The following is a 57671-nucleotide window of genomic DNA, read 5'->3' as shown; positions in this document are numbered from 1 at the left end:
TCGCTGAGCTCCACCGCGAAGTAGCCGATGAAGAAGATCACGGTGCCGATGATCGAGATGAGAAACAGCGTGGCCACCTGGCGCTCGGAGCGCTTCTCGGCCTTCGGGTCCTCATCTGCCACCCGCGGGCGGTGCGGCGGCAGACCGGGGTTGTCGATGGCGTACCTGCCCGACTCCCCGTCACCGGCTGTGATGACGGCCCCCGACTCATTCGGGTCGCCGTGACCGTGCTCGCCCATATGGTTCTCGTCCTTTGCTTGAGTGATTGCGTAGTAGGTGCGTGTGCGGCGTCTTCGGCTCACCGCGGCCGGCGGCTCACGAGGAGCGGGACGTCAGCCAGACCATCGAGGCGATCAGGATCGCCAGTCCCCCAGTCCAGATGAACAGGCCTTCGGAGACCGGGCCGAGGAAACCGAGCGAGAAGCCGCCGGGAGTCCCCTGGGAGTCGTAGGTCTTCAGGAAGGCGATGATGTCGCGCTTGTCCTCCGGCGGGATGTTGGCGTCGTTGAACACGGGCATGTTCTGCGGACCGGTCTGCATCGCCTCATAGATGTGACGCTCCTCCACTCCGTGCAGCGACGGAGCGTACTTCCCCTCCGTCAGTGCGCCGCCGGCCGCCGCGGCGTTATGGCACATGGCGCAGTTGATGCGGAAGAGCTCTCCGCCTCGGGCAGGATCTCCCTGGTCCACATCGGTGTACTCCTCGGCGGGCACAGCCGGCCCTGCCCCGAGGGAGGCGACATAGGCAGCCAGCTGCATGGTCTGCTCGTCATTGAACTGCCGCGGCTTCTCCTGCGCCTGCGGACCGTGCATCTGCATCGGCATGCGCCCGGTCCCGACCTGGAAGTCGACCGAGGCCGCGCCGACGCCGATCAGCGACGGTCCGGCGTCCGTCCCCTCGGCGTTGATGCCGTGGCAGGTGGCGCAGTTGGCCACGAAGAGGCGCTCGCCCTCATCGACGTCCGCGGCGGAGTATCCGTCCGCCTCCTGAGAGGCCTGGGCCTGATTGATGGTCGTGGCCGCGGCATACAGACCCCCTGTGATCAGGAGGCCCAGGAGGAGCAGTGCCACGCCTGCGAAGGGGTGGCGGCGCTTCTGTGAGAGTGCCTTCACGTGCCGGTTCCTAACTTCTCGGTGCGGGCCCGCCTGCGGTGCCTGCGGGCGATAGTGATGGGTGATGGATGGTCGTCGTCCGTCGGGAATGGACGGTCACGCCCGTCAGACGAACATCGGAAGGATGTAGACGACGCCGAACAGGGCGATCCACACGACGTCGACGAAGTGCCAGTAGTACGAGATCACGACGGCGGCGCTCGCCTCCTTGTGGGTGAACTTCACGCTGAAGTACGCCCGCGCGATCACGTACAGGAAGGCGATGAGCCCGCCGATCACGTGGAGGCCGTGGAAGCCGGTGGTGATGTAGAAGGCGGAGCCGAAGGAGTTGGTCTGGACCGCCACACCGTGGCTGACCAACTCGGCGAACTCGAAGGTCTGGCCCGCGATGAAGATTGCGCCCATGAGGAACGAGAGGATGTACCACTCGACCATGCCCCAGTTCTTGATGTTCATCAGGGAACCGGTGCGGCGGGGCTGGTGACGCTCGGCGGCGAACACTCCGAACTGCGCCGTCACGGAGCTCGCCACCAGGATCACTGTGATGATCGTGGCCAGGGTGATGTCGAGTCGCGCACTGTACTCCGCCCACATCTCAGGCTGCGTCGAGCGCAGGGTGAAGAACATCGCGAACAGGCCGGCGAAGAACATGAGCTCGCTGGTCAGCCAGACCATGGTGCCCACGGACACCATGTTCGGGCGGTTCGGCAGCGTGCGCGCCGGAGCATTGGGGGCTTGGGTTGCAGACGTCACGAGGACATTATTGCCTGAATCGACGCCCGTTCGCCATCGACGAAGGGGGTGTGGCGCCTCCCCCAGTTCCTTGTCAGACCGGCGATCCCCGTCATTCCCAGGAAGTACCAAGGTCGGGGCCCGCGAGAATGTGTCGGAAATTTCTACGAAATGTAGAGAAACGGCGTGTCGTGGGCCGGGATATCCTGGTCCGGTGACTGAGACCTCCCCCGCCTCACAGACCACCTGGCCGCATCTGCTGGACGCCCTGCTGGGCGGCGAGGACCTCACCGCGGAGGCCTCCGCCTGGGCCATGGAGCGCCTCATGGGAGGCGAGCTGACCGACGCCGAGATCGCCGGCTTCCTGATCGCGCTGCGGGCGAAGGGCGAGACGGCGGAAGAGCTCGTCGGGCTCTCCTCGACCATGATGGCCAAAGCCGTGGACATCTCCATCCCCGGCCCCACCCTCGACATCGTAGGAACCGGCGGCGACCGTCTGGGCACGGTGAACATCTCGACCATGTCCTCGCTGGTGGCTGTCGGGGCCGGTGCCCGGGTGGTCAAGCACGGCAACCGCGGAGCCTCGACGACGGCCGGCGCGGCCGATGTCATCGAGGCGCTCGGCGTGGACCTCTCCATGGACCCAGAGCGTGTCGCTCGGGCGGCCACCGAGGTCGGCATCACCTTCCTCTTCGCCCAGAGCTTCCACCCCTCCATGCGCTTCGTGGCCCCGGCGCGACGTCAGCTGGGTGTCCGCACGATCTTCAACTTCCTGGGCCCTCTGTCGAATCCCGCGCGGGTGGATGCCCAGGCGCTCGGCTGCGCGCACCGCGGCCTCGCTCCGAAGATGGCCCAGGTGCTGGCGTCCCGGGGGACCCGGGGGCTGGTGTTCCGGGGACAGGACGGCCGGGACAAGATCACCACCTCGGCACCGACGGACGTCTGGGAGGTGCGGGAGGGGATCGTGGAGCACCACGAGATCCACCCCGCCGACCTCGGAGTGGCCCAGGTGGAGGTGGACGCGCTGCGCGGCGGCGCAGGAGATGACAACGCCGAGATCGTCCGGCGCGTGCTCCGGGGTGACCGGGGGCCTGTGCGGGACGCTGTGCTGATCAACGCCGCCGCCGGGCTGACCGCTGCCGATGAGAGCTCGGAGGGAAACCTGCTGGACCGTCTGCGCGCGAACAGGGACCGCGCGGCCGAAGCCCTGGACTCGGGAGCGGCCCACAGCGTGCTAGTGAACTGGGTGGAGTTCAGCCGCGGCTGAACTGGTCTGCCGACCCCCCGGGCCCGGTCCCGACGTCTGGTCGCGGCAGCTGATCCCACCGACTGGCCGTCAGTCAGTCCTCGTCCTCAGGCTCACCGTGGCCGAACGGGTCCGGATCGATACCGGGCATCCAGGTGTTCCCCTCCTGGGTCCACCCCTCCTTCTTCATCGCCTTCTTCCAGCGACGTGCCCACTTCTGATCGAGACGATTCACGTAGAGATACCCGTCCAGGTGGTCGTACTCATGCTGCATGATGCGGGCGAACCAGCCGGTGGCCTCGAGCCGTCTGAGCTGACCGTACTCGTCGAGCCCGGTGATCTCCACGTGGTCGCTGCGTTTGAGGGGGAAGCCGTATCCGGGCACCGAGAGGCAGCCCTCGGTCTCCTCATCGGGGTCGGGCGCGGTCTTCGAGACCCTGCCGATGAGCCGCAGCGTGGGGTTGACGAACGCTCCCCGTGAGGGGGCGTCGCCGGAGTCGGCGTAGGTATAGGTGAAGATCCGCAGCCCGACGCCGATCTGCGGGGCGGCCAGGCCCACACCGTGGGCGGCGTCCATGGTCTCGTACATGTCCTGGACCAGTTGACGCACCGTGTCGTCGACGGCCTCGACCTCTGCGGCTCGGCGATGCAGCACCGGCTCGCCATGGATGGTGATGGGGCGGATGGTCATGGAGAGATCCTAACGGTGGAGGCACGCACGCCGACGCCCGCCGGGCCCTGAAGGCGCCGACGGGCGTCGCTGCGGCATGCGGGGCGACATCGCCCTGGAGGGGCGGTCAGCCCCGCCTGATCGGGTCAGTGCGCGTAGCGCTTCCGGTTGTACTCCAGCACCCAGCCGGTGACGAAGAAGATGGCCGGAATGGCGCCGATGAACACGACCCACCAGTCGAAGGCCATGCCGAAGAACACGAAGGCGCAGGAGAAGCCGAGACCCAGCGGCCACCAGCTCCACGGGGCGAACTCGCCGTAGTTGCCAGCCTGCTGGTGGATCTCACCCTCCGGGTTGTCCCCGTCCATCACTTCAGAGTGCTTGTCCGTCTGGCGCAGGTAGAACCAGAGCATGAACCCGAGGCCCGCGGTGAGCAGCAGCAGCGGGAAGCCCGCCAGCTCCTCGAAGCCGGTGAGGAAGCCGTAGATGAAGGCCACGACCAGGACGAAGACGCCCAGGAGGCCGAAGAGTCCGGTGTTCGTCTTCATCAGATACCTGCCTTGTCCTTCTGATCAGCGGGACCGAACACCTTACCAGCTGGCGTGTGCAGGCTGTGGCGGTCGGAGAGCTCCGGGTGGTGCAGGTCCAGCGCGGGGCGCTCGGACCGGATCCGCGGCAACGAATAGAAGTTGTGCCGCGGAGGCGGGCAGGACGTCGCCCACTCCAGGGATCCGCCGAAGCCCCACGGGTCGTCCACGTGGACCTTGCGGCCCTTGCGGTGCGTGATCCAGACGTTCCAGAAGAACGGAATCAGGGACGCCCCGAGGATCATCGAGAAGACCGTGGAGAACTGGTTCATGGCGGTGAAGCCGTCCTCGACCAGGTAGTCGGCGTACCGACGAGGCATGCCCATCACGCCGAGCCAGTGCTGGATCATGAACGTCCCGTGGAAGCCGATGAACAGCATCCAGAAGTTGATCTTGCCCAGACGCTCGTTGAGCATCTTTCCGGTCCACTTGGGCCACCAGAAGTAGAATCCGGCGAACATCGCGAACACCACCGTGCCGAAGACCACGTAGTGGAAGTGCGCCACCACGAAGTAGGTGTCGGAGAGGTGGAAGTCCAGAGGCGGTGAGGCCAGGATGATGCCGGTCAGACCGCCGAAGAGGAAGGTCACCAGGAACCCGAGGCTCCAGAGCATCGGGGTCTCGAACGTGATGGACCCTCGCCACATGGTGCCGATCCAGTTGAAGAACTTCACTCCGGTGGGCACGGCGATGAGCATGGTCATCAGCGCGAAGAACGGCAGCATGACCGCACCGGTCACATACATGTGGTGCGCCCAGACGGTCACCGACAGCGCCGCGATGGCGATCGTGGCGTAGACCAGACCCTTGTATCCGAAGATCGGCTTGCGGCTGAAGACCGGCAGGATCTCCGAGATGATCCCGAAGAACGGCAGCGCGATGATGTAGACCTCAGGGTGCCCGAAGAACCAGAACAGGTGCTGCCACAGGATGGCGCCGCCCGACTCCGGATCGAAGATGTGCCCGCCGAAGCGACGGTCCAGCCCCAGGCCGAAGAGTGCAGCGGCCAGCGGGGGGAACGCCATGAGGATCAGGATCGCGGTGATCAGGGTGTTCCAGGTGAAGATCGGCATGCGCCACATGGTCATGCCGGGAGCACGCATGCAGATGATCGTGGTGATGAAGTTGACACCACCCATGATGGTCCCGAAGCCGGACAGCGCCAGGCCGAAGACCCAGAGATCCCCACCCACACCGGGCGAGTAGGTGGTGTCCGACAGCGGCGCGTAGGCGAACCAGCCGAAGGACGCGGCCCCCTGCGGGGTCAGGAAGCCGGAGACGGCGATCAGCGACCCGAAGAGGAAGAACCAGAACGCCAGGGCGTTGAGCCGGGGGAACGCGACGTCGGGTGCGCCGATCTGCAGCGGCATGATGACGTTGGCGAAACCGGCGAACAGCGGCGTGGCGAACATCAGCAGCATCACCGTGCCATGCATGGTGAACAGCTGGTTGTACTGCTCCTTGGTCTGCAGCAGCTGCATGCCGGGCTCGAAGAGCTCCGCGCGGATGATCAGCGCCATCACGCCGCCGATGCAGAAGAACAGGAAGGAGGCGATCAGATACATGTACCCGATCGTCTTGTGGTCGGTCGTCGTCAGCCAGTTGACGACGATGCGCCCCTTCGACCGGGGTACGACGCGCGACTCGACCGCGCGTTCGTCAGCGGTGTATTCATAGGTCGCCACGATCAGTCCCCTTCGGTCGCGGTCACGTCGTCGTGAAGGTTGATGTTGCGGTCGTACTCGTCGCCCAGGTGGCCCTCGGGCAGAGTCTGCAGGTAGTCGCGGAACTCCTGCTCGGAGACGACCTCCACGTTGAACAGCATCTCGGAGTGGTACTCGCCGCAGAGCTCGGCGCACTTGCCGTCGAAGCTGCCCTCCTCCTGAGGAGTCAGGTGGATCTCGGTGGTGCGTCCGGGGATCATGTCGCGCTTCTGCAGGAAGGCGGGGATCCAGAACGAGTGAATGACATCGCGGGAGTTCAGCTCGAACGTCACGGACTGGTCGACCGGGAGGTACAGGGTCGGCAGCGTGTCACGCACGCCGTCCTCACCGGTGAGGTGGGCCTGGGTGCCGGCGAAGTAGCGCTCGTCGCCGTCATAGCTGTAGTTGAAGTCCCAGGCCCACTGCTTGCCCCGGACGTCGACGACGAGGTCCGGGTCCTCGTTCGGCTCGTCCACGGAGCGCTGCACCTGGTCGGTGTAGAAGAACAGGACGCCCACCATGACCAGCGGCACGATGGTGTACATGATCTCGAGCGGGATGTTGTACGCCAGCTGGCGCGGGTAGCCCGTCTCACCCTTGCGACGCCGGTAGGCCACCATGCACCACAGCATGAGGCCCCACGTCAGCAGACCGACAGCCAGAGCTGCGATCCAGGAGTTGACCCACAGGTCGGTCAATTCAGCAGTGTTGCTGGTGGTCTCACGGCTGCCGGGGAGCCAGCCACGCTGGACCTGCTCCGAACAGCCGGTCAGCACCAGTGCCGCCGCGGTGGCCAGCACCATCCCTTTGACGGCGCGCTGGCCTCGGCTGCCGGTTCGTTTCTGCGAACTCACAGACGGCCCTTCCTCTTCCTCGGTGTGCGAATGCGATCGGCACGTTATGGGGCCGCCCTGGGGACTGCTGGTCGCACGGGGACGAGCTGCGCTGGACGGCCTTGGACGCTTCGACGACAAGATTACTACCAACTGTAGTAGTTCGCCCCCCGCCCGCCGCGGCTATGACACGGCGGGAACCGCTGTGACCGCCGTCAGCATCCTCCGGAGGCCTCCGTGGTGACCAGGGCAGATGCACGAGAACTCCGCTTCTACGCCGCGTAGAAACGCGGGAGAGGCGGAGTTCTCGTGAGCTCGGAGACGACGATCGGCACAGCCATCTGTGACGTCCCGCCGTGTCGTGAATATGACGCCGATGTCGGCATCGCCCGCCAGCCTGCTGATCGGTCAGTCGATCCGACGTGGCTCAGGCGCGTCGCGCAGTGGAAGGAGTCGCCGCAGGCGCAGGAGCCCGTTCGGCCGACGCCCGCACCGCGCTGGCGCGCGGCCCGGGTCCCTGCGGCCTCTCTTACACGGAGTCTCCTGCGCAGTCTCAGTGGAAGGAGTCGCCGCAGGCGCAGGAGCCCGTTCGGCCGACGCCCGCACCGCGCTGGCGCGCGGCCCGGGTCCCTGCGGCCTCTCTTACACGGAGTCTCCTGCGCAGTCTCAGTGGAAGGAGTCGCCGCAGGCGCAGGAGCCTCCGGCGTTCGGGTTGTCGATCGTGAAGCCCTGCTTGGAGATGGAGTCCTCGAAGTCGATCGTGGCGCCCTCCAGGTACGGCACGCTCATCTTGTCGACCACGACCTGTACGCCGCCGAACTCACGCAGCGCGTCACCGTCGAGGAGGCGCTCGTCGAAGTACAGCTGGTAGATCAGGCCCGAGCAGCCGCCGGGCTGCACGGCCACACGCAGGCGCAGGTCCTGACGGCCCTCCTGCTCGAGCAGCGAAGCGACCTTCTGGGCGGCCGTCTCGGTCAGCTCGACCTGGTGAGGCTTGTGCCCCTCCACGGTTCCTGCGATCTCCTGGGCCTCCGGAGCGGCCTCCGCGGTGGTGTCCTGGGTGGGAGTGGTCATCCGTGCACCTCTTCCGATCTCGACGGGTGTCGGTCTGGGTCGGTCTCTGGGTCTCACCGTATCAACGCCGGAGGAGTCCGCGATCATTCCCGGTAGACTGGCACGGTGCTAGGACGAAAGAAGAAGCAGCAGGAAGAGGCCGAGGCCGCCCACCGCGACGCCGAACAGGCCGAGCAGGAGGCGCACAAGCGCCTCCCCCAGCCCAAGGGGCAGCCCACGCCCCGGCGGAAGGACCAGGTGGCCGCAAGGAAGCGCCCACTGGTGCCGGACGACCGACGCGCCGCCAAGCAGGCCCAGCGCGAGCACATGCGGCAGCTGCGGGAGAAGCAGCGCGTGGCTATGGAGACCGGCGACGAGCGCTACCTGCCTGTGCGGGACCGGGGCCCCCAGCGCCGATTCGTGCGGGACTGGATCGACGCCCGCACCGGGGTCGGCGAGTGGATGCTGATCGTGGTGCTGCTGTTCCTCTTCGTCTCCCTCGCCGTGCCTGAGCAGATGCGCATCATCATGAGCCAGTTCCTGTGGCTGCTGGTGCTCGTAGTGCTCATCGAGTGCTGGTGGGTGGCCCGCAGCGTGCGCCGGAAGATCGAAGAGCGCTTCGGGGAGAAGGAGAAGGGGATCCGCTTCTACGCCATCATGCGCGCACTGCAGATCCGCCGTCTGCGCCTCCCCAAGCCGCTGGTCAGCCGCGGCGAGTTTCCCGCCTGAGGCATTCCGGCGCCATCGCGGCCAGTCCACGGTTGATGCGCCGGACCCACAGCGGTCCCTGATAGATGAAGGCGCTGTAGCCCTGCACCAGGTCCGCGCCGTGCCGGAGCCGCTGGGCGACGTCCTCGGCGCTGACCACTCCCCCGACGGAGATCACCGTGGTCTCCTCCGGCAGACGCTCACGCAGCCGACGCAGCACCTCGACGGAGCGTGCGGCGAGCACCGGCCCGCTCAGTCCGCCCGCCCCGGCCTTCTCGACCGCCTGGCGCGACGAGCGGAGCCCTTCCCGGGAGATCGTCGTGTTGGTGGCGATGACGCCGTCGAGCCCCAGATCCGCCACGAGGTCGGCGACGGCGTCGACGTCCTCGTCAGCCAGGTCCGGCGCGATCTTCACCAGCAGCGGCACGTGACGCCGGGCTACGGAGTCAGCTTCCCGTCCGACGGCCTCAAGGAGCGGGCGCAGCGCTTCGATGTCCTGCAGCTGGCGCAGACCCGGGGTGTTCGGCGAGGACACATTGACCACCAGATAGTCGGCCACCGGCGCCAGCCGGCGAGCAGACAGCAGGTAGTCCTCCACTGCATCCTCGAGTGGGACGACTTTCGTCTTGCCGATGTTCACCCCCACCAGGGGAGCGTGCCTCCCAGCGGACTTCAGGTTCTCGATCCGATGACGCACCTCGTCGAGTCTCCCCCGGACCACCTCGGCGCCGTCGTTGTTGAAGCCCATGCGATTGATCAGGGCACGGTCCTGCAGGAGCCGGAGCAGCCGGGGCCGAGCGTTCCCTGACTGCGCCTGGGCCGTCACGGTGCCGATCTCCACATGTCCGAAGCCCAGGGCCGCCAGCGGCAGCACCGCCACGGCTCCCTTGTCGAAGCCTGCGGCCAGGCCGAAGGGCGACGGCCAGCGGCGTCCCAGGACGTGGCGCTCCAGCTCGGGCGCTGGCCGAGTGGCCTTCTCCAGCAGGCGGGTGGCCCCCAGCGACTCCGCGAGGCGCAGCCCACGGACCACCAGGTGATGCGCATGTTCGGGGTCCATGCGGGAGAACACCCGGCGGAACAGGAACGAGTACAGCGGATCCGGGGCCTCGGCCGCGGTGGCCGCGCGCCGCGCGGCCCGAGTGGGTTCCGAGGGCGTGGCGGCGGAGGGGGCGGATGCTGCGGGATTCTCAGCGGCGATGTTCTCTCCAGGCATGTTCCTATCCTATGTCGGCCACCGCGCAGGACGGGCCTCCTCAAGCTCGGCGGCGCATGTCAGCGGCGGCTCCCTAAGATGGTGGAATGGCGCACACGCACGACACAGCACCACACGACACAGCACCACACGACACAGCACCACACGACTCAGCACCGCACGACTCTTCGCCCGGCCCCTCCCTCGGCTCCGAGGGCCTGATGGAGGACGCTCCGGCCGGAGACTGGGTTCCCGACATCCTGCCCGGATGTGTCAGGCGCACCCTGCCGCTGGGCGAGGACGAGGAGGGACCGCTCAGCGCCACGCTGGTCCGTTACGACGGAACCCCCAAGCACGACACCGCCCATGACACCGCCCACGACGGCGGTCCGCTCGCGCCGGTGCTGCACCTGCACGGCTGGTCCGACTACTTCTACAACACTCCGCTGGCCCGCAGCTTCGCCGCCGCGGGTCGGCCCTTCTACGCGCTGGACCTCCGCCGCTACGGACGCAGCCTGCGCAGCTGGCAGACTCCGGGGTACATCGATGACCTCACCGAATACGACGCCGACCTCGAATCCGCCCTGGAGGTCATCCGGTCCGAGCATCCTCAGGCCCCGGCACCGCTGATCCACGGCCACTCGACCGGCGGACTCGTCGCCGCGCTGTGGGCGCACCGGCACCCCGGCCGCGCCTCGGGCCTGATCCTCAACAGTCCGTGGCTGGAGCTGCCCGGCGATGCGGCCGCACGGGCCGCCGTCGAAGGTCTGCTCGCGCCGCTGAGCCATCTGAACCCCCGGCGCCCGCTGCGGCTGCCGCGGGTGGACAACTACTGGCAGTCCCTCTCGGACCAGGCCCACGGAGAGTGGAGCCTGCACCCGCTCTGGCGGCCCCGTCGGTCCTTTCCCATGCCGGCCGGATGGCTGCGTGCAGTCCTGGCGGGGCACCGTCAGGTCTACGACGGACTCGACGTCCAGGAGCCGGTGCTGGTGCTGCTGTCGACTCAGACGGTGTACAGCCGCCAATGGAAGGATCAGCTGCGCGAGTCCGACATCGTCCTGGATGTGGAGCTGCTGGCGCGCCGCGCCGTCCGGTTGGGCGGCCGCGTCACCGTGGTGCGACTCGCCCGGGCGATGCACGATGTCTTCGCCTCTCCCGAACCGGTCCGGCTGCAGGCCTTCGACGAGGTGCGCCGGTGGCTGCGGGCCTACGCCCCGGAAGCCGAGTCGGCCGACCCCGCCGATCCTGCCGAGGCGGCCGAGGGGGCCACCCGGTCCACGGCCGCACCGTAGCGGCGATCCCGTTGAGCATAGAGCTCGATGGCATGCCACAGCGTGGTGCGGTCCACATCGGGCCACAGCACATCGAGAAAGACCATCTCGGCATAGGCGGACTGCCACAGCAGGAAGTTCGAGATGCGCTGCTCCCCCGAGCTCCGCAGGAAGAGGTCCACGTCCGGCAGGTCGGGCTCGTCCAGGTGCGCCGCGATGGTGGATTCGCGGATGCGGGCCGGATTCAGCTCCCCTGCGGCGACCTTCTCGGCGATGCGCCGTACACCGTCGGTGATCTCGGCCCGGCCTCCGTAGTTCACGCACATCGTCAGAGTGCACCGGTCATTGCCCCGGGTCTGCTCCTCGGCGGCCTCCAGCTCCTTGATCACCGAGCGCCACAGCCGCGGGCGCCTCCCGTTCCACCGGATTCGCACGCCCCAATCGTGCAGGACGTCCCTCTGGCGACGCAGCGCGTCCCGCGAGTAGGTCATGAGGAAGCGCACCTCCTCTGGCGAGCGGCGCCAGTTCTCCGTGGAGAAGCCATAGACGGAGACATGCTCGACGCCGACCTCCACCGCTCCCGCCATGACCTCCATCAGCGAGGCCTCGCCGGCCCGGTGGCCGTCGGTGCGCGGCAGTCCGCGCTGGTTCGCCCACCGTCCGTTGCCGTCCATGACGACGGCCACGTGACGGGGGATCAGTTCTGTCGGCAGCGTCGGAGGTCGTGCGCCGTCGCGATGGGGCCAGGGGTCCGAGTACGGGCGCCGGGCGGCGCTGCGCTGTGAAGCCATGGACTCCATTATCACCCGAGCGAGCTGAGTCTCCGCTCCAGATGATGCTGGACGTAGCTGGTCACCACGGAGGAGGCCTCATGACGTGCCTCCGGAGCGGCCGCCGATGCGCTCTGCCACGATCCGTGCTGCAGCGCGTGGAGCAGATCCGTGGTCGCCGGAGCCAGAGTCCGCGTCCCGGGCGGACGGCAGTCCGGGCAGACCGGCCCCCCGAGGCCCGCATGGAACCCCGGCTGGGGGCCGGGCCGGCCGCAGGCCACACAGGCGGTCCAGGTCACAGCCCATCCGGCGGTGCTCAGAGCCCTCAGAAGATAGGAGTTCAGCACCAGGTCGGGAGCGTGCACCCCACGGGCCAGGGCAGAGAGCGCCCCGTGCAGCAGCCGGAACTGCGGCCGACTGTCCTCGGGATCAGACTCGGTCAGCCGTTCGGCCGCCTCCGCCATGACGTGCGCGCGGGTGTACTTCTCATAGTCGGCGACGATCATCGCCCCATACGCGCCCTTCGACACGGCCTGCGTGACGATGTCCAGGCTGCGCCCATGGACGAGCTGCACATCGGCCACCATGAACGGCTCCAGGGTGGCGCCGAACTTCGACGACGTCCGGCGCACACCCTTGGCCACGCCGCGCACCAGACCGTGCTCGGCGGTGAGCATCGTGATGATGCGGTCCGCCTCCCCCAGGTTGCGGGTGCGCAGGATCAGGGCGTTGTCGCGATAGCTGCGCGAGGCGAAGGTCGATCCGGCCACGGATCGAGTCTACGACTCCGTGTCGCGGATCGCTCGGTTCACCGCCGAGACCACCGCCTGCAGGGAGGCCGCCGTGGTGTTGTGGTCGATGCCCACGCCCCACAGGACGCGATCCCCGATGGCGCATTCCACGAAAGCCGCCGCCTGGGCGTCGCCTCCCTGACTCATCGCGTGCTCGGTGTAGTCGAGCACCCGGACGTCGACGCCGTCGCGGCCCAGGATCTCCACCAGCGCCGCGACAGGGCCGTTGGCTTCGGCGTGATGCTCGACCACCGACCCGTTGGTCTGGAGCTGCAGGTCCATGGAGAAGGCGCCCTCCGCCGTCGAGGAGGTGCGGACCTCCCCGATGCGGTAGTGGCCCCAACGGCGGGCCGCGCTGTCCACCGGCAGATACTCGTCCCGGAAGACCTGCCAGATCTCCTCCCCGGAGACCTCGCCGCCGTCGGCATCTGCACGGTGCTGGATGACCTGGGAGAACTCGACCTGGGCACGGCGCGGCAGATCGATCCCGTGCTCCGACTTCAGCAGGTAGGCCACCCCACCCTTGCCGGACTGCGAGTTCACCCGGATGACCGCCTCATAGCTGCGGCCGATGTCCTTCGGGTCGATGGGCAGGTACGGCACAGCCCAGGTGACGTCGGCGACGTCCTGTCCCTGCTCCTCGGCCCTCCGTTCGATGTGTTCGAAGCCCTTCTTGATGGCGTCCTGGTGAGAGCCGGAGAAGGCGGTGAACACCAGATCGCCGCCGTACGGGGAGCGTTCCGGCACCGGCATCTGGTTGCAGTGCTCGACGGTGCGGCGGATGTGGTCCATGTCCCGGAAGTCGATCTGAGGGTCCACACCCTGGCTGAAGAGATTCATGCCCAGCGTGATCAGGTCCACGTTGCCGGTGCGCTCGCCGTTGCCGAACAGGCATCCCTCGATGCGGTCCGCCCCGGCCATGTAGCCCAGCTCGGCGGCGGCCACGCCGGTGCCCCGGTCGTTGTGCGGGTGCAGGGAGAGGATGATCGAGTCGCGGTTGCGCAGATTGCGGTGCATCCACTCGATGGAGTCCGCGTACACATTGGGTGTGGCCATCTCCACCGTGGCCGGCAGGTTCACGATGACCTTCTTCTCCGGGGAGGCGCCGAAGACGTCGACGACCTCGTCCGAGATGTGCGCGGCGAACTCCAGCTCGGTGCCCGTGAAGGACTCCGGCGAGTACTGGTAGACGACCTCGGTGCCCGAACGCATCTGCTCTTCGTACTTGAGGCAGAGGCGGGCACCCTGGGTAGCGATGTCCACGATGCCGTCCTTGTCCTGGCGGAAGACGACCTCGCGCTGGAGCACCGAGGTGGAGTTGTAGAGGTGGACGATGGCTCGTGGGGCGCCGTCGATCGCCTCGAAGGTCCGCTCGATGAGGTGCTCCCGGGCCTGGGTGAGGACCTGGATGTAGACGTCGTCGGGGATGCGGTCCTGCTCGACGAGCTGCCGCACGAAGTCGAAGTCCGTCTGCGAGGCCGCCGGGAAGCCGACCTCGATCTCCTTGTAGCCCATCGCGACCAGCAGGTCGAACATCCGGTGCTTCCGCTCCGGAGACATGGGATCGATCAGCGCCTGGTTGCCATCACGGAGATCGACGGCGCACCACCGCGGAGCGGAGGTGATGACCTTGTCCGGCCAGGTCCGATCCGGCAGGGAGACGGTGATCTGGTCCTGGAAGGGCACGTACCGGTGATACGGCATCGGCGAGGTCTGCTGCAGAGTGCGCATGGTTCATCCTTGGGTCGAGAGAGTGCGGTCGAGAAGCCGAGGCGCCGGTCAGCAGGACCGGGGTATGAGACTCCGCAACGGGGTTCGGCTCGTCAGGATGCTGCGCCGTGGATGATGTGCTGCACGCGCGACAGCTGGTCCCCGCTGCGGCGGAGAAGCTGTAGTAGTCGCGGTGCGGTCGTGAAGGTCAGCACGTCTCTCACGCTAGCACGTCATCTGCGCGCTGCCCATGACCTGACGCCGGACGTTCCAGAGTGTGGACCGGCCGGACACCTGGTGCCCCGGGCCTTCAGAATCCCAGACGGCCCAGCTTCTTGGCGTCCCGCTGCCAGTCCTTGCTGACCTTGACGTGGAGATCCAGATAGACGGGCGTCCCGAGCAGCTTCTTGATGCCCTCGCGGGCCTGTGTGCCGATCTGTTTCAGCCGCGCGCCCCGGCGGCCGATGATGATCGCCTTCTGCGAGTCACGCTCCACGTGGATGCTGACCCGGACGTCGAGCAGCGGGCGGTCCTCCGGGCGTCCCTCGCGGGGGACCATCTCCTCCACGACGACGGCGATCGAATGCGGCAGCTCGTCGCGGACGTCCTCGAGAGCGGCCTCCCGGACGAGCTCCGCGACCATGACCGCCTCGGGCTCGTCCGTGAGGTCCCCCTGCGGGTACAGGGGCGGGGAGAGCGGCATCATGGCCGCCAGCTCATCGGCGACGACGTCGACCTGGTCCCCCGCGACCGCCGAGACGGGGATGATGGCGGAGAAGCCGTCGGCCTGGCGACCCTCGCCGGCGAGGTGCTCACGGCCCAGCTGGTCCACGGCCATCAGCTGCTCGGCCAGGGCATCCCGCGGCACGGTGTCGGTCTTGGTCACCAGGGCGACCACCGGCTTATGCGGGACCTTGGTCAGCTGCCCGGCGATGAACCGGTCCCCCGGGCCGATCTTCTGGTCCGCCGGCAGGCAGAAGCCGACCACGTCGACCTCGGAGAGCGTGTCGATGACCAGATCGTTGAGCCGCTGGCCCAGCAGCGTCCGGGGCCGGTGCAGACCCGGGGTGTCCACCAGGACCAGCTGGGCATCCTCCCGATGGACGATCCCGCGGATGGTGTGGCGCGTGGTCTGGGGCTTCGAGGAGGTGATCGCCACTTTCGAGCCGACCAACGCGTTGGTCAGCGTCGACTTCCCGGCGTTGGGGCGCCCCACGAAGCTGGCGAATCCCGCGCGGTGGTTCTCATCATGCTCTGCGAAGGTGATCTCTGCGTCGGTGCTCACCGCTGCTCCTGCCGGTCGGTCCTGTGGTCCTGGTCGTGTGGATCGTGCCGGTCCTGCGCGTCCTGCTCTCCGGCGTCGTGCTGGTCGGCGTCGTGCTGAGCGGCCGATCCTGTGGCAGTGGTCGGTCCGGGGGTGGGTGCCTCCGCGCCGGCCTCCCGACGGTCCTGGGCCTCATGGGCGAAGACCTCGGGGGCGTCCTCGGTGCCGAGCCCGGCCCGGGCCCCGCGGCGACCTTCGACCTCCCAGGCGAGCACATGGCTCACCCGGTTGCGTCGACCCTCGAGACGGTCGGCCCGCAGCACGACCCCGTCGATCTCGACCTCGGAGCCTGCGATCGGCACTCGTCCGAGAGTCTTGGCGAGCAGCCCGCCGAGCGTGTCGACTTCGTCCTCGTCGTCGAGGTCGAGGTCGAAGAGGTCGGCGAAGTCGTCCACCGCCATGCGGGCCGCGAGGCGACGGCGTCCGTCCTCGAGCTCCTCCACCTCGGCGGACTCGACGTCGTATTCGTCGACGATCTCCCCCACGATCTCCTCGATCAGGTCCTCCAAGGTCACGAGACCGGCGGTGCCGCCGTACTCATCGACCACGACGGCCACATGCGTGGACTCCCGCTGGAGCTCGGAGAGGAACTCGGAGACCATCTTGGACTCGGGCACGTACCGCACGTCACGCTGGACCTCGTCCACCGTGATCGTGTCCGCGGTCCGGCCGCGGAACTCATCGGAGACCTCGCCGGCGCGCAGCTGGTGCTCCAGGAATGCCACGTCCTTGAGGTACACCATCCCCGTGATGTCGTCGGCGGATCCGCGCACCACCGGCACACGCGAGTATCCGGACCTCAGGAACAACGTCATCACCTCCGGCAGCGTGGCCACGGTGTCCACGGTGACCATGTCCGTGCGCGGCACCATGACCGCCCGGACCCGAGTCGCGGAGAGGTCGAAGACGGACTGGATGAGCTCTGCCTCGGCGTCCTCGAGGATGTCCGTCTCGGAGGCACGGGCCACGAACTCGCGGAACTCCTCGTCATCGAAGAACCCCTGGTATGCGTCATCCGTGCCGGGTGCGATGCGGGCGCCGACGCGGGCCAGCACGACCGGGACGGGGCCGAGCGCCAGCCGCAGCCCCCGTACCAGTCGGGCGGTGGCGGCAGAGACCACCAGGTGATGTGCCCGCCCGAGTCGGCGTGGAGAGAGCGTGGCCAGCACGACGCCGCCGGCCAGCAGCACCAGCGCGGCGACGAGGGCTGCCAGGGCGACGTCATCGAGGAGGAACAGCACCGCCACCGTGACCAGCACGACCGCCGCGCTGGCGAAGATCCACCGCCACAGCTGCAGCGCCACGGTGTGCGGCACCGGCTCCAGCAGGATCTTCTGGACGGCTCGCGAGCCCTGCCTCTCTGCGATGTCCTCTGCCTCGCGCCGGGAGAGACGCATGAAGGCGGCCTCGGCGGTGGAGAGCACCGCGGCGACGGCGGCGCACAGCAGACCCGCCAGGGCGAGCAGGACGCTGCTCATGGTCCGTCGACGGTCGGGGTCGGGGCCCGTCGCCCGAGGAACTCTTCCAGGAGCCGTGCCTGGAGCGCGAACATCACCTGACGTTCGTCCTGCTCGACATGGTCGTGTCCGAGCAGGTGCAGGACCCCGTGGACCGTGAGCAGGGCGAGCTCGTCACCGGTCCCGTGTCCCGCCTCCTCCGCCTGCCGGCGCGCCACCTCCGGGCAGATCACGATGTCACCGAGCATGCCCTCGGCCACGGGCTCCTCGGCGGTGCCCGGGCGCAGCTCGTCCATGGGCAGGCTCATCACGTCGGTGGGACCGGGCAGGTCCATCCAGTCAAGGTGCAGCTGCGCCATCCGGGCCTCGTCGACGAGGGTCACGGTCAGCTCGACCTCCCGAGAGAGATGCAGCCGGGCATAGAGCATCCCGGTGAGGCGCCCGAGCATCTCCTGCACGTCCTCCGCCAGCGCGGAGGAGCCGGACTCATCGCTGATCGCCACACCCGCCGGCCGCGTGCAGGCAGATTCCGAGGACGGCATCAGCGCTCGTCCTCGGCCATGGCGGTCCTCTCGCTGCGGGGCCGCCGTCGGTCCTGCGGGCTCCGACGAGCGCCCTGGGGCCCACCGCCTGTCCCCGTGGAACGTCGGCTGTCCTGCCGCTGCTGGAAGGACTCATAGGCGTCGACGATCCGGCCCACGAGCTGATGCCGGACGACGTCCTGGGAGCCCAGGCGCGAGATCGTGATGCCCTCGACGCCGTCGAGGATGTCCAGCACGGTCCGCAGGCCCGAGTCGGTGCCATGAGGCAGGTCCACCTGGGTGATGTCTCCGGTGACCACGATCTTGGAGTTGAAGCCCAACCGGGTCAGGAACATCTTCATCTGTTCGGCGGTGGTGTTCTGGGCCTCGTCGAGGATGATGAAGGAGTCGTTGAGCGTCCGGCCACGCATGTAGGCCAGCGGAGCCACCTCGATGATCCCGGACTCCATGAGCCGCGGGATCGACTCCGGGTCGATCATGTCGTGCAGCGCGTCGTAGAGAGGGCGCAGATAGGGGTCGATCTTCTCGTTGAGGCTGCCCGGCAGGAACCCGAGCCTCTCCCCCGCCTCGACGGCGGGCCGCGTGAGGATGATGCGGTTGATCTCCTTGGCCTGCAGGGCCTGTACGGCCTTGGCCATGGCCAAGTAGGTCTTGCCGGTGCCGGCGGGTCCGATCCCGAAGACCACGGTGGCCTCGTCGATCTGATCCACATAGGTCTGCTGGTTCGCCGTCTTGGGCCGGATGGTCTTGCCCCGGTGGGACAGGATATTGGTGGTGATCATCCGGGCGGAGGCTCCGGCCTGGTTCGCCCGCACCATGGTCGCGACCTGCTCGACGATCTCCTCGCCCACCGTGGTGCCGGAGGCCGCCAGGCTCTTGAGCTGCGAGAGGATCTCCACGATCTGCCGGACGTCCTGCTCGGGGCCCGCGACCGTGATCAGCTGGTCCCGCAGGCCGATGGACGCCGCCGGGCAGATGCCCTGGAGGATGCGGATCGCCAGATCCTGCGGGCCGAGGGCACGGAACATCGTGTCGGAGTCGGCGAAGTGCACCGTGCGTTCGATGCTGCCCACCGGAGAGGCCGCGGCGCCGGCGGCCACACCGGAGGTGGAGTCGGCGGGGGTGAAGGGAGTATCAGTCATCGGTGCTCAGTCTACTGGTGATGTCGTCGGGAGCTTCCTCGCGCTCCCACCTGCCCAGCAGCACCTGGACGCCGGCCAGGGCGGCCGGCCCTGCGGTCGACGAACGCAGCACAGTGCGCCCCAGGCGCGCCACCCGAGCACCTGCGGCGACCAGCCGCTCGATCTCGCCCCGCGAGATCCCTCCCTCCGGGCCCACCAGCAGATGCAGCTCCTCGACGCTGGACGCATCGACGTCCTGCAGCGCGCCGGCCAGAGTGTGCTCGTCTGACTCATGGAGCACCACGACGGCCCGCCGCGGATCCGCGGCAGCTGCCGCCGCATACTGCGCGGTGGTGTGCAGCTGCTCCACCTCGGGGACGGCGGTGCGGCGCGTCTGCTTGGCCGCGGCCCGGACCGTCGAGACCCACTCCGCGTGCTTCTTCGCCTCCCGACCCGCCTTCCAGCGGGCCACGGAGCGCTCGGCCTGCCACGGCACGATCCGGTCCACGCCGAGCTCCGTGGCGGACTCGATCGCCTGCAGATCCCGGCGGTCCTTCGCCAGCGCCTGGACCAGCACAAGACGGGGACGCTCGTCGGGCTCCTCCTCGACGGCGGAGACCTCCACCGTCAGCACACCGGCCCCCGTCTCGACCACCGATCCGGTGACCCGCAGCCGGCGCGTGTCGGAGAGGTGGACCTCCTCCCCGACCTCGAGGCGCATCACCGTGGCCGCGTGGTGGCCCTCCGCGCCGTCGAGCCGGACGTGGTCGCCGCAGGAGACGCCGTCGAGCCGTCCCGGCGCCAGGTGGAACAGCGGAGCTGTCACAGGCTGTCCCAGGCCTCGCGGAGTTTGGCGAACATCCCCCGGTGCTCCGTGGTGGACTCCCCCAGCTCCTCGTCACGCTCGGCGGCCAGCTCACGGAGCAGCTCGCGCTGGCGATCGGTCAGCTTGGTGGGGGTCTCGACCTTCAGATGCACCTTCAGCGCACCGCGGCCGCCGCCGCGCAGGTGCGCGACACCGCGGTCCCGCAGCGTCAGCACCTCGCCCGACTGCGTGCCCGGCTTGACCTCGATCTCCTCGGTCCCGTCGAAGGTCTCCAGACTGACCGTGGTGCCGAGGGCGGCGGCCGTCATGGGGATGGACACGGTGGCGTGCAGGTCGTTCCCGCGTCGGGTGAAGACGTCGTGGGGCCGGACGTCCACCTCGATGAACAGGTCGCCGTGCGGCCCGCCGGCCAGTCCGGCCTCCCCTTCCCCGGCGAGGTGGATGCGGTTGCCCTTGTCCACGCCGGCGGGGATCTTGACCTTCAGCGTGCGGCGTTCGCGCACCCTGCCCTGTCCGTCGCACTCCTGACACGGGTCCTCGATGATGCTGCCGAAGCCGGAGCACCGGGCGCAGGCTTCGGTCTGCAGGACGGTGCCCAGGATGGAGCGCATGGGCCGCTGGACCTGGCCCTGACCGTGGCAGTCGGGGCAGGTCGTCGGGCTGGTCCCCTCCCGCGTGCACGAGCCATGGCAGACAGAGCACGTGACCGCCGTCTCGATCTCCACCTCCTTGGTGGTGCCGAACACGGCGTCCTTGAGATCGACCCGCACGCGGATGAGGGAGTCTTGGCCGCGCCGGGTGCGGGAGGCCGGACCCGAGGCTCCGGCGCCGAAGAACGTCTCGAAGATGTCGCTGAAGCCGCCGAAGCCCTGGCTCCCTCCCCCGAATCCGCCGCCGAAGGGCGACCGGCCGTTCTCGTCACCGGTGGCGTCATAGTTGCGGCGCTTCTCCGGGTCGGAGAGCACCTCATAGGCGCGTCCGATGAGCTTGAACTGATCGGCGGCGTCCTCCGAGGGGTTCACATCCGGATGCAGCCTGCGCGCCTTCTTCCGGTACGCCTTCTTGATCTCGTCGGTCGACGCCTCTCGGCTCACGCCGAGCGCCTCGTAGTAGTCAGTCACTTCTCACCCTTCAGAGAGAATCCGGGACAGGTACCGTGCCATGGCTCGCACCGCCGACATGGTGGAGCCGTAGTCCATGCGTGTGGGCCCGACGACGCCGAGCTTCGCGGCGTCGCCGCCGTCGCCGACCGCGTACTCCGCAGCGACCACCGAGGTCTCGGACAGCGAGTCATGGCTCGTCTCATGACCGATCCGCACGGAGAGGCCACGGCGGTCCTGCTCCATCTCGGTGAGCAGGCGCAGCAGGACCACCTGCTCCTCGAGGGCCTCCAGGACGGGACCGAGCGAGGGGCCCAGGTCGCGGTCAGACCTGGCGAGGTTAGCAGTGCCGGCCATGATGATGCGATCCACCCGTCCGGACTCCAGCACCGCCTCCACCGTGTGGGCGACGATCGCGAGGCTGGAGCGCAGCGACGGCTCGACCGAGCCGAGCAGGCGGTCCACCGGCAGCGGCAGCGCCGAGGCGGACCGGTTGTGGAGCTCCCCGGCGAGCCGCTGACCGAGCACCTGCAGCGAATCGTCGTCCACAGGCTCCGGCAGTGTGGCCATCCGCTGCTCCACCTTCCCGGAGGAGAGGATCACGACCACCAGCACCTTGAGCGGCCCCATGGACAGGACCTCGATGTGCCGGATGCGCGCCGTGGACTGCTGGGGGTGCTGCAGGACGGCGACCTGGTTTGTGAGCATGGCCAGCAGACGCACGGTCTGCTCCAGCATGGCGTCATGGTCGTCTGCGGCCTCCACCAGGATGTCCATCGCGCGACGCTCGGCCCGCGACAGCGGACGGACCTCGGTGATGCGGTCCACGAAGAGCCGATACCCCTGGTCGGTGGGGATCCGGCCCGCGGAGGTATGTGGGGCCGCGATGAGGCCTTCGGCCTCCAGGAAGGCCATGTCATTGCGGATGGTGGCCGGAGAGACCTCGAGGTTGTGGCGATCCACCAGCGCCTTGGACCCGACAGGCTCCTGGGTCTGGACGTAGTCCTCCACGATCGCACGCAGCACCTGCAGGCGACGGGTGTCAGACATCGCTGGTCTCCTCTCCCGGCGGCGATTGGCACTCTCCTGCGACAAGTGCCAATTCTAGCGCGTGTCGTCGGGATCCGCCGAAGTCGGCGCCGCCGCTGCTAGGCTCCCGGGCTGTGACATCTCCTCACTTCCCCACCGACTGGTCCGCCTGGGGCCCCGCGGACATGGCCGAACGGCGTCGCGCCCAGTACCGTGAGGTCCCGCCGCTCCCCGCCGACCACGGCACCGTGGTGGAGGAGACCGAGTCGGGGTGGGTCGGTGCCGTGGTGGGTGTGGAGGCGGCCGGCGGCATCCGCGTGGTCCGCCTGGAGGACCGCCACGGCCGCAGCCGGGCCTTCCCACTGGGGCACGGGTTCCTGCACGACGGCGCCCCGGTGGAGCTGGTCCCGCCGAAGCCTCGCACCGCCCCGCAGGGCCCCCGCCGCACCGCATCGGGCTCGCTGGCTGTGGAGGGCGCCCGGGCACGAGTCGCCCGGGCCTCCCGGATCTGGGTGGAGGGCACCCATGACGCCGAACTGGTCGAGAAGGTCTGGGGCGAGGACCTGCGGCTCGAGGGAGTCGTCGTCGAACCTCTGCACGGCGCGGACGACCTCGTCGGGGCCCTGCGGGAGTTCGGACCGAGCCGGGACCGTCGAGTGGGTGTGCTGCTGGACCACCTCGTCCCGGGCTCCAAGGAGAGCCGCATTGCGGCCGAGGCCATGTCCATGCCGGGGGCGGCCGGAAACGTGACAGTACTGGGCCACCCCTATGTGGATGTCTGGCAGGCGGTGAAGCCCCAGCTCGTGGGACTTCAGGCCTGGCCCGACATCCCTCGGCACATCGACATCAAGGTGGGCACCCTCCAGGCACTCGGCTGGCCGCATTCCGGGCAGCGGGACATCGCCGCCGGCTGGAAGCGGATCCTGGGGACGGTCTCCAGCTACACCGACCTGGAACCGGCCCTCCTGGGACGGGTCGAGGAGCTCATCGACTTCGTCACCGGCTGACGCCTGCGCCCGGCGGCTCCGCGGGGGTGTCGCCGGCAGCCCACGTCCAGGAGGGGGCGGTAGAATCTGCCTCATCCGTGCAGGCCTCCCGGGTCCGCACGACCGCCATCCCACGAGCATCAGAGAGGGGCGCCGTGCCACAGTCCGAGCCGCCACATCCGCAGCAGCCGAACTCGGGCGACCGTCACCGGCCTGCGGACCGACGCCGCCAGCACTCCGGGGACTCCGAGCGCGTCGAGGGCTCCGCCGACGCGGCGCTGCCGCTGACCCCTTCGGAGGACCGTCGCTGGGCGACGCTGTCCCACTTCGGCGGGCTCATGGGCTGCGTGCCGTCGCTGATCATCTACCTCGTGTTCCGGGATCGAGGTCCGTTCACCGCACAGGAGTCCAAGGAAGCCCTGAACTTCACCCTGCCGCTGACCGTGGTGATGCTCGTCTGCTACGTGCTGGCGCTGATCCCCGCCATCGGGTGGATCTTCGGACTGGCCGCCGTCTTCCTGTGGGTGGTGATGACGATCTCAGGTCTCGTGGCGGGCATCGAGTGCAACAAGGGTCGCCCCTATCGGTACCGGATGAACCTGCGCCTCATCCACTGAGGCGACGGGTCACCGCATCGGCCAGCAGGCGGCCCTGCAGCGTGAGCACCACCCGTCCGCGCGGGCTCCGCTCGTCCGGGTTCAACGGTCCCTCCTGCGCCAGCCCCTCGTGGACCAGGGCCCGCAGGACTCCGTCGTCGAGGCGTCGAGCCCCAGGCAGCGCCTCATGCTCGGCCACGTCGAGGCCCTCGGCGATCCGCAGGCGCAGCATCAGGTGCTCCAGCGCCTGTGCGTCGTCGTCGAGAAGCTCCCTGCCGTGGCCCGGGGTGATGCCCTGGTGGAGCCGCTGGGCGTAGGCGGCGGGGTGCTTGACGTTCCACCAGCGCAGTCCGCCCAGGTGGGAGTGGGCGCCCGGCCCCGCACCCCACCAGTCGGAGTCCCGCCAGTAGTTCAGGTTGTGCTGCGACCGGGTCGACTCATCCCGCGAGAAGTTCGAGACCTCGTACCACTGGTGTCCGGCCGCGCTCAGCAGCTCGTCGGTGAGCAGGTACTTGTCCGCATGGTCATCCGGATCCACATCGGGCAGCTCGCCGCGGCGGACCTTCGCCGCCATCGCGGTACCCTCCTCCACGATCAGCGAGTACGCCGAGACATGGTCCGGATCCATCGCGACCGCAGTCTCCAGGCTGGTGCGCCAGTCCTCCAAGGTCTCTCCCGGCGTGCCATAGATCAGGTCCAGGCTGACCTGAAGGCCCTGGCTCCGGACGGCGTCGACCGCACGGGTGACATTGGCAGGATCATGGGTGCGGTCCAGTGTGCGCAGCACCTTCGGCACCGCCGACTGCATGCCCAGACTCACCCGGGTGAATCCGGCCTCGGCCAATGTGGCGGCGGTGGCTTCGTCCACGGTGTCGGGGTTCGCCTCCGTGGTGACCTCCGCCCCCGGGGCCACCCCGAGCAGGGACCGGGCGCGCTCCAGGATGCGGGCCAGGGACTCGGCCGGGAGCAGCGTGGGGGTGCCGCCGCCGAAGAAGATCGTGCGCAAGGGGCGCTCGGGCGCCCCGGAGCGTGCCAGCAGATCCGCGGCGAACTCCAACTCCCGGATCAGCGTCTCCGGGTAGGACTCCCGGGACGCACCCGGACCGAGGTCCTCAGCCGTGTAGGTGTTGAAGTCGCAATAGCCGCAGCGCACCGAGCAGAAGGGGATGTGCACGTACAGCCCCAGCGGCGCTGAGGCGCGCCCGCCCAGCCCGGCGAGCACCCGCGCGGGCAGCGCGCCGTCGGCCGGGACCGGATCGCCCACCGGAAGCGTGGCAGGCACTGCCTACTTCTTGCCCTTCTCGCCGCCACCCTCGTCGGAGGACAGAGCAGCGATGAAGGCCTCCTGAGGCACCTCCACGGTGCCCACCATCTTCATGCGCTTCTTGCCCTCCTTCTGCTTCTCCAGCAGCTTGCGCTTGCGGCTGATGTCTCCGCCGTAGCACTTCGACAGCACGTCCTTGCGGATGGCGCGGATGTTCTCACGCGCGATGATGCGCGAGCCGATGGCCGCCTGGATCGGAACCTCGAACTGCTGGCGCGGGATGAGCTCCTTCAGACGGGAGGCCATCCTCACTCCGTAGGCATAGGCATGGTCGCGGTGGGTGATCGCGGAGAAGGCGTCCACCTTGTCCCCCTGCAGCAGGATGTCGACCTTCACCAGGTCGGCCGCCTGATCTCCCTCACCCTGCCAGTTCAGCGAGGCGTAGCCCTTGGTGCGGGACTTCAGCTGATCGAAGAAGTCGAAGACGATCTCCGCCAGGGGAAGCCTGTACCGCAGCTCCACGCGTTCCTCGGAGAGGTAGTCCATGCCCTCCATGGTGCCGCGACGAGCCTGGCAGAGCTCCATGACAGCTCCGACGAACTCACTGGGGACGATCACCGTCGCGGCGACCACCGGCTCACGGATCTCCGAGACCTTGCCGTCGGGGAACTCGCTGGGGTTGGTCACCACGTGGACCTCGCCGTCCTCCGCCGTGACGTCATAGATGACGTTCGGCGCGGTGGAGATCAGGTCGAGGTTGTACTCGCTCTCCAGACGTTGGCGGGTGATCTCCAGATGCAGCAGGCCGAGGAACCCGACGCGGAACCCGAACCCGAGAGCCGCCGAGGTCTCCGGCTCGAAGCTGAGGGCGGCGTCGTTGAGCTGCAGCTTCTCCAGCGCCTCGCGCAGCACCGGGAAGTCCGAGCCGTCGATGGGGAACAGCCCCGAGAACACCATCGGGCGGGGCTCGTCATAGCCACCGATGATCGCGTCGGCAGGCTTCGCCTGCGAGGTGACGGTGTCACCGACCTTGGACTGACGCACGTCCTTGACGCCGGTGATCAGATAGCCGACCTCTCCGACGCCGAGCCCCTTGGTCGGCTCCGGCTCCGGGGAGGAGACGCCGATCTCGAGCAGCTCATGAGTGGCTCCGGTCGACATCATCTTGATGCGCTCGCGATGCCCAAGACTGCCGTCGACGACGCGGACGAAGGTCACCACACCGCGGTAGGTGTCGTAGACCGAGTCGAAGATCATCGCGCGTGCCGGTGCCTGCGCGTCGCCCTCCGGGGCGGGGATCTCCTCGACGATGCGGTCCAGGAGCTCCTCCACACCTTCACCGGTCTTGCCCGAGACGCGCAGCACATCGGCCGGGTCGCCGCCGATCAGGTGGGCGATCTCCTCGGCGTACTTCTCGGGCTGGGCGGCCGGCAGGTCGATCTTGTTCAGCACCGGGATGATCGTCAGGTCATGCTCCATGGCCAGGTACAGGTTCGCCAGCGTCTGGGCCTCGATGCCCTGGGCGGCGTCCACCAGCAGCAGCGCCCCTTCGCAGGCGGCCAGCGAGCGGGAGACCTCATAGGAGAAGTCCACGTGGCCGGGCGTGTCGATCATGTGGAAGGCGTAGGTCTCGCCGTCGTGCTCCCAGGGCATGCGCACCGCCTGGGACTTGATGGTGATGCCCCGTTCACGCTCGATGTCCATGCGGTCCAGGTACTGGGCCTTCATCTCGCGGGGCTGGACGACTCCCGTCAGCTGCAACATGCGGTCCGCGAGTGTGGACTTGCCGTGGTCGATGTGCGCGATGATGCAGAAGTTCCGGATCACGCCAGGATCGGTCGCGGCGGGCACCAGAGGAGTGCGGGCCTTCGGAGACACGTGCGAGTGGTCCTTCCCTCGGGGACGGGATGTCGGGCTGACGCTCCATTCTTCCATGAAACGGGCGCAGCACCGTGCGGAGGACGGACTCCGTGCCCGGAAGACGTGACCCGGACGCCGCGGGCCCCGCCGCACCATGTGCGACGGGGCCCGCGGCACCCGACTCCGCGGCTGCGGAGACGAGCGTGATCCGGGATGGATCAGAGCGCGTTGACCTTGGCGGCCAGACCGGACTTGCGGTTGGCGGCCTGGTTCTTGTGGATGACGCCCTTGGAGACGGCCTTGTCCAGCTTGCGCGCGGCCTCGCGGTGCGCCGCCAGCGCGGCGTCCTTGTCCTCGGCCGCGACAGCCTTGCGGACCTTCTTCACCGCGGTCTTCAGCTCGGACTTGACGGCCTGGTTGCGCAGGCGAGCCTTCTCGTTGGTGAGGATGCGCTTCTTCTGAGACTTGATGTTTGCCACGTGTTGTCTTTCTGTCTGGGTTCACTGTGTGGTGAGGGCTGCATCCCTGCTTGGGCGGCAGAAGACAGACTGAGTGGCGTGGGGTTGCCATGGCGAATGCGCGACGTCATCAGGCAGAGGGGCCTGACGCCGCGCAGAGAGCTCTCTGCCGCAGGGAGTGCCGACCGCGAGGGCCGTAGACACTGCCTATAGATCGTAGCAGAGAACCCAGGGCTCGTCTCACCTGGGGAGGTGCCGACGCTGGACTCACCGCCCGACGGACCCGGCGATGATCCCGATGGCGCGCTCCACGGCGTACTCGGGCGTCCGGGAAGCTCCCTTGGCCTCCGCGTCGGCGCGTGCCACCGCCTCCACGGCGGCCGCCGCCCGGTGGGACTGCCAGCGTCGGGCCGTCTCGGCGGCCTGACGCAGCTGCCAGGGAGGCACGCCGAGGTCCGAGGCCAACCGGTCGGCACTGCCCCGATGGTCCACCAGGGCGGCGATCTGGCGCCCCTTGCGGGCCAGCGCGGCAGTCACGGCGATCGGCGAGACTCCGGTGGCCATCGCGTGGCGGTACAGCCGGGTGGCGGCGTCACGCCGCCCGTCGAATGCCGCGTCGGCGACCTTGAAGGCCGTCGCCTCCACCCGGCCGCCGTGGTACCGGTCAACGTCCTCCTCCGTGATCGCTCCCGGCACGTCCCGGATCAGCTGCTGGCAGGCTCCGCCGAGGTCCGACAGGGAGGATCCGGCGGCTGCCACGAGTGCTCGGGCGGCGTCGGGCTGGATCTCCCGACCCGCGGCACGGAACTCGCGCCGGAGGAAGTCCATCTTGTCCGTGTCGGACTTCGCCGCCGCGCAGTCGACGACGACGGCTCGCCCGGACATCGCATCCAGGAGCTTCTTGCCTCGGTTGCCGCCCGAATGACGCATCACCACGGTGACTTCGGCGTCAGGGGCCTCCCCGAGATAGGAGAGGGCGTCCTCCAGGAAGGCGTCGTTCATCTGCGCGAGATCCTCCGCCAGGATCAGGCGCGCCTCGCCGAAGAGCGACGGTGAGGCCACGGTGGCCAGCTCGCCGCGGGCTGCCGCACTGACGTCGAGCCGGGTGTACTCCAGGTCAGGGTGAGCACTGCGCAGCGTGGCTTTGATACGGTCCATCGCGCGGGACGCCAGATAGTCCTCGGGTCCACGCAGGAGCATCAGCGGCGCAGGTTCGACGAGACGGAAGTCCTCACCGGCGCGTGGTGACGCACCCTTGCGCCCGGCGGAGCCTCCGCCCTGGGTGCGCTGCCCCGCCCCCCGTCGCCCTGCTCCTCGCTGTCCTGCCCCGCGCTGTGCCGCTGCCATGTCTCCATCCTAGGCGGTGTCCAGGACTCGGACGAGGTGACCGTGCTCGCGACGCGGCGGCCGCCCCACGGAGGGTCGACAGCGGCCGGGCCCCGTCGATGTCTCGACGGGGCCCGGCCGCTGTCTGCGTACCTGCGGGCTGCGGATCAGGCAGGCCTGGCGAGCTCTCCGGTGAAGTGTCGGCGCCCCTTGCGCGGATCCCATCCGGTGAAGGTCTCCACAATCTGACCTGCGGAGGCATCGACGCCTCGGCGCTCGGCGTGGAAGGCGACGGTGCCGGGCAGGCGCATCGGCGCCTCGAAGGTGATGCGCCACCGGTGCCCCGCGTCGTCGGGCTCACGCCCCTCCAGCATCCGGCCGGCGGCGTACATGCCATGCACGATCGCCCGGGGCATGCCAAGCATGCGGGCGCTGACGGAGCTGATGTGGATCGGGTTCCAGTCTCCGGAGACGGCGGCATAGCGGCGGCCCATGTCGGCGCCGAGACGCCATTGTCCGGTCTTGGCGGGCGGAATGAACTCCTCACGCTCCGACGACTCCGGCTGCCTCTCAGGCTCACCGTCGCCCGGGCGACCGGCCAGGTGCGCGCCCCGGCTCAGGTAGGTCGACACCCCCCGCCACAGCACCTCCGACTCCGCGGGGCGCCCGACGTCGGCGGCGTCCGCGAGCACCTCCACGACGGCGTCGAACTGTGTGCCGCGGCGGTGCGGGCGCAGACCTTCGGTCCAGGCCTTGATCTGCACCGGCTCGTCCACCGTCACCCGACGACGATGCTCCACCGCATTGCTCAGGTGGACCATGCCCATCAGCGGCAGCGGAAACGCCTCCTCGGCGAGCAGACCCATCTGGACAGGGAAGGCCAGGATGTGCGCCAGCACCGAGGGCAGGCCCCGACGGTGCACGCCGTCGAAGGGCTCCCCGCCGAAGAGCAGGCGGTACTGCTCCAGCTGCTGGGCCGAGGCACCGGGATGCCGCGCGACCACGGCGTGCCCCGGCAGCTCGTCCGCGGCCCCCGAGGATCGTGGGGCCACGGCCGAACGGGCGGACTCCCAGCCGGCGCGGACGTAGATGTCCTTCAGCGCGGGCAGCTCGATCCGACGGACGTCGACAGGACCTGTGCTCTGCTCCTCGATCCGATCAGTCATACCGGCTCAGGCCCCCACCAGGTTCTGACCACAGACACGCAGCGTCAGTCCGCTGGTGCCGCCGGCCGCAGGGGACGCCAGGTACGCGATGGTCTCCGCGACGTCGTCGGGACGGCCTCCCTGGTTCAGGGAGTTCAGGCGTCGGGCCACCTCACGCGTGGCGAACGGGATCTTCGCCGTCATCTCCGTCTCGATGAACCCGGGCGCCACGGCGTTGATGGTCCCGTGACGAGCCTCCAGCTGAGCCGAGCTCGCCGCCACCATGCCCATCACCCCAGCCTTCGAGGCCGCGTAGTTGGTCTGCCCCCGGTTGCCCGCGATGCCCGAGGTCGAAGCCAGGGAGACGATGCGCGGCCCGGACGTGCCCTCCGGCCGGTTGAACAGGTCATCGGCCAGCAGCGCGCGGTTCATCCGCAGCTGGGCCTCGATGTTGACCGCGATGACCGAGTCCCACCGCGCCGGGTCCATGTTGGCCAGCAGCTTGTCGCGGGTGATGCCGGCATTGTGCACCACGATGTCCAGCCGGCCATAGTGCTGCCGCGCGTGGGCCAGGATGCGTTCCCCGGCGTCGTCGGCCGTGATGTCCAGCTGCAGGGCCGTGCCGGAGACACGGTTCGCCGTGGCGGCGAGCTGCTCGCCCGCCGCGGGGACGTCCACGACGATGAGCTGGGCACCGTCGCGATGCAGCACCTCCGCGATGGAGGCGCCGATCCCTCGGGCCGCGCCCGTGACCACCGCGACCTGACCCTCCAGGGGGCGATCCCAGTCCCCAGGGAGCACACCGTTGACGGAGTCCACGGTGAGGAACTGCCCAGAGACGAAGGCCGACCGCCCGGAGAGCAGGAAGCGCAGCCCTCCTGCCACGGAGGGTGCGCCGGCGTCGAGGTCCTCAGCGAGGACCAGTCCGTTGGCCGTCGCGCCGGCCCGCATCTCATGGGCCAACGACCGGGTGAGGCCCTCCACGCCCTTGCGTGCGGCCCGCAGCGCCGGGTCCGAGGCGGCATCAGGGCTGCGGAAGACCGTGACGACCCGCCCGGACGGTGCGACCTGCTTCAGCATCCGACCGAGGCCGAGTGCGGTCTCGCTCAGGTCCGCCGGAGTGGAGATCGCGTCGAAGCAGGCGATCACGGCCGAGACCCGCTCGCGGGGCTCCACATGCCGGCGGACGTCCAGGTCCCACGTCAGCAGCAGTGAGGCGATCTCATCCGAGACCGTCCCTGTGCCCACGACGACGACGGGCCCCGGCACCACGGGCGCGCCGGGTCGATGCCGTCGCAGCCTGGCCGGCTGCGGCAGGCCCAGGGCGGAGGTCAGCCGGCGCCCCAGCGGCGTATTGGCGAACTCGGTGTAGGTATCGCGTGCCATGCACTGCTCACCGCCCTTCCAGAATCGCGGTGATGCCCTGCCCGCCTGCGGCGCAGACCGAGATGAAGCCGAGCTTGCCCGGCTTGCCGTGCAGCATCTTGGCCAGGGTGGCCACGATCCGTCCGCCCGTGGCGGCGAAGGGGTGGCCCGCGGCCAGGGATGAGCCGTGGATGTTGAGCCGGCTGCGGTCGATGCGCCCCAGAGGCGCATCGAGGCCGAGCTTCCCGCGGCAGAACTCCTCGTCCTCCCAGGCTGCGATCTGCGCCAGCACGGTCGAGGCGAAGGCCTCATGGATCTCGAAGTACTCGAAGTCCTCGAAGGTGAGGCCGTTGCGCTCCAGCATCCGGGCGGCGGCATAGGCGGGAGCCATCAGCAGCCCCTCGGCACCGTCCACGAAGTCCACAGCGGCCTGCTCATAGTCGACGAAGGTCGCCAGCTGCGGCAGGTCGTGGGCCTCGGCGTAGTCCGCCGAACCGAGCAGCACGGCGGAGGCGCCGTCGGTCAGTGCGGTGGAGTTGGCCGCCGTCATGGTGGCCTCCTCCCCCAGATCGCGTCCGAAGGCGGGGGCGAGCTTCCCGAGCTTCTCCAGCGTGGAGTCAGCACGGAGGTTGGTGTCCCGCTGCACACCCTTGAAGGGGGTGACCAGGTCGTCGAAGAAGCCGTCGTCATAGGCGGCGGCAAGGTTCTGATGGGAGGCCAGGGCGAGCTCGTCCTGCTCCTGACGCCCGATGCCCCAGGCGTGGGCGGTCACCGCCATGTGCTCCCCCATGGACATCCCGGTCCGGGGCTCGTTGACGCCGGGAGCCTGCGGGGCCAAGTGCCCGGGACGGATCTTCGCCAGCGCCTTGAGCCGCTGTCCCGGCGTCTTGGCCCGGTTGGCCTCCATGAGGATCCGGCGCAGGGCGTCGGTCACCACGATCGGGGCGTCCGAGATGGAGTCCACCCCGGCCCCGATGCCGGACTCGATGCGGCCCAGCCGAATCTTGTCCGCCAGCGAGCCGATGGCCTCCATGCCGGTGGCGCAGGCCATCTGGACGTCGGTGGCCGGCGTGGCCGGATCCAGCGGAGTGCCCAGCACGGACTCCCGCACCAGGTTGAAGTTCTTCGAATGCTTCATCACCGCGCCGCCGGCGACCGACCCGATCCGCTGTCCCTGCAGCCCGAACCTCGCCACGAGGCCGTTGAGGGCCGAGGTCAGCATGTCCTGGTTCGATGCGGTGGCATAGGCGCCGTGAGCGCGGGCGAAGGGGATGCGGTTGCCGCCGATGACGACGACGTCGCGCGTCTGGACGGTGCGTGTCTGGGCGCTCGTCCGGTCAGTGGTGGTCACGAGGGGTTCTCCTCCAGTCGGTGGACCAGGACTTGTCTTTATTACTGCTCAGTATCTTAGACTATCTGTGTTGATCATCACTGTCACACTCCCCACGCGGGCGTAAGGAGTCGGACCATGAGTCAGACCACGAGTCACACCACCACTGACACTACTGAACACGAGGTGTCCTCACCATCCCTGGACACCGGTCTCCTCGAGGAGGTTCTGCTCGGACGGTGGGCGGACACCCGCCGAGTCTCGCGCGCCCTCGCCGCCGAGGACCGGTTCCATAAGATCGAGGGCCTGACCAAGGAGCAGCACCGCGAGCGCGTGCTCGGGCAGCTCCACGAGCTCGTCGCCGCCGATGCGGTCCACCGCGCCTTCCCGAAGGAGTTCGGGGGCCAGGACGCGCCGGGCGGGAACATCGCCGCCTTCGAGGAGCTCGTCACCGCCGACCCCTCGCTCCAGATCAAGGCGGGCGTCCAGTGGGGACTGTTCGGCTCCGCCGTGCTGCATCTCGGCACCGAGGAGCATCACCGACGCTTCCTGCCGGGCATCATGGACCTCAGCGTGCCGGGCGCCTTCGCGATGACGGAGATCGGCCACGGCTCGGACGTGGCCTCCATCGGCACGACGGCGACCTACGACCCGGCCGCCGATGAGTTCGTGCTCCACACGCCGTTCACGGCGGCCACCAAGCGGTTCCTCGGCAACGCCGCCGTGGACGGCAAGGACGCGGTCGTCTTCGCCCAGCTCATCACAGGGGGCGTGAACCACGGGGTGCACTGCTTCTACTGCCACCTGCGGGACGACGACGGCCAGCCGCTGCCGGGCATCACCATCTGGGACGACGGCCAGAAGGGCGGCCTCAATGGGATCGACAACGGTCGGATCGCCTTCGACTCGATCCGGATCCCGCGCACCTACCTGCTCAACCGTTATGGGGACGTCGCCGCCGACGGCACCTACACCTCCTCCATCGAGAGCCCCGGCCGCCGGTTCTTCACCATGATCGGCACCCTGGTCCAGGGGCGCGTCTCGCTGTCCGGCGCCTCAGTGGCGGCCTCCAAGCTGGCCCTGATCGGCGCAGTCACCTACGGCAACCAGCGGCGCCAGTTCAACGCCTCCTCCCCCGTGGAGGAGGAGGTCATCATGGACTACCAGCTGCACCAGCGCCGGCTGATCCCTCGCCTGGCCACCACCGTCGCACTGACCTTCGCCCAGGAGAAGCTCCTGGCGAAGTTCGAGGACGTGTTCTCCGGAGCCGACGACTCCGACGAGAACCGCCAGGAGCTCGAGACGCTGGCCGCGGCCATCAAGCCGATCGCCACCTGGCACGCCCTGGACACGCTGCAGGAGGCCCGTGAGGCGTGCGGTGGAGCAGGGTTCATCGCGGAGAACCGTTTCGCGACGCTCCGCGCGGACCTCGACATCTACGTCACGTTCGAGGGTGACAACAACGTGCTGCTGCAGCTGGTGGCCAAGCGGCTGCTCAGCGACTTCGCCGCCGAGTTCAAGGACGCCGACGTCGGGGCGCTGTCCCGGTACGTGGCCTCGCAGGCCCAGTCGACGGTGCTGCACCGCTTCGGCCTGCGGCGGGCGATCCAGTCCGTGCAGGACACCGGCGACGAGCGTCGCAGCGCGAACTGGTTCAAGCAGACCGAGGTGCAGCGGGATCTGCTCACCGACCGGGTCCGGCAGATGGTCACCGATGTGGCCGGGGAGCTGCGGAGCGTGGCCCGCAAGCCCGCCGCCGAGCAGGCCGCCACCTTCAACGAGCACCAGCACGAGATCATCCAGGCGGCGACGGCCCACGCCGAGCTCCTCATCTGGGAGTCCTTCACCGAGGCGCTGGACGGAGTGGAGCACGCGGGGACCCGTCAGGTGCTGACCTGGCTGCGCGACGTCTACACGCTGACCAGGATCGAGGAGAACCTGGACTGGTATCTGCTCAACGGCCGGATCTCCTCCCAGAGGGCCCGCACGCTGAGCCCCTACATCAACCGGCTGCTGGCCCGCCTGCGCCCGCTGGCGCAGGACATCGTGGACTCGTTCGGCTACACCGCCGATCATGTGCGCATGGAGGTCGCATCCGGTGCCGAGCAGCTGCGTCAGGAGGAAGCGATGGAGCACTACCGCGTGCTCCGCGCCTCTTCGGACGCACCCGTGGACGAGAAGATCCTGCTCAAGCGGCGCCAGCAGGAGCGTCGGGGGCGACGCACGGAACGCTGAGGCTCGGAGACGGGGCGGGCAGGGCTGCACAGGGCCGGACTGGGCTGCACAGGGCCGGACCGGGGTCGCGACCCGGCTTTGCCCGCCCCGTCGGATGCGGCTTGAATGGGGTCATGACGATCACTGACACTGACGCATCCCCCGGAGCGGAGACCCCGTTCCCCCGGGCTGCGGAGGAGAACCTGACCAGGGACGAGGCCGCGTCCCGCTCTGCGCACCTGACGGTGGACGCCTATGAGGTCGACGTGGACCTCTCGGGCGCCGCCGCCGAGGGCGCCTCGACCTATCCCGTCTCCACCCGGATCCTGTTCCGCAGCGCCTCGCCCGGGGCAGAGACGTTCCTCGACTATCTGGGCGCCGCGGTGGAGGAGGTCATCCTCAACGGCGCTCGCCTGGACCCGGCGGACCATGTGGGCTCCGCACGGATCCGACTCCCCGAGCTGGCGGCCGAGAACGTGGTGGAGATCCGGTCCTCCTCCCGCTACTCCCGCTCCGGGGAGGGCCTGCACCGCTTCGTGGACCCCTCCGACGGGCAGGTCTACCTGTACACGCAGTACGAGCCCGCCGACTCCCGGCGCGTGTTCCCCGTGTTCGAGCAGCCGGACCTGAAGGCCACGTTCCGCTTCTCCCTGATCGGCCCCCAGAGCTGGGAGCTGCGGTCCAACGGCGCGGAGGTCTCCCGGGAGTCGGTCTCCGGCACCGCCGCAGGGCTCGACGGTGAAGGCCTGGTCCGCGTCAGCTTCGCCGAGACGCGACGGATGTCCAGCTACATCACCGCGCTGCTCGCCGGACCGTACCACCGCGTGGACGGCTCCTGGGCGGGCGGGGTGGAGGGAGAGTCCCCGATCGAGGTCCCGCTGGCGGTGCTCTGTCGAGCCTCCCTGGCCGAACACCTCGACTCCGAGGAGCTCCTCGAACTGACCCGCTCAGGCTTGGACTTCTTCCACGCCGAGTTCGCCTTCACCTACCCGTGGGGCAAATACGACCAGGTCTTCGTCCCCGAGTACAACCTCGGCGCCATGGAGAACCCGGGCCTGGTCACATTCACCGAGAAGTACGTCTTCGACACCGACGCCACCGACGCCCAGCGCGAGACCCGAGCCAACACGCTGATGCACGAAATGGCTCACATGTGGTTCGGCGACCTCGTCACCATGCGCTGGTGGGACGACCTGTGGCTCAAGGAGTCCTTCGCCGACTACATGGGGTCACTGGCGGTGGACGAGGCCACCGACTGGACCACCTCCTGGATCTCCTTCGCCAACGGCCGGAAGGCCTGGGCGTATGTGCAGGACCAGCTGCCCACCACGCATCCGATCGTCGCAGACATCACCGACCTGGAGGCGGCCGACCAGAACTTCGACGGCATCACCTACGCCAAGGGCGCTTCGGTGCTCAAGCAGCTCGCGGCCTTCGTCGGCCGCGAGGCCTTCCGCGAGGCTGCCCGTCGGTACTTCGTCCGGCATGCCTTCGGCAACGCGAGCCTGGACGACTTCCTGTCGGTGCTCGGCGAGGTCTCCGGCCACGACATGACCAGCTGGGCCGAGGCCTGGCTGCAGACCGCCGGCGTGCCGGAGCTCGCCGCATCGGTGGACGACGCCGGCCGCGTCGTGGTCGAGGAGCGCGGCACTGATCCCGCCACGGGTGGACCGATCAGCCGTCCGCACGTCGTGGAGGTCGGCGTCCACGTGCTCGACGAGACCACCGGGACCCTGCGGCGCACCGGATCAGAACGCATCGCCCTCGAGGGCCCCCGCGTGCTCCAGGAGCTGACCCTCCCCGCCGCGGGTGCTCCGCGGCTGCTGCTGCCCAACGAGGAGGACCTCACCTACGCCAAGCTCAGCCTGGATCCGGCATCCGTGGCGGCAGTCCTGACCCACCCCGTCGAGGACCCGCTCGCGCGTGCCACCGTGTGGGCCGCCCTGTGGTCCATGGTCCGCGACGGCGAGCTGCCCGCGGCCCGGTTCCTGGAAGCGGTGATGACTCTGGGCCTGCAGATCGAAGAGGTCGTCGTCGTCCAGGCGCTGCTGCGGCAGAGCGACCGTGCCCTGGAGGCCTTCACGCCGGCGGAGGAGCGGGAGCGGCTGCAGGAGCAGTTCGCCGCCCGCCTGGCCGAGTTCATCGCCGAGTGCCACGGCGGTGACCGCCAGCGCGCAGCGGCCCGCACCCTGGCCACGATCTCGCGTCGCACCCCCGCACAGCTGGACCTGCTGGCGGCGCTGCTCGACGGCGAGGCCGCCTCCCTGGGGATCACCGGCCTGGCGCTGGACGAGGAGCTGCGTTGGGCGTTCCTGCAGGCGCTCACCACCCACGGACGGGTGGAGCGCAACGCCCTCGACGCCGAACTGGCCGGCCGCACCACGGCGCGCGGGCGGATCGCCCACCGGCTCGCACTGGCGGCCCGCCCTCGCCCCGCGGTGAAGAAGGAGGCCTTCGCCCAGGCGATCTCCGGCCGGGACGACGACGGCGAGGAACTGTCCAACGATCACCTCACCGCCACGGTGGAGGGCTTCCGCTGCGGTCCGGCCGAGCTCGTGGACGCCTATGAGGAGGACTACTTCGCCGCCGTCGTCGACGTGTGGGAGCGGATGAGCCAGGGTCAGGCCACGCGTGTGGTCGCCGGGCTGTTCCCCGGCACTCAGGACCTGACGGCCGGAGAGAAGCCTCAGGAGCACCCGACGGCCCGCCGCACGGCCGACTGGCTCGCCGCCCATCAGGACGCTCCGGCGGCGCTGCGGCGGTTGCTCATCGAGGAGCAGGACCATCTGCTGCGCAGTCTGCGCGCCCAGCAGTCGGCGCGGCGGTAGACCGGGCTCAGCAGAACCGGGCTGGGCTGGGCGGGACTGGGCAGAACCGGGCTGGGAGGACCCTGGGCTGACCAGTCCTCGGCTGATCAGTCCTCGCCCCTGCGGCCCGCAGAAGATCGTCTCTCCGTGAGAGATCGCCCCCTGATTCGGCGACGATCTCTCACGGAGAGACGATCCGCACCCCGCTCAGGTGCGGGTGATGAGATCCTCGGTGGCGGCCTCGCGAGCGGCCACCCGCTTCTCCCGGCGCTTGTCATTGAGCAGACACAGCACGATCGCGACCCCGAAGAGGACCACGAGCGGACCGGCGATGAAGAACATGGTGATCGCATCGCCGCCGGGGGCCGCCATGGCCGAGATCAGCGCGATGAACATCAGGGTCCCCCGCCAGCTCTTGAGGACCCGACGCCCGGTGATCAGCCCCATCATGTTCACTCCCACCAGGATCACCGGGATGACCATCGCGACCCCGAAGGCCAGGAAGAGGTGCAGCACGAAGGTGAAATAGACGTCCGGAGCGATGATGTTCGACGTGCCCTCGGGGTTCAGGGTGAAGAAGAATCGGATGGCCTGCGGCAGGACCACGTAGGCCAGGCCGATGCCGATCACGAACAGCGGCACCGAGGCGGCGATGAACCCCAGGGCGTAGCGCTTCTCCTTCTTCTGCAGCCCGGGCATGATGAAGGCCCACAGCTGGTAGAGCCACACCGGCGAGGAGATCACGATCCCGACGAACAGCGAGATGCGGATCATCAGGTCCAGCGGCTGGCCGACCGTGTTGAAGGCGATCTCGGTGCTGCGGTCCACATCGTCGAAACCGATGACCGGCGCGCTCAGCAACGCGAAGATCATGTCATAGAGGAAGAACCCCGCGACGGCACCGACCACGATCCCCAGGCAGGCCTTGATGAGCCGATTGCGGAGTTCGCGCAGATGCTCCTTCAGGGGCATCTTCCCCTCAGGGTCTCTGCGGCGTCTCGACTTCCTGCGACGTCGTGGCGATGAGGTGCGGGGAGCGTCGTCGTGCGTCCCTGCCATCGGTCCTCAGGCGTGGTCGCGGCGGTGCTGTGAGCTGCCGCGCGGGGTGTCGGTGGGGTCCACCACACGGCCCTCCACCGCGGGACGCTCGGCGTCGCCGGTCTCGGGGTCCTTGGAGTCAGACTCGTCCTGCATCGTGCGGACCTCGGATTTGAAGATCCTCATCGACTGACCCACGGACTTGGCCAACTGTGGAAGCTTCGGCGCACCGAACAGCAGGATGATGAGCAGGGCGATGATGGCGATCTGCCAACCGGTGATGTTCATGGAGTGCGTCCTTTCGTCTGGCCCCCAGGATACTCCACCGAGCTGGACGCACCGTCGCCCAGGGCCGCCAGCCCCCGTTCGGCTCGACGCACGACCTCCCCGGCAAGCTCCTCCGGCTGCAGCACGGTGACGTCGCCCCCGGAGCGCAGCGCCAGATCGACGGCGATGGACCCGCTGCGCAGGGCGACCTCCACCGTCCGCGCGCCGTCCTCTCCCCAGACCTCCCGCACGGGCGCCCAGGCATCAGCGTCGGCCGCCGCCGAGGGGGCGAAGCGCAGGATCACGAGCTCGTCATCGCGACGACGAGGGACCTCCGGGCGGCGCGCAGGCTCGGTCGCGAGCGCGCGGGCCTGATCGCTCAGCGGCGTGTCCGGCATCGGCGTCAGGTCCAGCACCCGGCCGAGCAGGAAGTTCCGCTCCCCCTCCACCGACCGGCACCAGGCCCGCAGGTAGGTGCGGGCGCCGTCGTGCAGCAGCGTCACGGGGTCCACGACGCGACGGGTCCGGCGGTTCTGGACATCTTCGTAGAGGAGTTCGACGGCGTGCTCGCCGTCGAGGGCCTTGCGCAGAACGGCCTCGTGGCCGAACTCGTCGGCACTCTGCCAGGCCACACTCAGCTCGGCGGCAGTGGCGTCGAGCTCAGCCGGAACGATCGCACGGATCCTGTCGCGCAGGCGCGCGGCGGCCTGCCGGACCGGCTCGGTGTCCGGATCCTGGGAGGCGATGAGACCCTCCAGGGCGATCAGCACCGAGAGCGCCTGCGGTGCGGTCAGCCGCAGCGGACGCCCCAGCGTGTCCTGAAGCCGCGGGCCCGGCAGGGCGATGCGGATGACCGGGTCCTCTGCCAGCAGCTGCTTCTCGAACACGCGACGCGTCAGCGGAAGCTCTGGGTCGATGTCGATGTAGTGCCCGAACTGCGCGGAATCGAAGGCGGCCGACTGCTGCAGGGAGAGAAGATCCCGGTGCAGCTGACGAGGCGTGATGCTGTAGCGCTCCAGCAGATCGCTGGCCCGTGCACCGCCGGTGGCGTGCAGGTAGGCGGCCATCGACATGACCCGGGCGATCTTCGCTCCGGCGTCGTTGGTCGTCGAGGTCCGCGGCGCCCTCAGCTCCTCCGCCGGAACCGGGCTGTCCCGATGCGCCCGGCGCACAGCTTCCAGGTGACGCCGGACCAGCGCCGTGAGTCGCTCCCCGGAGAGCACCCGGACCCGCGGCAGCGCGACGGCGATCTTCCCCAGGAAGCTGTCGTGGAGCGTGGTCTCGACCGTAAGTCGGACAGCTTCGTCGTGGGACGCCTCAGAAGACACAGGATCGTGACGCGCATGCGGCAGGAAGGTGGCCGCGACGTCGGCGTCGGCCTCCAGCTCCACCGTCTCCGTCCCGTGGGCCGGGCCGAGGGTCTCGAGCTGCTCGCGGGTCACCTGCGGGGGGTCGATGCGGCCGTCGGCGATCTGCTCCAGGACGGTCCTGATGGAATCGTCCGGCGCCGTGAGCCGGGTGATGTCGCCACGGATGCGGTCCAATCGGTAGACACGGACGGCGTCGCGGTCAAGATCGTGGCCCACCAGATACCAGCCGCCGCGGGAGCCTACGCCCAACGGCACCGTGCGGCGCTGTTGGGCGCGATGCCGGCCTCGCGGACTGTAGGTGAACGCCACTGCCGCAGTCGTCAGGGAGTCGGCGAGGGTCCCGAGGTGGTCGAGCACGTGGTCGTCGGCCAGACCCAGTCTCACCGATGCCGGAGGCGGCAGAGCGCCGGGCACCTGGGCGGCCTCCGGATCGGCAGTCGCAGCGGCCGCGGCACGGTCGCCCGCCGGCTCTGAGGCCTGCAGGGCCGTCAGCGCGCCGGCGGCCTGCCGTATGGCCGCCTGTGCCCGGGTCCCGCTCCACAGCAGCTCGGCGTGCCGCAGGGCGATGACCTCGTCCGCCGGAATCCGCAACGGGGGCAGCCCGTGGGCCTCCGGATCGATGACGTAGCGGAAGTCGTGGTCACCGCCGTGGCCGTCCCGCCCCTCGTCCTCGGAACCCAGGGACGTGATGTCGATGCCGAGCCGCCGCAGCGTCCGCTTGTCCCGGTTGAACTGCTGCTCGAAGGCCTCCCGGGAGGTCTCGCCCTCGGGACGGTAGTGCTCGACCCGCTCCCGGATCTCTGCCTTGGAGAGGCCCACGGGGGCGGCGTCGATCAGCGTCGCCGCCAGCGAGAGCGCGCGGCTGACGCCGGTGTCGGCGAAGGCGTCCTGTCGCTCCGCCTCAGGAGCATGCGGCGTAGTCCCGTAGACGAAGCCCCCCTGCCCCTCGGCGCCGATCCGGTCCGGCCCGCCTCGGCTGCGGTGGCGATACCCGACCACGGCGGATCAGCCGGCTCGACGGACGCGGACCAGGTCGACCACGAAGATCAGGGTCTCGTTCGGCCCGATGGCCGCACCGGCGCCACGCTCGCCGTATGCCAGGTGCGGCGGGATCTCCAGACGCCGCCGAGCGCCCTCCTTCATCCCGATCAGCCCCTGGTCCCAGCCTGCGATGACCTGTCCGATGCCGGCCGTGAAGTCCAACGGCTGGCCACGGTTCCAGGAGGCGTCGAACTCCTCGCCGGTGGACCAGGACACCCCCACGTAGTGGCACGACACCTGGTCGCCCGGCTCGACGGCGCGGCCGCCGCCGGGGATGAGCTCCTCGACGACGAGCTCCTCGGGCGGAGTGTCTCCGGGGAAGTCGATCTCCGGGCGTGTGCGGTCGTAGGTGCGCTGACCGAAAGACATAGGTGCTGTTTCCTCTCCGACAGGGATCTTCTGCATCCAGCCTATCGGAGACCGCACAGCAGAGACGGCACACGCCCCGGGGCCGGACCATCAGGTCGGGCCCCGGGGCGTGGGATCGTCAGGGTCGGGTCCTCACAGCGCGCCTGTCATGCGCGCCCGTCACGCGCCGGCGGCCGCGGGGCCCCTCTCACTCGTCGTCGCCGGCATCGTCCTCAGCGTCGTCCTCAGCGTCGTCCTCAGCCTCATCCTCAGCGTCGCCCTCAGCATCGGCGTCGTCGGCGCCGCTCTCCGCGGCGCCCTGCTCCTCGAGCATCTCCTGGAGCTCCTCAAGCTCCTCCTCGCTGAGCTCCGGCTGCTCGGGCATCTCCTGCTGCGTCTGCTCCGGCATGGGTGCGGCCTCGATGACGTCGACGACGAAGATCAGGGTCTCGTCCTGGAGCTCGTGGCCCTCGGACTCCCCGTAGCCCTCCTCCGGCGGGATGACCAGCAGCACGCGGTCACCGACATGCTTGTCTTCCAGACCCTCGGCCCATCCGGCGACCAGGTTGTCCAGCGGGAAGCTCGCGGGCGGTGCCGGCGGGGTCTCCTCCCCCTCGGCCTCGTCCTCGGAGTCGTCGGCGTCATCGGCCTCATCGTCCTCCGCGGCCCCGGCGGTCACACCGGGCCAGGCCGAGTCGAAGACCTCGCCGTCGGACCACTTCCACCCGGTGTAGCGGACCACGACCTGGTCGGTGGCGCCGATCTCTTCGCCGTCGCCGGCGATCAGCACCTCGCTCGCGGTCTCCTCGGGGGCGTCCTCGTCGTCGCCGGGCGCCTCGGCGAGCTCGGGAGCCTCGCCCTCCACAGACGTGATCTCCGGGAGGTCGCCGCTCTGCTCCTGCTCCTCACCGGTGGCATAGGCGGGAACCTGATCATCGATGCGCAGGATGATCAACGAGTCGACGCCGCCCGTCTCCGGCGTTCCCGGCTCGTAGAGGGCCAGATCGGAGCCGACGGTCGCGCCCGTCTCCATGAGCGAATCGTAGATGAACTCGCTCTGCTGCTCGATCATCGGCAGGAACAGCAAGGAGGGCAGATCCTCGCTGAAGTTCTCCTGCTGGACGGCACCGCTCGAGGGGTCCACCGTCGCCGAGGAGACGTGCAGGATCTGTTCCGGATCCAGTTCCTCGCCATCGCCCTGGGAGAGGATCACCGAGGACTCCTCATCCGCCTCGACCGGGTTGCTGATCAGCACCTCCGGGACGCCGTCATCCGTGAAATGCAGGTCGATCCCCGACAGCGCTGAGGTGTCGCCGAGGCCGTCGCCGGAGCAGGCAGCCAGCAGCAGCACGGCAGGGGCGGCCAGGGCGGCGTGATGCTTCTTTCGCACGAAGGGTGTCCTCCAGTGTTGATCGGGGCAGACGGTGGTCCCGCCAGTGTTCTCGCCAGGGTGAACTGTACAGGGTCCCGCTGGACGGCCGCGTGCCGTTCCTCCGTGTCGAGCCCGTGCGCCGATCACACCAGCGGGGGCTCGGGCGGTGCCGCGGGCTGTGTCCGCACGTAGCGCTCGCTGAGCGCCAGCGGCACCGACTGAGCCTCCCGCTCGGCGGGGTTCAGCTCGAGCAGCTCGCCGCCGAGGCGAGCCAGCAGCGTCTCGATCCGAGGGTCCTCGGTCACGAAGGGATCCTTGACCATGACCGCCTCCAAGGGGCGGTCCACCAGCTTGTGGTGGACCCAGTCCACGGTGTGGCCGACGCCGTGGGCACGAGCCGCTGAGAGGAAGCGCCCCCGGACGACGGCACGCGTCGTCGCGGGCGGGTCGGTGATCGCCCGGCGCAGGCGGGCGTCGTCGAGCAGCCTCTCGGCGCGGCCCCGTCGGACCAGCAGGTGGAACAGGCCCCGTTCCGGGTGGATGTCATGGTAGGCGAAGTCGATCTGATCCAGCCGGGGCGCCCCGAGGTCGAGCCCTGAGCGGGCGGCGACCTCGTCGATCAGCCGCTTCTTGATGGCCCAGTCGATCTCCCGGTCGATGAGCGAGTGATCGCCGGTGGCGACCGCCTCCACGGCTCTGCCCCAGAGGTCGAGGACCTGCTCGACCCTGTCGTGGTGGGCCCCGTGCCGGGCGACGAAGCGGCGCGCCTTCTCGAGCAGAGCGGCCTGCACGTCCACAGCCGTCACGCGCTTGCCGTCGCGGGTGCGCACCGTCGCGCGCCCGGAGAGGTCGTGGCTGATGTGGCGGATCGCGCTGATCGGGTTCTCCAGCTCGTGGTCTCCCAGCGGCTGGCCGGCCTCGATCATGCGCAGGACGAGGTCTGTCGCACCGAAGCGCACCAGCTGGGTGGTCTCCGACATGTTCGAGTCGCCCACGATCACATGCAGCCGCCGATGCACCGACGCATCGGCATGCGGCTCGTCCCGGGTGTTGATGATCGGACGGGACCGGGTGGTGGCCGAGGAGATGCCCTCCCACATGTGGTCGGCACGCTGCGAGAAGGCGTAGTGCGCCGGTGCGTCCTCCGTCGCGGGGACGATGCGCCCGGCACCGGCGATGATCTGGCGGGTCACCAGGAAGGGCAGCAGCACGGTGGACAGTCGCCGGAAATGCGTGGTCCGAGGGATCAGGTAGTTCTCGTGCGAGCCGTAGGAATTGCCCTGCGAGTCGATGTTGTTCTTCAGCAGGTAGACCGATCCGGGAAGCCCGTCGGCGCCCATCGCCGCCTCGGCCCGCTGGCCGAGGTCATGCATGATCAGCTCCCCCGCCCGGTCCGAGGCGATGAGGTCGAGCAGGTCATCACATTCGGCGGTGGCGTACTCCGGATGGGATCCGACGTCGAGGTAGAGCCGGGACCCGTTCGGAATGAAGACGTTCGAGCTGCGCCCCCAGTCGATCACCGGACGGAACAGGTACCGGGCGGCCTCGTCCGGCGCCAGTCCGCGACGTCCCTGGCCGTGGTGCGCCAGTCCGAACTCGGTCTCCACGCCGAAGACGCGACGCTCCATGCTGCTACTGACCGCCCTTCTGGACGAATCCCTTCACGAACTCCTCGGCGTTGCTCTCCAGCACCGAGTCGATCTCGTCGAGCAGGCTGTCGAGCTCTTCCGCCCGTGCCTGAGACTGGGCGTTTCCGCCGGCAGGGGCCGGCGCTCCACCGTCCCCGAGGGCTCCCGGGGTGTCCTGCTCGGTCTGGCCGGGACGGCGCTGCGGCTGAGTGGCCATGATGTCTCCCTTCCTCGTCCCCGGACCCGGCGCCGAGCACCAGGGGTCCGGGACCTTCTCCGCACGGCGGGGCGCCGTGCGACGGACTGACTTCCGAGTCTACGACTGCCGGCGGCTTCTGCGTGTCCCGCCGGGCCTGACGGGGCGTTCAGGACTCCAACAGACGGCGCAGCCCGGCCACCAGGTCCTCAGGGGCTTCGGCGGCATACAGGACAGGCTCCGCGTCGGCACGGGAGCCGCGGGTCGGCTCCGCCATCGTCAGACGCGTGACGCGTCCCAGCGGATCGGGACGCAGCAGGATCTGGTCCCAGCTGGCGCCGACCACGTGGTCGGCATGCTGGGACACGAGCTGGCCGCGCAGCCAGGCCCGGGTCTCCTCGGGCGGGTGCGCCGCCGCCCAGGCGACCTGATCGTCGGTGAACAGCCGCCGCATCCGCCCGGCCCGGGCCAGCTTGTGGTAGAGCCCGCGCTCCGGCCGGAGGTCGGCGTACTGCAGGTCGATGAGCTTCAGCTGCGGGGCATCCCAGTCCAGCCGGTCCCGCCGACGGTAGGACTCCATGAGGGTCAGCTTGGCCACCCAGTCCACGCGGTCCGCGGCCAGGGTGAGGTCGTTCTCGAGGTCCTCCAGCAGAGTCTCCCAGGCCTCGAGCACCTCCGCGGTCTCGGTGTCCGGGGCGGTGTGGGCCGACTTCGGTCCGGACTTCTCGGCCGCCCGGGAGGCCGCGGCCCGCAGGTAGAGCCGCTGGATCTGCAGGGCGGTCATCTCGCCCCGATTGGTGCGCACCGTGGTGGTGAGGCTCGGGTCATGCGAAACGGCCTTCAGCGCATCGACCGGGTCGTGCAGGCGCAGCTGGGGAGCCCGACCGGACTCGATCAGGTCCAGGACCAGCGCCGTGGTGCCCACGCGGAGCCAGGCCGAGTACTCACTCATGTTCGCGTCGCCGATGATCACGTGCAGGCGCCGATGCCGGTCGGCGTCGGCGTGCGGCTCATCCCGGGTGTTGATGATGGGGCGCCGCACCGTGGTCTCCAGACCCACCTGCTCTTCGAAGAAGTCGGCCCGCTGAGAGATCTGGAAGCCGCTGCGAGAGGCTCGCTGACCGATGCCCACGCGACCGGCTCCACAGATGATCTGCCGGGTCACGAAGAACGGGATCAGCCCGGCGACCAGCTGATCGAAAGGCACCTCCCGGGGAACCAGGTAGTTCTCGTGGGCGCCGTAGGACACGGACTTGCCGTCGGTGTTGTTCTTGTAGAGCAGCAGCTCCGGGCTGCCATCCTCGCGAGCGAGCCGCTCCACGGCCCGCCGGACGATCACGTCCCCGGCGACGTCATAGAGCACCGCGCGCTTGGCGCCGATCGTCTCCGGCGCGGAGTACTCGGGGTGGGCGTGGTCCACGTACAGCCGCGCCCCGTTGGTCAGCACCAGGTTCATCAGAAGCTGCGGCTGCCCCTCCCGGAGCTCGAAGAAGTCGCCGCGCCAGTGCGCCGATCCCGGCGCATGGAACTCCGAGTCCCCACTGTCCTCCTGTCCTTCCGAGAGGTCTGCGGGACTCGCCGTCGAGGCGGTCCTCGGCGTGGCCCGCACCGGGACGTCTGCCGGGGAGGGGTCTCCCCCGCTGACCCCCTCGAGGGCCTCGCCGGTGTCGGTCAGCTGGCTCGGATGCGCCGCCGAACGGGGCAGCACCCAGCCGCGGGCGTCCACCAGGGGGGACTCCGAACGGTAGTCCCACTCCGTGCCGGCCACCGCGCCGCCGTCCTCCGTGACCGCCGCCGCATAGGCGTTGACCAGCTCGATGGACAAGGCCACGTGGCTCGCCCGGGGGTTGTTCGGGGCATGGATCCCGTACTCGGTCTCCATGCCGATCAGACGCCGGACGCTCATCGGGCTCCTCCGGCCAGTCGTTCGACCCGCACCACCGGCGACGGGGCGGCGCCGAGCACCCGCGCCCATTCCTGGGGGTCCGCGGTGTTCACCAGGTCCTCCTGGTCACGCAGCTCGGCCTCGGCCGCTGCCAACAGCTGCTCCTCCGAGAGCCCCTTGGCCTCCACACTGCGGTCAGCGGCGAGGAACTGCTTGATGGCGGACTTCTTGGCCCGGTCGACGATGTTGCTCAGCACCGCTCCCGAGATGAAGTCCGCGGCGGTGAAGTCCGTGGTGGCGCCGTCCGCGTGCACCAGGCGGAGACGCGCCGCGGAGTCCTGCGGATAGAGCCGGTCGACGACGGCGTCGACCATCGCCTCCACAGCCTCGGCATGCCCGCCCTTCTCCGCGACATAGTCGGCCCGCAGCGGCAGCCGACCGCCCAGATGGATCCCCAGGATCTCCCGGGCGCCGGCGGCGCCGGGACGGCGGACTCGGATCTTCACGTCCAGGCGCCCGGGGCGCAGGATCGCCGGATCGATCATGTCCTCCCTGTTGGAGGCGCCGATGACGATGACGTTGTCCAGGGACTCGACGCCGTCGATCTCCGCCAGCAGCTGCGGGACGATCGTGGTCTCCACGTCCGAGGAGACGCCGGTGCCGCGCGTGCGGAACAGCGCCTCCATCTCATCGAAGAACACCACCACCGGGTGTCCCGCCGAAGCCCGCTCCCGCGCCCGAGAGAAGATCACCCGGATATGACGTTCCGTCTCGCCGACGTACTTGTTCAGCAGCTCGGGCCCCTTGATGTTGAGGAAGAAGCTGCGGGCCGACGTCGTCCCGGCGGCCCCCGCGCCGTCTGGCGCTTCGACGCCCTGCAGCGAGGAGGCCACGGCCTTGGCGATCATGGTCTTCCCGCAGCCCGGAGGGCCATAGAGCAGGATGCCCTTAGGCGCGCTGAGCCCGTGCTCGCGGTAGAGGTCCGCGTGCAGGAACGGCAGCTCGACGGCGTCGCGGATCTGCTCGATCTGCTCGGAGAGACCACCGATGTCCGCATAGGAGACGTCCGGCGTCTCCTCCAGCACGACGTCTTCGACCTCGGAGAGCGGCACCACCTCGGTCGAGGTGCCGGTGCGCAGGTCCACCGTGACGGCGTCGCCGACCCGCACCGGAGTCTCGTGGTCACCGGCGAGGCGCACCAGACGCTCATCCTCGCCCCGGATGAAGACCACCAGACGACCGTCCGGCAGCACCTCCTTGACCCGAGCGAGCTCCCCGGTGTCCTCGGCCGGCAGCACCGCCACCACGGTGAGGTGCTCGTTGAGCAGCACCTCAAGCCCGGGCCGCAGCTGCTCGGGGTCGAGCAGCGGGGACACGCTGACCCGCATCTTCCGGCCGCCGTGCAGGATGTCCGCCCCGGGGCCGGTGGCCGCGTCGATCTCCCGTCCCTCGACCAGCTCATGGGCCGGCCGGTAGCCGATCACGGTGCCGAAGGTGAAGGGTGCCTGGCCGTCGGCGTGCAGCGCGGTGCGCAGCTCGTCCATCTGGTTCCGCGTGGTCTCCAGCAGTCGAGCCATCCGCTGGTTCGTGCTCCCGGCGGTCTGCAGCTGCTGCTCCAGCTGGCGGCTGCGCTGGCGCAGCGAGTCGAGCTGCCGGTGGGCGCGCTCCAGGCGCTCCTGCAGCTGCTCGGCCGTGGCCTCTGCCGGCGAGGACTCTCCAGTGTGCGGTCCCTGTGCGGCGTCTGGGCTCATGTCTCCTCCTGCTCCACGGCCCCGCCCCGGGGCCCGCGGCCGGTCTCGGCTGTGTCCGCTGTGTCCTGGGCGGCGTCCTGCACAGTGCCTTGCGCAGTGCCCTGCACAGTGTCCTGTGACGGCTCCTGGGACGGTGCTGGGTCGTCGGCGCCGCGCGCGGCCTCTGCGAGCTTCTGTGAGTGGGCGGCGGCCTTGCGGGCCTTGCGCCCAGTGACGGTGCGCCGTTTGAGCGTCTCCTCGTCCCAGACGGCGTCCTCCGGGAGCCAGGCCTGCATGTCCTCCGTGGTGACCTCGGACTGCTTCTCCCGCTTCTTCAGCTGCAGCGGCGTCTGGTCGTCGGCCAGTCTGCGGGCCGAGAGCAGGAATCCGGTGTGAGCCACCATGCGATGGTCCGGGCGCACCGCCAGACCGTCGAGATGCCAGGTGCGCAGCATCGTCTCGTGGGCCTCCGGCTCGGTGAAGGCCCCGGAGGCGCGGATCGCCTCAGCGAGCCGAGACAGCTGGGTGACGGTGGCGACATAGCTGACCCACACGCCGCCCGGAGCGAGCACATGCCGCACCGCGTCGAGGCACTCCCACGGGGCCAGCATGTCCAGGACCACCCGATCCGCCGCTCCGGCGCTCTCCTGGTGGGGCACCTGCTCCTGCATGTCGCCCACCAGGACCTTCCAGCCGGGATGCGGCTGGCCGAAGAACGCCTCCACGTTGCCGCGGGCGATCTCGGCGAAGTCCTCACGACGCTCATAGGAGTTCACCGTGCCGTGATCTCCGACGGCGCGCAGCAGGGAGAGGGAGAGCGCACCCGAGCCCACCCCGGCCTCGATGACGTGCGCTCCGGGGAAGACGTCGGCCACCTGGACGATCTGGGCCGAGTCCTTGGGGTAGACGACGGTGGCGCCGCGCGGCATCGACAGCACGAAGTCGTTCAGCAGCGGGCGCAGCACCTGGTACTCGTGGCCGGCGTCGTTGGCCACCACGATGCCCTCGGGCTGACCGATCATCGTGTCATGGCGCAGCACCCCCTGGTGGGTGTGCCACTCACCTCCGCGCTGCAGGGTGATGGTGCTGGGCTTCCCCTTCCGGTCGGTGAGCTGCACGCGCTGGCCCGGCCGCAGCGGGCCTTTGCGCATGTGCACGCCGATCGGAGCGCCCTGCTCGTCCGCGGGGCCGGTCGGTGCCGACTCGGGGTTGGTGCTCACGGATCTCACTCTCGTCGTGGGGGTCTGGTGGCGCGACGACGGACCGGTGCCGGCGCCGACGCATTCGTCATCTCGAGCCTATCGCTCCCCGGGGCCCTGAGGCCCGCCGGCCCCGCCTCCGCCGTCGTCGTCGTGCCGCTGACGCGTCAGCCGAGCTCGGGCCGTCCGGACCGCATCCCCAGCACCCTGCCAGAGGAAGAAGCACACCATCGTCGCCACGACGACCAGCACGAGGCTGATCCGCGGCGAACCCGTGGCGGCCAGGACCAGGACCGTCGCGGCGAGGGCGACGACGACGGCGCGGCCCGCCCAGCCGGCCGCCAGCATCCCGCGGTCCTGACTCCCCGTGGCCCGCCAGACTGCGGACTCCACGAGGCGCCCGCCGTCGAGGGGATGCCCCGGCAGCAGGTTGAACAGCCCCACCAGGAAGTTGACGAGCACCGTGACCGAGGCGAGCATGCCGAGCACCCCGACCGGCTCCAGGGCTTCGATCAGCGCCCAGCCCACGGCGGCGATCAGCAGATTCGCCGCCGGCCCGGCGAGAGAGACGGCCAGCGACTTCCCGGGAGTCGCCTCCCGGGTGAGGAACTGGGTGTGACCGCCCCAGAGGTTCAGCTCGATCTCGGTGGACGGCCAGCCGAAGGCACGGGCGGTGAGCGCATGGGCCAGCTCATGGGCGAGCACCGAGAGCAGCAGCAGCACCGCATAGGCGGCCGCGACCAGGTGGGCCCACACCCCCAGCTCGGGGAAGATGCGGGCCACCTGGGGTCCGAACAGGATCACGATGACCCCGCCGATGAGGAACCAGGAGTACTGCAGCCGCACGGGTGTGCCGGCCACGCGGGCGACCGTGATCCCGCCCCGTCCCGTTCGAGGTCTCATGGTCGGGCCAGCGAGCCGATGGCCGAGCCGGGAGCCACCGAGATCAGCTGGTCCAACCCATCGGCGTCGAGGCCGCGGAGAGTGGGCAGAGTGTGCCAACGTCCCGACTCGGGCAACGGACTCATATGCGGCACCGCCAGGGTCACGATCCCGGAGTCCGCGGCGGCGGCCGTGCCGGGCACCGAGTCCTCCACCGCCAGGCAGCGTCCGCGCTCCAGAGGCTCCGGATGGTCGGCCGCCATCCGCTCGAACGCCACATGGTAGGCCTCCGGGTCAGGCTTGCCGCGGCTGACCATGTCTCCTGAGACGATGAACTCGAGCCTCCCCTCCGGCAGGGCGGCGACGACCTCACGGGCGAGCGGCCCTTCGCTCATGGTCACCAGGGCGCAGCGCACTCCCGCGGAATGGAGGTCCTCCAACAGCTCGCGGGCGCCGGGACGCCACGGCATCTGCTCTCGGACCCTCTCCACCACCTGTCCGATGAGATGGTCGATGATCTGACGGACCGACAGGTCCACTCCGGCACGCTGCAGCACGGCGGCACTGTGCGTCAGAGCCTGGCCCACCAGCGAGTGGGCCTGTTCGTCGCTCCAGGAGCCGCCGTGGGCCGCGACGAGCTCATACTCGGAGGCGATCCAGTAGGGCTCCGTGTCGACGAGGGTGCCGTCCATGTCCCAGAACACGGCCTGGAGCCGTCGGGACGCGCCGGGAGAGGTCTCAGAATGCATGCTTCCATCGTAGGCGTGATGACGCCCGGCACGCCGTCGCGGACGTCACACGCCCACGTCAGCACTTCCCTCCCCCCAGGGCCGGAGCTAGTGTGAGAGCTGTGGATCAGCAGAACCAGCCCGAAGACGCACCCGAGCAGACCGAGGCCCGCGCCGCCCGGTTCGCCCGGCATCTCCGCGAGTCCACCGACGTGGCAGACGAGCGGCCCACCGTGATGGTGCTGGCCTTCGAGGGTTGGAACGACGCCGGCGGGGCCGCCTCCTCGGCCGTGCGCTCCATCACCACGGCCGGCGACGGAGAGCTGGTCGAGCGCATCGACGACGAGGACTACTACGACTACCAGTTCACCCGCCCGCGGGTCCGTCGGACCGGGTCGCACCGGGAGATCGTCTGGCCCGCGACGAAGATCTACCGGGCCCGCCCGCAGACCTGTGAACTGGACCTGCTGCTGGTCAACGGCGTGGAGCCGAGCTTCCGCTGGCAGGCCTTCACCGCCGACATCCTGACCAAGGCCGCCGAGCACGACGTCGCCGCGATCGTGCTGGTGGGCGCGCTGCTGGCGGACGTGCCGCACACCCGCCCCATCCCTGCCGCACTGTCCAGTGAGGACCCCGCTCTGCAGGACGCCCTGGATGTGGACGAGCCGACCTATGAGGGGCCCACCGGGATCGTCGGAGTCCTGGCACACACGGCGAACCAGGCCGGCATCCCCGCGGTCTCGCTGTGGGCGGCCGTGCCGCACTATGTGGGTCAGGCGCCCTCCCCGAAGGCCCAGCTGGCCCTGATGCGGCAGCTCGAAGACCTGCTCGGGCTGACCCTGGACGTCGAGGAGGTCTCCGAGGACGCCGAGGCGTGGGAGCGCGGCGTGGACGAGCTGGCTCAGGAGGACACCGACATCGCCGAGTATGTGCAGCGGCTGGAGGAGGCCACCGACACCCCCAATCTGCCGGAGGCCAGCGGCGAGGCGATCGCGCGCGAGTTCGAACGATATCTGCGCCGTCGCCGGCCGCCCGATCCCGGCGACTCCTGACGCCGGCCCGTCGGGCCGGCTCCCGCGTCAGCCGAGTCGGATGCCCAGCATCGACTCGACGACGGCGCGCACCCGGTCCTGCCCGGTGCCGCCGGCGATGTGCCCGGCAGCCCACTGGTCGAGCTGGTCGAGCGCGGCAGGGCCGTTGAGGTTCAGCGACAGTGCCGCATGCAGGGCATACTGCAGGTCTTCTGCGGTGTCCGCCGGACCCTCATGCACGGCGGGAGCACGGCGCAGCGCCTCCTCCCAGCGGGTGAGCCGGGCACGGGCCTGCTCGAGGTGCTCCTCGGTCCAGCTCCAATCATGGCGCCAGTGCTGGCCCAGCAGCGCGATGCGGATCAGCCGCTGATCCACCCCCCGCTCCCGGAGCTTCGAGACGAGCACCAGGTTCCCGCGCGACTTGGACATCTTCTCGCCGTCCAGGCCCACCATGCCGGTGTGCACATAGGTCTCGGCCAGGGGGACGCCGTCGGCCGCCGTGGCATGGGCCGCGGAGAACTCGTGGTGCGGGAAGCGCAGGTCCGACCCTCCTCCCTGGACCGTGAACGGGGCCGGGAGATGACGCCTCGCGATCACCGAGCACTCGATGTGCCAGCCGGGACGACCGTCACCGAGCGAACCACCCTCCCACCACGGCTCGTCCCGCCGGCGGGCACGCCACAGCAGCGGATCCAGAGGATCGCGCTTCCCGGCCCGCTGCGGATCCCCGCCGCGCGTCGGGAAGAGCTGCTCCATGGTGGCGCGGTCATAGGCGCCGATGCTGCCGAGGCGCCAGTCGGTGCGAGCCTCCGCCGCGGCGATGTCGAAGTAGACGTCCTCGCCATGGTCCACTCCGGCAGGCAGCTCCTCGGCCGGGACGACGACGGGGTACCCCACGCCGAGGGCCACCAGCGACTCGACGTCGGCGACGACGTCGGGAATGGACTCCACGGCGCCCAGGTAGACGTCCGGGGCGACGACGTCGAGGGCCTCCATGTCGGTGCGGAAGAGCTCGGTCTGCTCCTCGGCCAGCGCCTGCCAGTCCACGCCGGTGTCCCGGGCTCGCTCCAGCAGCGGGTCGTCGATGTCGGTGACGTTCTGCACGTACCGCACGTCCAGTCCGCAGGCCCGCCAATAGCGGACCAGCAGGTCGAACTGGACGTAGGTGTTCGCATGTCCCAGATGTGTGGCGTCGTACGGGGTGATCCCGCAGACGTAGAGCGACCCGATCCCGTCCCGCGCGACGACGTCGACGGCGGCGCCACCGGCGGTGTCGTGCAGCTGCAGGGCCTCCGGCAGCGGTGGGAGGGTCGGCACGGCCGGGGAGGTCCAGGGTTTCACGCGGCGGGGTCCTTTCTGCACTGGCAGTCCGGTCAGTGGACAACGTCGGCTCTGGCCAGGGTATTTCCGCCCTGGGCATGCCGACGATCACGGGTCAGGCGTGGATGATGCCCAGGCCCAGCAGCACGAAGACGATCAGCCCCACGATGATGCGGTAGTTGACGAACAGCGTGTACGAGTTCGTGGACACGTAGCGCAGGAACCACCCGATGATCACATAGGCCACGAAGAACCCGACCACGGTGGAGACCATCGTCTGCGCCATCGAGTACGGGCCCTGCTGCTCGCCGAGGGACCCGACGAGCTTGTACAGCCCCGAGCCGAAGACCGCGGGCACGGCCAGCAGGAAGGAGTAGCGGGCGGCGGCCTCACGGGTGTAGCCCATGAGCAGCCCGGCGGTGATCGTACCGCCGGAGCGGGACACGCCCGGAATCAGCGCCAGCGCCTGCGCGAAGCCGAAGAGCACACCGTCGCGGATGGAGAGCTCAGCCAGCGGTTTGCGCTGTCGGCCGTAGGCGTCCGCCACGGCCAGCAGCACGCCGAAGACGATCAGCATGGTGGCGACCAGCCACAGCGTGCGGAAGGTGGTGTCGATCAGCTCTTCGAAGAGCAGCCCGAGCACAACGATCGGGATGGTGCCCACGATGATGAGCCACCCCATCCGGACGTCGGGGTCGCGGTGGGAGAGCCGTCCGGCCAGCGCGGCGAACCACGCCCGCAGGATGCGCACGATGTCGCGCCAGAAGTACACGAGCACCGCGGTCTCGGTGCCGAGCTGAGTGATCGCGGTGAAAGCCGCCCCGGGATCGGCCGCACCGGGGAGGAACTCCCCCACGATGCGCAGATGTGCCGACGAGGACACCGGGAGGAACTCGGTGAGGCCCTGGACCAGCCCCAGGATGATCGCTTCTATCCACTGCACAGGCTGAGCTTAGATCATCCTGGGCGTCCTGCCTGACCCCGACGTCGGGTGAGATCCCCCACGGCCCCGCGCGAACCGCCTCGGGACGTGCCCCCGGTCGGGCTACTGCCGAGGCTCGTCGTCGGGTCCGCCCTCGTCGTCGAAGTCGTCGTCCTCATCGTCGTCATCCTCGTCGAGCGACTCCTCGAGGTCATCGTCCTCGTCGTCCTCGTCCAGAACGTCGTCGGAGTCACCGTCCTCGTCATAGAGGTCCAGGGGCGTGACCTCCCCCGTGGCCGCGAAGAGGGCGTCCTCATAGGCCTCGAAGGCGTCGGCCACCCCGTAGAAGGCCGACTCCACCGCCGGGTCCTCCTCGCCGCGGCGGTTGAGTGAAGCAGAGAGATGCTCTTCGAGAGCGTTCGTCAGCGTGCTCAGTGCGACGCGGGGATCCATGTTCATAGCCCACACGGTACCAACGCCCGAGGGTTTCGGTAAGACCTCTCGGAGAGATTCGGGACATGATCGGCACACCCTTGACGACACGGATGTGACCAGGTGCTAAGGTGCACTCAATCGCAGAGGCGATGCCGCGCTGACATCGCCTTCAGTCGCACATCAGAGAGCGAGCGTGATCGGCCGGAATGTCTCAGCAGTTCTCCGCGATCCCGTCCCCCGCAGCCGCCCGCTACACCACCGACAACGCCTCAGGCCCGAACTGGGAGTACCTGGTCATCACCTGCCAGCCCCGGGAGTCTCTGAAGGAGGTCCGGCGGCGCCTGGCGGACCACGCCGAGTACGGCAAGTGGGAGCTGCGGCGCAGCCGCATCTACACCGGCGGCGTCCGGAAGTACTGGCTGCGGCGCCGCATCATGAAGGTCCGGGCCACACTCTGAGGCCGCGGCGCGGACACCGGCGGGTCAGCCGTCGAGGGGCCCCAGCAACGACGTCGCCAACGTCCGATGCGCGGACTCGTCGTCTGACGGATGGTGCACCCCCGCCAGCACGTCACGATACAGCCGACTCAGCTCGCTCCCCCGGCGATACTGTCCTCCGCCGCTGACGTGGAGCGCGGCGTCCACCGCCGCTCGAGCCGTACGGGTCGCCGTGGTGCGCAGAGCCACCAGCCGCGGGAACCACAGGTCACCATGCTCGACCCTGTCCTCGATCTCGCGGGAGAGCTGACGCAGCTGAGCGTCCAACCCCAGCTGCTGCAGCTGGGCCTCGGCCAGCCGGTATCGGATGTCCGGGTCCTGGCTCAGCGACTCCCCCGTGATGCGGCTCCTCCGGTCCTCCGCCAGTCGGGCGGCCAGCTGCAGAGCACGGTCCCCCAGCCCTGTGTACACCGCCGAGAGCAGCCCCAGGAAGGACGAGAAGATCGCGAACACCAGCGGATCCCGGTTCGGCCCCTCGGGAAGACGCCGCACGATCCTGTGTGCGGGCACCCGGGCACCTTCCAGGACCGTGGTCTGGGACTGCGTGGCCCGCATGCCGAGGGTGTCCCAGTCGTCCAGGCTCCGCCAGCCCGGCGCCTCCCGCTCAAGGAAGCCGAAGATCAACGGCGCATCACCGCCCTCGACGTCTCTGCCGAACAGCCCCAGGCGAGTCCACACGGGCGCCAGCGTGGTGAAGATCTTCGTGCCGATGAAGCTCACTGCGCCGTCCTGGTCCACCCGGGCCTCGGTCGCTGAGTCGAAGAGCACCGCGTCGTTGCCCGGTTCCGAGATCCCGAAGGCGAAGATCTCCCCTGCTGCCGACTCCCGGAGCACCGGGTGGAACTCCTCATGGCCGCTCGCGGTCATCTGCCGGGCCACGGCGACCCAGACATGATGCATGTTGACCGCGAGCGCTGTGGCCGGCGCATGCGCGGCCAGCAGCCGTTGAGCGGCGACCAGCGTGGGCAGGTCCCAGCCGAGGCCCCCGTCGGCTTCGGGCACCAGAGCGCGGAGGTATCCGACGTCCATGAGCTCCGCAAGGTCTTCGTGGCAGAACTCGTTGCGCTCGTCGTAACCGGCGGCGCGCTCGTGGATCCGTGCCAGCAGCTCGGGGGTCAGGACGGCCGCGACGCGGTCACGCACGGCGGCGTCGGGGTGGGTGGCCATCGTCATGTCCTGTGCCCTCACTGCGCGGCGAGGAACCGGTGCAGGACCCGGACGCCGAAGATCAGCGAGTCCACCGGCACCCGTTCATCGACTCCGTGGAACATGCCGGTGAAGTCGAGCTCGGCCGGCAGCTGCAGCGGCGCGAAGCCGTAGCCGGCGATGCCCAGTGCCGAGAGATGCTTGTTGTCGGTGCCGCCGCCCAGCATGTAGGGCAGCACGACGCCGTCGGGGTCCTCGGCGCGCAGGGAGGCGACCATGTCCTCCACCAGCGCCCCGGAGAACGGGACCTCCAGGGAGGGCCCGCCCTTCTGCAGCTCGAACCGCACCTTCTCTCCGGCCAGCTCCTGCAGCGTCGCCGCGACCTTCTCGTCCTGCTCGGGCAGGGTCCTGGCGTCCACGAGGGCCTCGGCCGTCCCAGGCACGACGTTGTGCTTGTAGCCGGCGTCGAGGGCTGTGGGGTTGGAGGTGTTCTGGAGCGTGGCGGCGATGAACTTGGCCGTGCTGCCGGTGGCCTCCAGCAGCGCCGAGGGGTCCTCCTCGTCGAAGGGGATGCCGGTGAGCTCGGAGAGCTGCTCCATCAGCGCCCGGGTCGTCTTGGTGTACTCGATCGGCCATTCGTGGGCGCCGATGCGGGCCACCGCCTCCCCCAGGGTGACCACGGGGTTGTCGTGCTGGACGGCCGAGCCGTGTCCGGCGGTGCCGGAGGCGATCATCTTCGTCCAGTGCAGGCCCTTCTCTCCGGTCTGGATGAGGTAGGCCCGGGTGCCGGCGATCTCGGTGGAGAACCCGCCGACCTCGCTGATCGCCTCGGTGGCGCCGGCGAAGATCTCCGGGTGGTTCTCCACCAGCCATCCGGCTCCGTAGGTGCCGTTGTCCTCTTCGTCGGCGAAGAAGGCGAAGATGATGTCCCGCACGGGCCGGTGGCCCTCGCGGTGCATGCGGAGCATGGCGGCCAGGATCATGGCGTCCATGTCCTTCATGTCGACCGCGCCGCGGCCCCAGATCATGCCGTCGACGACCTCGGCGGCGAAGGGGTCCACCTGCCAGTCCTCCGCCTGGGCGGGGACGACGTCGAGGTGGCCGTGGACGACGAGGGCCCCGGCCTCAGGGTCGGTCCCGGCCAGTCGCGCCACCACGGAGGCCCGACCCGGCGCCGACTCGAAGATCTGCGGCTCGAGTCCTGCACGCCGCATGATCTCGGCGCAGTACTCGGCGGCCGCCCGCTCCCCGTTGGAGCGGCCGTTGCCCCAGTTGGTCGTGTCGAGGCGGATCAGGTCCCGGCAGAAGTCGACGACGTCCTGCTCAGCGAGGGCTGCGGGGTCGAGTGCGTCAGTCATGGCACCACCCTAACGCCCGCGTGGTCGTGCGTCCGGCAGAAGGTATGGTGCTGTCATCCCGATGGTCGGCTCGTGAGGTGGAGATCTCCGGTGGTGGTGTTCGACGTCCTGGGGCCCGTGCAGGTGCGTCGGCCCGACGGCTCCTCCTG

53 protein-coding genes (2 of these 53 running past the window's edge) are annotated in these 57671 nt (G+C 69.3%); 10 read left to right on the top strand and 43 right to left on the bottom strand.

Annotation, left to right across the window (positions count from 1 at the left end; all coding sequences use genetic code 11):
- From qcrA to ctaE, 3 genes are all read right to left on the bottom strand, one after another.
- Positions 1-239 carry the start of a cytochrome bc1 complex Rieske iron-sulfur subunit gene (qcrA, locus tag ABD658_RS04175; RefSeq protein WP_344685572.1) on the bottom strand. The gene continues 844 nt to the left of window position 1, outside the view, so the window shows 239 of its 1083 coding nt (coding positions 1-239); the start codon lies at positions 237-239; its stop codon lies off the left edge, out of view.
- A 76-nt stretch (positions 240-315) separates the two neighbouring features.
- Positions 316-1113: a cytochrome bc1 complex diheme cytochrome c subunit gene (qcrC, locus tag ABD658_RS04170; RefSeq protein ID WP_344685570.1), complete on the bottom strand. Its 798-nt coding sequence runs from the start codon at positions 1111-1113 to the stop codon at positions 316-318.
- A 105-nt stretch (positions 1114-1218) separates the two neighbouring features.
- Positions 1219-1866, bottom strand: a complete 648-nt coding sequence (gene ctaE / locus ABD658_RS04165; RefSeq protein ID WP_344743922.1) for an aa3-type cytochrome oxidase subunit III — start codon at positions 1864-1866, stop codon at positions 1219-1221.
- A 193-nt stretch (positions 1867-2059) separates the two neighbouring features.
- Between ctaE and trpD the strand changes: the two genes are divergently transcribed.
- A complete protein-coding gene (gene trpD / locus ABD658_RS04160; protein WP_344685568.1) occupies positions 2060-3112 on the top strand; it encodes an anthranilate phosphoribosyltransferase in 1053 nt (350 codons plus the stop codon).
- Positions 3113-3185: 73 nt separating this feature from the next.
- Here the strand turns inward: trpD and def are convergent, their stop codons facing one another.
- From def to ABD658_RS04135, 5 genes are all read right to left on the bottom strand, one after another.
- Positions 3186-3782, bottom strand: coding sequence for a peptide deformylase (gene def, locus ABD658_RS04155; protein WP_344685566.1), 597 nt, complete (start codon positions 3780-3782; stop codon positions 3186-3188).
- A gap of 125 nt (positions 3783-3907) precedes the next feature.
- Entirely contained in the window at positions 3908-4309 is a 402-nt protein-coding gene (locus ABD658_RS04150; protein WP_070158573.1) for a cytochrome c oxidase subunit 4, read from the bottom strand.
- Positions 4309-6033, bottom strand: a complete 1725-nt coding sequence (gene ctaD, locus ABD658_RS04145; protein ID WP_070158574.1) for an aa3-type cytochrome oxidase subunit I — start codon at positions 6031-6033, stop codon at positions 4309-4311. The genes ABD658_RS04150 and ctaD overlap by 1 nt, the downstream gene beginning before the upstream one ends.
- Positions 6034-6035: 2 nt before the next feature.
- Positions 6036-6905, bottom strand: coding sequence for an aa3-type cytochrome oxidase subunit II (ctaC, locus tag ABD658_RS04140; protein ID WP_070158575.1), 870 nt, complete (start codon positions 6903-6905; stop codon positions 6036-6038).
- A gap of 645 nt (positions 6906-7550) precedes the next feature.
- A complete protein-coding gene (locus ABD658_RS04135) occupies positions 7551-7958 on the bottom strand; it encodes a HesB/IscA family protein (protein WP_070158576.1) in 408 nt (135 codons plus the stop codon).
- A gap of 105 nt (positions 7959-8063) precedes the next feature.
- Between ABD658_RS04135 and ABD658_RS04130 the strand changes: the two genes are divergently transcribed.
- Positions 8064-8666 carry a DUF3043 domain-containing protein gene (locus tag ABD658_RS04130; RefSeq protein WP_070158577.1) on the top strand — a complete coding sequence of 201 codons (603 nt, stop codon included), beginning with the start codon at positions 8064-8066 and terminating at the stop codon, positions 8664-8666.
- Here ABD658_RS04130 and ABD658_RS04125 read toward each other — a convergent pair.
- Positions 8641-9858, bottom strand: coding sequence for a quinone-dependent dihydroorotate dehydrogenase (locus ABD658_RS04125; protein ID WP_344685561.1), 1218 nt, complete (start codon positions 9856-9858; stop codon positions 8641-8643). The two genes, ABD658_RS04130 and ABD658_RS04125, sit on opposite strands and share 26 nt — an antisense overlap.
- 200 nt (positions 9859-10058) lie before the next feature.
- On the opposite strand from ABD658_RS04125, the gene ABD658_RS04120 reads away from it, so the two are divergent.
- Positions 10059-11129, top strand: a complete 1071-nt coding sequence (locus ABD658_RS04120) for an alpha/beta hydrolase (protein ID WP_344685559.1) — start codon at positions 10059-10061, stop codon at positions 11127-11129.
- Here the strand turns inward: ABD658_RS04120 and ABD658_RS04115 are convergent.
- The 10 genes from ABD658_RS04115 to hrcA all read right to left on the bottom strand — a co-directional run bounded on the left by ABD658_RS04115 (position 11045) and on the right by hrcA (position 21799).
- A complete protein-coding gene (locus ABD658_RS04115) occupies positions 11045-11908 on the bottom strand; it encodes an isoprenyl transferase (RefSeq protein ID WP_344743916.1) in 864 nt (287 codons plus the stop codon). The two genes, ABD658_RS04120 and ABD658_RS04115, sit on opposite strands and share 85 nt — an antisense overlap.
- Positions 11909-11910: 2 nt before the next feature.
- Positions 11911-12648 carry a DNA repair protein RecO gene (gene recO / locus ABD658_RS04110; protein ID WP_344685555.1) on the bottom strand — a complete coding sequence of 246 codons (738 nt, stop codon included), beginning with the start codon at positions 12646-12648 and terminating at the stop codon, positions 11911-11913.
- Between the two features lie 9 nt (positions 12649-12657).
- The gene (gene leuA, locus ABD658_RS04105) at positions 12658-14400 is read right to left on the bottom strand and encodes a 2-isopropylmalate synthase (protein WP_311024189.1); all 1743 of its coding nucleotides are present in this window, start codon (positions 14398-14400) and stop codon (positions 12658-12660) included.
- A gap of 289 nt (positions 14401-14689) precedes the next feature.
- Entirely contained in the window at positions 14690-15664 is a 975-nt protein-coding gene (gene era / locus ABD658_RS04100; RefSeq protein ID WP_070158582.1) for a GTPase Era, read from the bottom strand.
- Entirely contained in the window at positions 15661-17181 is a 1521-nt protein-coding gene (locus tag ABD658_RS04095) for a hemolysin family protein (RefSeq protein ID WP_344685551.1), read from the bottom strand. The genes era and ABD658_RS04095 overlap by 4 nt, the downstream gene beginning before the upstream one ends.
- Positions 17178-17702, bottom strand: coding sequence for an rRNA maturation RNase YbeY (gene ybeY, locus ABD658_RS04090; protein ID WP_344685549.1), 525 nt, complete (start codon positions 17700-17702; stop codon positions 17178-17180). Before ybeY ends, ABD658_RS04095 begins: the two co-directional genes overlap by 4 nt.
- A complete protein-coding gene (locus tag ABD658_RS04085; RefSeq protein ID WP_311024185.1) occupies positions 17702-18844 on the bottom strand; it encodes a PhoH family protein in 1143 nt (380 codons plus the stop codon). The genes ybeY and ABD658_RS04085 overlap by 1 nt, the downstream gene beginning before the upstream one ends.
- Entirely contained in the window at positions 18837-19649 is an 813-nt protein-coding gene (locus ABD658_RS04080; protein WP_070158584.1) for a 16S rRNA (uracil(1498)-N(3))-methyltransferase, read from the bottom strand. The genes ABD658_RS04085 and ABD658_RS04080 overlap by 8 nt, the downstream gene beginning before the upstream one ends.
- A complete protein-coding gene (gene dnaJ / locus ABD658_RS04075; protein WP_070158585.1) occupies positions 19646-20770 on the bottom strand; it encodes a molecular chaperone DnaJ in 1125 nt (374 codons plus the stop codon). Before dnaJ ends, ABD658_RS04080 begins: the two co-directional genes overlap by 4 nt.
- 3 nt (positions 20771-20773) lie before the next feature.
- Positions 20774-21799: a heat-inducible transcriptional repressor HrcA gene (gene hrcA / locus ABD658_RS04070; RefSeq protein WP_070158586.1), complete on the bottom strand. Its 1026-nt coding sequence runs from the start codon at positions 21797-21799 to the stop codon at positions 20774-20776.
- Positions 21800-21963: 164 nt separating this feature from the next.
- Here hrcA and ABD658_RS04065 point away from each other — a divergent pair, with 164 nt between their 5' ends.
- Together ABD658_RS04065 and ABD658_RS04060 are read left to right on the top strand one after the other, a co-directional pair.
- Positions 21964-22785 (top strand): DUF3097 family protein, encoded by an 822-nt coding sequence (locus ABD658_RS04065; protein ID WP_070158587.1) that lies wholly within the window; start codon positions 21964-21966, stop codon positions 22783-22785.
- Positions 22786-22919: 134 nt separating this feature from the next.
- Positions 22920-23381 (top strand): DUF4870 domain-containing protein, encoded by a 462-nt coding sequence (locus ABD658_RS04060; protein ID WP_344685541.1) that lies wholly within the window; start codon positions 22920-22922, stop codon positions 23379-23381.
- Here the strand turns inward: ABD658_RS04060 and hemW are convergent.
- The 7 genes from hemW to ABD658_RS04025 all read right to left on the bottom strand — a co-directional run bounded on the left by hemW (position 23371) and on the right by ABD658_RS04025 (position 32129).
- A complete protein-coding gene (gene hemW, locus ABD658_RS04055) occupies positions 23371-24642 on the bottom strand; it encodes a radical SAM family heme chaperone HemW (protein WP_344685539.1) in 1272 nt (423 codons plus the stop codon). The genes ABD658_RS04060 and hemW overlap by 11 nt on opposite strands.
- Before the next feature lie 3 nt (positions 24643-24645).
- A complete protein-coding gene (lepA, locus tag ABD658_RS04050; RefSeq protein WP_070158589.1) occupies positions 24646-26502 on the bottom strand; it encodes a translation elongation factor 4 in 1857 nt (618 codons plus the stop codon).
- Between the two features lie 200 nt (positions 26503-26702).
- Entirely contained in the window at positions 26703-26963 is a 261-nt protein-coding gene (gene rpsT / locus ABD658_RS04045) for a 30S ribosomal protein S20 (protein WP_070158590.1), read from the bottom strand.
- Between the two features lie 246 nt (positions 26964-27209).
- Positions 27210-28289, bottom strand: a complete 1080-nt coding sequence (holA, locus tag ABD658_RS04040) for a DNA polymerase III subunit delta (protein ID WP_139827546.1) — start codon at positions 28287-28289, stop codon at positions 27210-27212.
- Between the two features lie 146 nt (positions 28290-28435).
- Positions 28436-29434 carry a MaoC family dehydratase gene (locus ABD658_RS04035; RefSeq protein ID WP_344685535.1) on the bottom strand — a complete coding sequence of 333 codons (999 nt, stop codon included), beginning with the start codon at positions 29432-29434 and terminating at the stop codon, positions 28436-28438.
- Positions 29435-29440: 6 nt separating this feature from the next.
- Complete coding sequence (locus tag ABD658_RS04030; protein ID WP_085437055.1) at positions 29441-30799, bottom strand: 3-oxoacyl-ACP reductase; 1359 nt, start codon at positions 30797-30799, stop codon at positions 29441-29443.
- Between the two features lie 7 nt (positions 30800-30806).
- The gene (locus ABD658_RS04025) at positions 30807-32129 is read right to left on the bottom strand and encodes an acetyl-CoA C-acetyltransferase (RefSeq protein ID WP_344685531.1); all 1323 of its coding nucleotides are present in this window, start codon (positions 32127-32129) and stop codon (positions 30807-30809) included.
- A gap of 117 nt (positions 32130-32246) precedes the next feature.
- Here ABD658_RS04025 and ABD658_RS04020 point away from each other — a divergent pair, with 117 nt between their 5' ends.
- Both ABD658_RS04020 and pepN read left to right on the top strand, forming a co-directional pair.
- The gene (locus tag ABD658_RS04020) at positions 32247-34343 is read left to right on the top strand and encodes an acyl-CoA dehydrogenase family protein (protein WP_311024164.1); all 2097 of its coding nucleotides are present in this window, start codon (positions 32247-32249) and stop codon (positions 34341-34343) included.
- A 113-nt stretch (positions 34344-34456) separates the two neighbouring features.
- Entirely contained in the window at positions 34457-37150 is a 2694-nt protein-coding gene (pepN, locus tag ABD658_RS04015) for an aminopeptidase N (protein ID WP_344685528.1), read from the top strand.
- Between the two features lie 186 nt (positions 37151-37336).
- Here the strand turns inward: pepN and tatC are convergent, their stop codons facing one another.
- The 12 genes from tatC to ABD658_RS03955 form a co-directional block, all read right to left on the bottom strand.
- A complete protein-coding gene (gene tatC / locus ABD658_RS04010; protein WP_344743907.1) occupies positions 37337-38101 on the bottom strand; it encodes a twin-arginine translocase subunit TatC in 765 nt (254 codons plus the stop codon).
- A 93-nt stretch (positions 38102-38194) separates the two neighbouring features.
- A complete protein-coding gene (gene tatA / locus ABD658_RS04005) occupies positions 38195-38455 on the bottom strand; it encodes a Sec-independent protein translocase subunit TatA (protein ID WP_085437056.1) in 261 nt (86 codons plus the stop codon).
- Positions 38452-40803 (bottom strand): helix-turn-helix transcriptional regulator, encoded by a 2352-nt coding sequence (locus ABD658_RS04000; protein ID WP_344685524.1) that lies wholly within the window; start codon positions 40801-40803, stop codon positions 38452-38454. The genes tatA and ABD658_RS04000 overlap by 4 nt, the downstream gene beginning before the upstream one ends.
- Before the next feature lie 6 nt (positions 40804-40809).
- On the bottom strand, positions 40810-41214 hold the full coding sequence (locus ABD658_RS03995) for an FKBP-type peptidyl-prolyl cis-trans isomerase (RefSeq protein ID WP_344685522.1): 405 nt from the start codon (positions 41212-41214) through the stop codon (positions 40810-40812).
- 187 nt (positions 41215-41401) lie between these two features.
- Positions 41402-42583, bottom strand: coding sequence for an FKBP-type peptidyl-prolyl cis-trans isomerase (locus tag ABD658_RS03990; protein WP_344685520.1), 1182 nt, complete (start codon positions 42581-42583; stop codon positions 41402-41404).
- Between the two features lie 125 nt (positions 42584-42708).
- Entirely contained in the window at positions 42709-44193 is a 1485-nt protein-coding gene (pafA, locus tag ABD658_RS03985; protein ID WP_311024158.1) for a Pup--protein ligase, read from the bottom strand.
- A gap of 4 nt (positions 44194-44197) precedes the next feature.
- On the bottom strand, positions 44198-44410 hold the full coding sequence (locus ABD658_RS03980; RefSeq protein WP_344685516.1) for a ubiquitin-like protein Pup: 213 nt from the start codon (positions 44408-44410) through the stop codon (positions 44198-44200).
- A 148-nt stretch (positions 44411-44558) separates the two neighbouring features.
- Positions 44559-46295, bottom strand: a complete 1737-nt coding sequence (gene dop, locus ABD658_RS03975) for a depupylase/deamidase Dop (RefSeq protein ID WP_344685514.1) — start codon at positions 46293-46295, stop codon at positions 44559-44561.
- A complete protein-coding gene (arc, locus tag ABD658_RS03970) occupies positions 46292-48025 on the bottom strand; it encodes a proteasome ATPase (protein WP_344685512.1) in 1734 nt (577 codons plus the stop codon). Before arc ends, dop begins: the two co-directional genes overlap by 4 nt.
- A complete protein-coding gene (locus ABD658_RS03965) occupies positions 48022-49155 on the bottom strand; it encodes a tRNA (adenine-N1)-methyltransferase (RefSeq protein WP_344685654.1) in 1134 nt (377 codons plus the stop codon). Before ABD658_RS03965 ends, arc begins: the two co-directional genes overlap by 4 nt.
- A gap of 147 nt (positions 49156-49302) precedes the next feature.
- Positions 49303-50064 carry a site-2 protease family protein gene (locus tag ABD658_RS03960; RefSeq protein ID WP_344685510.1) on the bottom strand — a complete coding sequence of 254 codons (762 nt, stop codon included), beginning with the start codon at positions 50062-50064 and terminating at the stop codon, positions 49303-49305.
- Between the two features lie 38 nt (positions 50065-50102).
- Positions 50103-50834 carry an HAD family hydrolase gene (locus tag ABD658_RS03955; RefSeq protein WP_311024151.1) on the bottom strand — a complete coding sequence of 244 codons (732 nt, stop codon included), beginning with the start codon at positions 50832-50834 and terminating at the stop codon, positions 50103-50105.
- A 101-nt stretch (positions 50835-50935) separates the two neighbouring features.
- Here ABD658_RS03955 and ABD658_RS03950 point away from each other — a divergent pair, with 101 nt between their 5' ends.
- Positions 50936-51865 carry a proteasome assembly chaperone family protein gene (locus ABD658_RS03950; protein ID WP_344743901.1) on the top strand — a complete coding sequence of 310 codons (930 nt, stop codon included), beginning with the start codon at positions 50936-50938 and terminating at the stop codon, positions 51863-51865.
- A gap of 27 nt (positions 51866-51892) precedes the next feature.
- Here ABD658_RS03950 and mshC read toward each other — a convergent pair whose 3' ends face one another.
- From mshC to ABD658_RS03935, 3 genes are all read right to left on the bottom strand, one after another.
- Positions 51893-53185, bottom strand: coding sequence for a cysteine--1-D-myo-inosityl 2-amino-2-deoxy-alpha-D-glucopyranoside ligase (gene mshC, locus ABD658_RS03945; RefSeq protein WP_344685508.1), 1293 nt, complete (start codon positions 53183-53185; stop codon positions 51893-51895).
- Positions 53186-53279: 94 nt separating this feature from the next.
- A complete protein-coding gene (locus ABD658_RS03940; protein WP_070158783.1) occupies positions 53280-54107 on the bottom strand; it encodes an undecaprenyl-diphosphate phosphatase in 828 nt (275 codons plus the stop codon).
- 102 nt (positions 54108-54209) lie between these two features.
- The gene (locus ABD658_RS03935) at positions 54210-54545 is read right to left on the bottom strand and encodes a hypothetical protein (RefSeq protein WP_344685506.1); all 336 of its coding nucleotides are present in this window, start codon (positions 54543-54545) and stop codon (positions 54210-54212) included.
- Between the two features lie 182 nt (positions 54546-54727).
- Between ABD658_RS03935 and ABD658_RS03930 the strand changes: the two genes are divergently transcribed.
- Entirely contained in the window at positions 54728-54979 is a 252-nt protein-coding gene (locus ABD658_RS03930) for a DUF5703 family protein (RefSeq protein WP_237089889.1), read from the top strand.
- 24 nt (positions 54980-55003) lie between these two features.
- Here the strand turns inward: ABD658_RS03930 and ABD658_RS03925 are convergent, their stop codons facing one another.
- Entirely contained in the window at positions 55004-56185 is a 1182-nt protein-coding gene (locus ABD658_RS03925) for an acyl-CoA dehydrogenase family protein (RefSeq protein WP_344685503.1), read from the bottom strand.
- Positions 56186-56202: 17 nt separating this feature from the next.
- A complete protein-coding gene (locus ABD658_RS03920) occupies positions 56203-57522 on the bottom strand; it encodes a M20/M25/M40 family metallo-hydrolase (RefSeq protein ID WP_070158781.1) in 1320 nt (439 codons plus the stop codon).
- Between the two features lie 72 nt (positions 57523-57594).
- On the opposite strand from ABD658_RS03920, the gene ABD658_RS03915 reads away from it, so the two are divergent.
- On the top strand, positions 57595-57671 hold the start of the coding sequence (locus ABD658_RS03915) for an AfsR/SARP family transcriptional regulator (protein ID WP_344743897.1). The gene runs 2986 nt beyond the window's last position; 77 of the gene's 3063 nt are visible here — the first part of the coding sequence; the start codon lies at positions 57595-57597; its stop codon lies off the right edge, out of view.

Origin of the sequence: Nesterenkonia aethiopica (assembly GCF_039534665.1) — a bacterium.
GTDB lineage: Bacteria > Actinomycetota > Actinomycetes > Actinomycetales > Micrococcaceae > Nesterenkonia > Nesterenkonia aethiopica.
This window is presented reverse-complemented; position numbering and strand designations above follow the sequence as displayed.

Excerpts from the sequence above, each read along its gene's own strand:
- def (WP_344685566.1), bottom strand. The coding sequence starts at position 3,782 with ATGACCATCCGCCCCATCACCATCCATGGCGAGCCGGTGCTGCATCGC.
- ABD658_RS04150 (WP_070158573.1), bottom strand. The coding sequence starts at position 4,309 with ATGAAGACGAACACCGGACTCTTCGGCCTCCTGGGCGTCTTCGTCCTG.
- ABD658_RS04135 (WP_070158576.1), bottom strand. The coding sequence starts at position 7,958 with ATGACCACTCCCACCCAGGACACCACCGCGGAGGCCGCTCCGGAGGCC.
- ABD658_RS04125 (WP_344685561.1), bottom strand. The coding sequence starts at position 9,858 with ATGCCTGGAGAGAACATCGCCGCTGAGAATCCCGCAGCATCCGCCCCC.
- ABD658_RS04120 (WP_344685559.1), top strand. The coding sequence starts at position 10,059 with ATGGAGGACGCTCCGGCCGGAGACTGGGTTCCCGACATCCTGCCCGGA.
- ABD658_RS04115 (WP_344743916.1), bottom strand. The coding sequence starts at position 11,908 with ATGGAGTCCATGGCTTCACAGCGCAGCGCCGCCCGGCGCCCGTACTCG.
- leuA (WP_311024189.1), bottom strand. The coding sequence starts at position 14,400 with ATGCGCACTCTGCAGCAGACCTCGCCGATGCCGTATCACCGGTACGTG.
- ABD658_RS04095 (WP_344685551.1), bottom strand. The coding sequence starts at position 17,181 with ATGAGCAGCGTCCTGCTCGCCCTGGCGGGTCTGCTGTGCGCCGCCGTC.
- ybeY (WP_344685549.1), bottom strand. The coding sequence starts at position 17,702 with ATGCCGTCCTCGGAATCTGCCTGCACGCGGCCGGCGGGTGTGGCGATC.
- ABD658_RS04085 (WP_311024185.1), bottom strand. The coding sequence starts at position 18,844 with ATGACTGATACTCCCTTCACCCCCGCCGACTCCACCTCCGGTGTGGCC.
- hrcA (WP_070158586.1), bottom strand. The coding sequence starts at position 21,799 with ATGTCTGACACCCGTCGCCTGCAGGTGCTGCGTGCGATCGTGGAGGAC.
- ABD658_RS04065 (WP_070158587.1), top strand. The coding sequence starts at position 21,964 with ATGGCCGAACGGCGTCGCGCCCAGTACCGTGAGGTCCCGCCGCTCCCC.
- holA (WP_139827546.1), bottom strand. The coding sequence starts at position 28,289 with ATGGCAGCGGCACAGCGCGGGGCAGGACAGCGAGGAGCAGGGCGACGG.
- ABD658_RS04035 (WP_344685535.1), bottom strand. The coding sequence starts at position 29,434 with ATGACTGATCGGATCGAGGAGCAGAGCACAGGTCCTGTCGACGTCCGT.
- ABD658_RS04030 (WP_085437055.1), bottom strand. The coding sequence starts at position 30,799 with ATGGCACGCGATACCTACACCGAGTTCGCCAATACGCCGCTGGGGCGC.
- ABD658_RS04020 (WP_311024164.1), top strand. The coding sequence starts at position 32,247 with ATGAGTCAGACCACGAGTCACACCACCACTGACACTACTGAACACGAG.
- pepN (WP_344685528.1), top strand. The coding sequence starts at position 34,457 with ATGACGATCACTGACACTGACGCATCCCCCGGAGCGGAGACCCCGTTC.
- tatC (WP_344743907.1), bottom strand. The coding sequence starts at position 38,101 with ATGCCCCTGAAGGAGCATCTGCGCGAACTCCGCAATCGGCTCATCAAG.
- tatA (WP_085437056.1), bottom strand. The coding sequence starts at position 38,455 with ATGAACATCACCGGTTGGCAGATCGCCATCATCGCCCTGCTCATCATC.
- ABD658_RS03995 (WP_344685522.1), bottom strand. The coding sequence starts at position 41,214 with ATGTCTTTCGGTCAGCGCACCTACGACCGCACACGCCCGGAGATCGAC.
- pafA (WP_311024158.1), bottom strand. The coding sequence starts at position 44,193 with ATGGAGCGTCGCGTCTTCGGCGTGGAGACCGAGTTCGGACTGGCGCAC.
- ABD658_RS03980 (WP_344685516.1), bottom strand. The coding sequence starts at position 44,410 with ATGGCCACTCAGCCGCAGCGCCGTCCCGGCCAGACCGAGCAGGACACC.
- dop (WP_344685514.1), bottom strand. The coding sequence starts at position 46,295 with ATGAGCGTCCGGCGTCTGATCGGCATGGAGACCGAGTACGGGATCCAT.
- arc (WP_344685512.1), bottom strand. The coding sequence starts at position 48,025 with ATGAGCCCAGACGCCGCACAGGGACCGCACACTGGAGAGTCCTCGCCG.
- ABD658_RS03965 (WP_344685654.1), bottom strand. The coding sequence starts at position 49,155 with ATGCGCAAAGGCCCGCTGCGGCCGGGCCAGCGCGTGCAGCTCACCGAC.
- ABD658_RS03955 (WP_311024151.1), bottom strand. The coding sequence starts at position 50,834 with ATGCATTCTGAGACCTCTCCCGGCGCGTCCCGACGGCTCCAGGCCGTG.
- ABD658_RS03935 (WP_344685506.1), bottom strand. The coding sequence starts at position 54,545 with ATGAACATGGATCCCCGCGTCGCACTGAGCACGCTGACGAACGCTCTC.
- ABD658_RS03930 (WP_237089889.1), top strand. The coding sequence starts at position 54,728 with ATGTCTCAGCAGTTCTCCGCGATCCCGTCCCCCGCAGCCGCCCGCTAC.
- ABD658_RS03925 (WP_344685503.1), bottom strand. The coding sequence starts at position 56,185 with ATGGCCACCCACCCCGACGCCGCCGTGCGTGACCGCGTCGCGGCCGTC.
- ABD658_RS03920 (WP_070158781.1), bottom strand. The coding sequence starts at position 57,522 with ATGACTGACGCACTCGACCCCGCAGCCCTCGCTGAGCAGGACGTCGTC.